This is a genomic window from Mucilaginibacter sp. (assembly GCF_039921305.1).
Lineage (GTDB): Bacteria > Bacteroidota > Bacteroidia > Sphingobacteriales > Sphingobacteriaceae > Mucilaginibacter.
Genome location: NZ_JBDSCA010000082.1, coordinates 115,343 through 173,013, shown reverse-complemented (window position 1 = coordinate 173,013; position 57,671 = coordinate 115,343). Strand labels below are relative to the sequence as shown.

The window sequence follows — 57,671 nt, the reverse complement described above, 5'->3', positions numbered from 1 at the left end:
ACGCCAACTATTCCAAATTTCAAAAATTAACCCACATTAAATCATTATCAAACTGTCTTATTTAGTTGTAAGTCGTGCATCTTCTTACGAAAATTAGAAGGTGTCATTTTCTTTTCTCTCCTGAAAAAATAGGCGAAGTGTGCGTTATCGGCAAAATTGAGATCAATAATGATTTCTTTTATCAGCATATTGGTACCGCCCAATAAAGCTTCACATTCTGTCAGCAATCGGTCAGCAACTAAACGCTTAACCATTTTACCAAAATACTTTCTTGTAATTTCATTTAGTTTTCGTGCAGGCAAACCCAAAGCCTGGCTATAAAAGGGTGCATCTCGTTGAGTACAAAAATGAGCATTGATAAGCACTTTTAATTTGCGTAGAAGTTCAATCTTCGTGTTATCCTGAATAGGATTTGGATTAGTAAATAATCGATTGGTCTGAAAGAGTAAAAGCGATAAGTCGATATTTAAGCTACGCCCAAAAGGTTCATTTAATGCATCTTTCGCCGTTAAAGGGATAAGCGCTTGGAACACTGCGGTAACGGAATCATCTAAAAACACAAATGGCTGCCGGTTAAAATAATCAAACAGCCCATTTTGCTCATCCTGCGGATTAGATCGCAGATAATCGTCAAACAAGGTTTGTTTGAATAAGATAATATAACCGTCCTCCGGATATTCAAGCATTTGGTGAACATGCCCGTCATGCATAAAAAAGACTGTCCCCGGCACCAAATCGTAACTACGATAATTGATTCGGTGATAGCCTTTCCCTTTAATTGTCCAAAATAACATATAAAAGGAATGTCGATGAGGTTTGAAAGAGGAGGAATGGGGTAATTCGCTCAACCTGACAACTTGTACGGGGAACTCATTAAGCATTTTCTGAAAAGGGACACGAGCTAACTTACTTTCCATCTTTCTTGTCTTTATACGTCCCTTCAGGTTACATCAGAACATCATTAACCGCTTCAACTTTTTTCTGAATTATGCTATGAGTTGGACGCTCATAATTTTTTATATAGCACCTATCCTGGTTCAAACAAGCGAAAATCCGTAACACTAATTTAAAACGAACGGCATTCACAACCGACATCTTAGGTTTCCCTTCCTGGGTTTTACGTAGAAAATAAGCTTTAATTTCAGGATTACAGCGAATTGCCCCAAGCGCACACAAATGCAATAATGCCTTAATCTCTTTATTGGCGATGTGGGAAACCCTCGGTCTGTTTTTATGAAGTCCTGATTCGTCCCGGAAAGGAGCAATTCCTGCATAACAGGCAAATTTCTTTGCATCGCTAAAATCTCGCAGTTCATTCGTGGCAATGACAATCTGAAGCGCAGTTATCTGCCCTATATTAGGAACCGAGGTAATAATCGTGTTTATATGCCGCAATTTATCGTCATCCTTCATTACCTGCACAATAGCTTCGTTTACCCGCGCCAAATCTTGTTCAAGAGCTTTCAAACTATCTATTGAGAGGGCGGTTACCTGTGTCTGTATGCTTTTTTTAATAAAAGTTTGCTGCTCTTTCAGCGGAGTCCTTAAAGCTTTGATCGTGGCAACAAGCCGCTTTCTCAACGCGGATAAATACGCTAATTGGTCGATCACCGGCCTCCGATGGGTTTTCAGCACCAATTCATGCCGGTTCTTGTAAGCATAATTTGCGATACGCATTGAATCGATTTTGTCGTGTTTGCCGCGTATCTTTCCCAATGAATTTAAAATCTGCAAGGGATTTTCCCGCACAACATTCGTCTGGAACTTCCTCAGCGTCGAAAGCAAATGATTACAATAAATTCCAGTAGCCTCCATGCAAAACACCGCCCTGGTCATCACAAACTTTGGTAATATTTTTAATTCATTTACCAGGGACAATATATCATCAGGTTGATTTTTAATTTCCCGGTGAAACAAGAGATTACTTCCAGCCATAACTGCAATATCGAGCTTGTTCCTTGAAACATCGATGCCGATAAAATAAGTATAATTTATAGGTTTAATATTCATAATTAATAAATAGTAGGAGTAACGGCATAGCTTACTTATAGGTCTGACTATCTTCCTTGATTGCTGGTTAATACCTCACACCGAGCATAGATAAATTAACGGCATGGATTACGTCTTTTGTTAGGTCTTGATCCTCAGACTACGGGTAATGTGCCATGCCGTTATAAGTTCAAATAAACGACAGGTTGTACCTCTTTTGAGGACAATCCTAAGTTTCCGGATAATTCGCCATGCCGTTGATTTATATAATGGTTAAACAGCAAGTGCTTCAGTCATGAAATAGGTTTTAACCCTTACAGCTTATTAAGCCTTCTTCCCGTTTAACTTTCTTGTTAATTTATCAATCTTAATTAAACAGCAAGCGCTTCAGTCCTGCAATAGGTCCAACTCCTGCCAGGGGATTAAGCCCTCTTGCTGTTTATTTCTTTGCAGTCACCTATTTAATAGATAAACAGCAAGTGCTTCAGTCATAAAATAGGTTTTAGTCCTTACCGCCTATTAAGCCCTCTTGCCGTTTATCTCTTAACTGTTAATTTATATTCTATTACAAAAAAAACAGCAAGTGCTTCAGTCATAAAATAGGGTTTAACCCTTACCGCATATTAAGCCCTCTTGCTGATTCTATTGTAATTGGTGCTTATAAATAATAGGCCCAGATATCTGTAATTTTGAAACGCTTCAATTGATAGGCTGGTCGTCATCGTAAGAATCTTAAAAAGGCCCGCCGCTCCATCAGCGGGCGCTTTATCATTAATTAACTATTATTTTTCTCATAACTGAAATGAAAAACTAAAAGAACAGGGAGTATTTTAAAAGAACCCATCCAGCTCGTCACGGCCATTGATGCGGTTCCAGATCATTTTTATAATTATATACAGCAAAACAATAATCAGCAGGGCCAAACCAGCGAATATGCAGTTATCTGTAATATCCATTGGTGACTAAAAGGTTCGGCTTGCTTCATATGCTGCTGATTCTGACCCCAACATTTACAGCCAAAGATATTTAAGCGATAAAAGCTAATTTTAAACTTTTTATAGAAATTGGTTTTCAAAAACCCCTATTACTGTATAAGGCTCTTGATTGTCGTCTTGTTCTGTTAATGATATATTTAATACTTTACCATCGGCGGATAAAGTCCATAGCTCATTAACTGTTCGTAGTGTTTCTTCAGCCCGAGTTGTTTTTGATTTTTTTAATAAGCTTTTCTTATCACTGCTAATTTGGCAAGAAGACAGTCTTTTTAAATTGTCTTGAAGAGCATATTTTGTTTGGGTTCCGTCAAGCGAATATTTAGCAGGCGCAGTATTTCTCGTTTTTTCGTTTACTTTATTAATTATAGCGTCAATAAAAATTGAATCTGCCGTCATTGTTACCTGTAATTCGGCGGGAAATGAATAGGCTGGGTGGTCAGAAAGATCACTTTTTTCTTTATTGTAGTGCCAATTTCCTGAAAAATTCACCCTTTGTGCAATAGTTTGGAATGTGCATATGATTAATAAGCCTGTCAATCCACTTTTTAGTGTTTTTATAAAATTCATTTTTAACTTATAATTATTCAAATTACAACAAGGATTCTATTATTTTGATCATACCCACCCCGTGATCAATACGCGGGTCAGTTGGATAAGCTGAAGCAGTTTCCCCTTTTTTATTTATGATCAATAGCTGTGGAAACGAATCATAATTGTAGTATTTAACTAAGGGGTGATCGGTACCTTGGCCAAATAATGACAAGTGTAAAGCTCCAGGAATTGTATAAATTCCTTTTTTAAGACCTAAATCCCACCATTTTTTTTGCTTGTCAACATTAACACTGAGAAACACTACATTTTTGTTCAATGCATATTTCTCGTAAACCCTTTTCATTGCCGCAGGAATTTGTGTGCAACCTAAACATCCATTGAACCAAAAGTCAGCGATTATAATTTTGCCCCGTAAATCCGATAGCGAGACTATATTTCCTTTTTCATCTGGTAACTTGAAAGGGAATGCAAGCGAACCTTTACTAATTGATGTGGACAATTGAATGAAAATATTTTTATTTTCATCATTACTTAGGATTTCCTTCGATTTTGATATAAAATCAGAAATATCACCTTTGAAATAAGGCTTATTGATTAAGGAAAGCGTTAACAATTTATTACGCATCTTACCTTTATAGTGTTTATTAATAGCATTAAAAATTTCAGGATAAGTCACTTTACTTAAAGAATCAATATTTCGACCGCATGTAATTTCAACTACTTCTCGTAACAGGACGCTATTTGCATAATAAGCAGAATTTGAGGCTTGAATAGTGGTATCGGCATGGGGCATTTCCGAAAGTAACTGTTTAGCAAACTCTCTGGAAACGTATCTCATTGCCCTATCTTTACTCAAACCGTGTATATACAATGAATAAAACCATGACCAATCACTTTGTCCTAAAATGTCCAACCAAATTCGGTCATAAATGAAAGATGGCATGCTATCTTGATATACCTTCAGTATGTTTCGTTTCATATCTAACTGAATTTGAAGAAATTTCTCATACGTGTTAAATGCCTCCGAATACTTTGCTGAGTTATATATTTGATTATAGGCGGCGTTGGCACCGGCCGGTAATCGGCCTAAACTATATATATTCTGCTGACAGGAAAGACGAGTTGCTCCCGTCCCACTAAAATCGATCCAGCCGTCGTCGCGAAACAACATATTTATCAATTCGCCCTTGTGCAAAATATAAGTCACTTCAAGTGGATTACCCTGATTTATTAGCGTTTTTTCATCACCTGCGAGCAAAGAAAACGTAGCATCAAACCAATCGAAATCAACAGGCAAGATTAACCTGAATTGCCCATTAACAATTGTGGTATTATAAGTTTGAGTAAACATATTTTGTCCTTCAAGAGGGGCACCTGGTGTTAATACCTTGCATTCAAAGACTCCTCCATCTTTTGTTTTATCTAAAAACTTACCGACAAGTACTACACTGTCAGGCATGGCATTACCGTTAAAAGGCAGCCATATCATTGTGATTAAAAAGCTGATAAAAATTATTTTTATAATATTCATATTATCTTCGTAAATATGTATTAAATAAATTAGCGTGCATTTTGCTTAATACCACTAAGTATTATCTCATCATCAGGTATAGGGAATACATACAATGGAGAATTTGGTGGAATTGAATAAGTGACCCCATTTAGAATCCTTTTTAGCGTAATATTTGCTCCTTCCTTATTCAAACGGCGCAGATCGTCCCAGCGTAAACCATCCCGCCAAACCAGTTCTTTTCGTCGTTCTTGCAGGATTGTATTTAGAATTAAATTAGGCGTGCCTGCCGTGTAGGGAACATAAGTATTCTTAGCAAAGCGGTTTACCAAAAGTGCATTTAAATAAGTCATTGCTGAATTGACATCTTGCCGTCTTGCAGCGCATTCTGCTTTAATAAGATATATCTCATCTGTCGCCAAGCCTGTAAATGGTGAGCCATACCCAGAATAGCCGCGTTTCTCTTTTGTTAAGCCATTAGCCGTAATAAAATAAAGATTTCTCCTAAGATCGTTAGGTGCATAGGAGGCCAACAATGCGGTATCCACATTTAAGTTAGCCGGCGCATTATATAATGAATTATTATATCCGACCGCGGCGAAAGCCCAAAAAATATTCTCATTGTTTGTTTTAGGGAATGGAGTAGTTGAAGTTTTACTAACGGTATTATAGTTTATCAACTGATTATACAAAATAAGACAGCTATCAGCATAAACCTCTGCTTTCTGATAATTTCGCATGCTAAGATACAATCTCGCAAAAAGCGCATAGGCGGCAGGTTTACTTGCCCTGTTGCGGCTTACCACGGGAACATCTCCCTTTAATAATTGACACGCGCTGCTTAAATCATTGATAATTTGCTGATAAGTTTGTTGTACGCTTGAACGTTGAATTATCTCGTTAACATTTGGCGATAGCCTTAGAGGAATGCCCAGGTCAGTTGTTTCAGTTGCCTGATCATAAGGAGGGGCGAAATTTTTGGCAAGATCAAAGAAGGCGAACGCCCTTATAAAATATGCCTGACCTTTAATGTCATTATATTCATTTACATTAGTAGCATTGACAGTTACAGAACCTAAGCCGTTCAAAACACTATTCGCATAAAAGACCGACAAATAAGGTGAATTCCAGTCGCTCCTGGCTACTTCTCCGCCAAATAGATCTTTGCTCCATAAATACGCGTTCCTTTCGGTTGGCGTACTTGCTTGCCAAGCTGCCTCATTAATTAGATAATAGTCATCGCATGATAATTGCGGAAGAGATGAAGACCTGTTAACATTGCCATTGTCAATTAACTGCTGAAAATCTGACAGCGATGTCGGGCTAATAATTGAAGTACTTGGCTTTGCGTCCAGAAAATCTTTCTTGCAACCGAAAGATATACCTATAATAATCAGCATCAAGCCTGTTAATAGGCTCTGATAGTGTTTGTTATTTTTCATATAAATAATTTTATAACTGTGTACATTAAAATTAAAATCCAACCCTGACACCAAAGGCAATCGATTTGGTTGCTGGAGAAACGAATGGCGAATCAGGATCGAGTCCATCGTGATTAGCCCGCCAAAGGATAGCCAGGTTATTAGCATAAACATAGAATTGGATCGTTTTGACAGGCAATCCTGGGGCTGAGTTTTTATCCAGTGTATATCCTAATTTAACATCCTGCAATCTTATATTATCCGCACGGTCAATCAGCGAATTTGAATAAGTATAAAGGAGATCCCGGTTTGGATCGTTAGGATAAATCATAGCGGGGACAGTCGTTGTATTTTCATCTCCTGGTTTTTGCCACCGTTTTGCAAAATCAGCTTGTTGGTAAAAGCCGTTAAATAATGTAGAATAATTCAATGAAGTCTTGCGGAAATAATAATCCAATTTGTAGCCGATACCTATTGAAAGATCAATCTTTTTATACCTGAAATTATTGATTATACTTCCAAAATATAATGGTGTTGCGGAACCATTATAGGTAATATTTGATGGATTTGCTGAGTTTACGATGGATGCGTAATCTTCGCTAAGTTGCCCGTTCAAATAACCTTGAGGATTTCCTTTTGCATCCAGTTTTGTCGTGGGAAAGCTAAAAATTGAATAAAGAGGATAGCCTACTAAGGGGTTCAAATAGTTGCCCTGTGCAATCTCCTCATCAGTACCAGTAATTGCCTGGTATTTAGTGACTTTATTTTTATTATAGTTAAAAAGCACCATTGCATCCCAATGAAATGGCGATTGTAGTAATTTAAGATTAAGTACGACATCAACTCCACTTGTACGCATATCAGCGGAATTTCCTCTAAACTGAGTCACGCCTGATTGTGGTGCAACAGGACTATTGGCTATAAGGTCCGTACTATTTTTAATATAGTACTCTATTGACCCGGTTATCAGGTCATTTTTTAATCCAAAATCCAATCCCAGATTCGTTACTCCGACTTTTTCCCACCTCAAACCAGGATTAGGCGGATTAGTAATTACAGAATAAGGTGCGTTAAAAGAATTAACTTGTCCTCCTGATGAAACAGCAGTAAGGTATGCCGTCGTCGATTTATCCGTGTTTCCGTTATAACCATACGTTGCTCTGAAAGATAATAATGGCATCGCCTCCCAATGATAGAATGATTCCTGATTGATCTTCCATGCCAAACCGGACGACCAGAGTGGAACCCCTTTTTGATTCGTACTGACACCAAATATATTGGATTCATCCCGGCGTGCACTTGCGGAAATGATATACCGTTTTTTGTAACTGTAAGAAGCATTGGCAAAGTAAGATCGATTTCTATCAATAGTGCCATTACTGTTTATGCCAGCAGGAATCTGTCCAGTGTTATAACCATAAAATTGCGGGTAATCACTTGCAAAGTTAATTGACTGGTTTGCATTTACCGCGGTTAACGGATTGTAACCATACTGGGTAAAACTATTGTCAAAGCTATTATAACTACTGACCTCATAACCAGCCAAAGCCGTCAGCCGGTGATCACTGCCAAATTGCCGGTCAAAGTTTAATTGTAAGCGACCTGTGTTAAGGGTATAATAACTATTGTCATTCAGAACGATATCCCCGGCCGGAAAAATTTGTGTCACTGAACCTGTAACCGGGTCTATCTGAGAATAGGTATTAACCAGATTGCGCGTGTAATAAGAGTTTGCAGTATTATCCTGGTTGAAATCAGTAGTGCCTTTTTCATACAGATAATAGGCAGATAATTGTAACCCCGACAATATTTTTAAGGAAACCTGGTTACTAAGCCGATAATCTGTTAAAGTGGTTGTCTGGTTCGGTTTATTATCATTTAGTGGTATATCCCTCCAGTCCAAAAGCTTACCCCCGCCTGCTGTGTCAATATACGAAGTACGCAGACCGTTCACGACAGCAAGATTGTTACCGGACGCATCTTTAAGCATCTCGTATGGATTTGAAGGTACGAAGCTATTGCTGTTTTGTTTGGTAGTACTTTGAGTAAATTGAATTCCTGATGTCCATTCCAGCCTGTTCTTTATTAGGGAATAGGTATTGTTAGCGTTTAATGTCACCCTTTTATAGCTATTTGTAACTAAAGGCTGAAGATTGTCATCGAAGCCAGCTGATATATAATATTTATTGGAATTACCGCCACCTGCTACGCTTAGGGCATATTGTTGACTAACGGGTTTACGATAAAGATATTTACCGAGGTCTGATCTTACATCATTATTCGCTAATGCATTCAATTGTGCGTTCATTTGGGCCGTTGAAAGTTGCCCGTTTTGATTTGCATTCAAAATTGCTACCGCTGGCGAAATGGCACTATAGCCGTCACTTACGTTGTAGTAATACCCCTGATTGAACAAATATTTTTCAACGCCGATGTATTGGGCGGACGTAAGTTGAGGTGTATAGTATAAATTTGGTTTATCGGCAATGGTGATATTTGAATTGAAATTTACCTGTGGCGGTGTGTTTGCCTTTCCTTTCTTAGTAGTAATTACGATCACGCCGTTACCAGCCCGTACACCCCAAATACTTGCGGCAGCAGCATCTTTCAATACGGTTATACTTTGAATATCATTAGGATTAATATTGCCTAAATCTCCCTCATAAGGGAAATTATCGAGCACAATTAAAGGCTGATCATTTGCGAAAAGTGTACTTGTTCCCCTGATGGTAATATTACTGCCATTAGGATTTTGTTTGTTTTGATTGAATATTAATCCGCTTGTAACACCATTCAAACGGTCAAGTATATTTGTGCTTACACTTCGATTAATAAGCATACTATCAATAATATCAAATGACCCTGTAGCTCGCTCTTTTGGTAATTCCTGATAACCAGTACTCACCACCACCTCATTCAACCGACTTACCCCCTCACGCAAAACCACATTATGCACCACAATACCCTCCGTCACCGAAAACGTATAAACATTATACCCAATGAAACTAACCGCGATCTGATCACCAGCCTGCGCATTCAGCGCAAACTCACCGTCAACATTCGTCAACACCGCCATTTTACTATTCTTATCCAGTACCGTCGCACCAACTAAAGGCTTACCTAAAGTATCCACAACCTTACCTAACACCTTCACCGGCACAACCGGCTTATCCACCGCAGGCACCACAACCTTCCGTTTCAATAAGATATTCTTATCCACCATCTTATAACTTAGCGGCAAATCCTTTAGGCATTTTTCCACAGCCTCGGTAACTGGCACATTACTCACCTCTATGCTCACCGTCAAACTTTGCACATCCTTACCCGTGTACAGGAAAACATAACCAGTTTGCTTTTCAATCGTATGCAGCACCTTTTCCAAAGGCGCATGGCTCTCCTTCAGCGTAACCTGGCCCAGCACTACCGAAGCACTGGCCTGTAGCAGCCCGATCATTAAAAGAAGGGTAATTAAATTGATCCGCATCCAAATACTTTTTAAGGTCGGAAGATTCCGGGTGAAAACAGGGCCATTCGGCAGAGATCGCTGGGGAGGGGGCCATGCCTCCGGCTTTGCCATCGTAATCGCGTTTAAATTCATTAGATTTGCAATGTTTGGGTTAATACAGAAAATAGTTCACCAATTGTTTTTTATCCCGATCCGTCGGGAGGGGTTAACCCGGATATTTCCGCAGGAGTCTTCGACCACTCTTGCGGTTTTTTCTTTTGTAACCATTTGTCTCTTTTGTTCTCGTAAACTTAAGCCATAGGCAAATCTGTTTTTAAGGGTTAATCAATCTATTAGGGTGTTACTATAATTTTCTTTTGATTCCCGCTTCCTTCGATGCGGAAATTCACATTGAAGTATTTGAGGATGTCCAGCACCTGAGAAGCATTCACGTTTCGGTGCAGCTTACCATTAAATACCGTTTGCGGCATCTTTCCTTCATATTCGACCTGCACATCATACCAGCGTGATAATTGGCGCATCACTATTGGCAAATCCGTATTCTTGAACTGGAATAATCCATCTTTCCAAGCAACCACATCCTCGGTATCTACGGCCTTCACACTGATATTACCCGCGTCCGCAATCGTGGCCTGCTCACCCGGCTTTAACAGCGCTTCCCGGCTACCTTTAGTTATTCTTACACTACCTTCTAATAGCGTTGTTTTCATTACGGGTTCATCGTTATAGGCATTAATATTGAAATGCGTACCCAATACTTCCACCGTTTGCCCATTGGAACTTACCCGGAACGGTTTGGCCTTATTATGCGCCACCTCGAAATACGCTTCGCCGGTAATGGCTACCTCACGGTCTTTACCCTTGAACGCGGTAGGGAATGTGATCGAGGAAGCGGCGTTCAGCCAAACATGGCTGCCGTCGGGTAACACCACTTGGTATTGCCCACCGCGTGGGGTGGTAATGGTGTTATAAGCGAGTTTAGGAGCGGCGTTGTCTTTGCCAGCTTTGGCATCATAGGCTATCTGCCCGTCGGCTGTTTTATTGATCGCCGTATTACCCTGGGCAGCAAGGTGGCCGTTCTTGGCACCGGTTAAAATGATCCGCTGCCCATTAGCCAGTGTTAAGACCGCTTTATTACTACCCGGCTTAATATCGTTTTTGGCCATTAAAGCCGAAGGCTGGTGCTTGTTTTGCTGATAAAAATAAAATCCCAATCCGAGGAATAGCAGGATCGACGCGGCGGCAGCGATACGCGGCCATAAGCGGATGACTTTGGGCTGGACATCGGGATCAGGCGGTAAGCCTGCCATGATCTGCGCATTGCGCACTTCGTAATCGGGCAATTCCAGCAAATCTTTTTGCCGGGCGGCTAATTGGTTATACCAGATTTCGACCTGTGCCTGTTCTTCGGACGTGCATTCCCCCGCCAGGTATTTGTCGATCAGTGCTTTGGCAATTTTTTGATCCATTGTTTGGTAATAGCTGTCCCTTTTTGTATGATGACGCACTACCGGGACTAAAGTGGTACGCGGTTTATAAAAAAAGTTAATAATAATTTAAGGTGGAGTTTACAGGGGGAAGTCTGGGGCTTCTGATCAAAGCAGCAGGGTAAACAAAAAGGCATCCAGCTTCAGGCGAAGGGTTTTCATGGCCTTGTAAATTTGTTTTTTTACGGTTTCGTCCGCGATGTTCAGTTCCTGTGCGATCTGGCTGTGCGAAAGGCCGTCTTTCCGACTGAGTTCAAATACCTCCCGCATTTTAGGCGGCAGCTTGCTGATCTCCATTTCGACCTGTGCCGACAACTCCCGGTAGCGTACCTGTTCGTCGGTTACCATTTCACCTTTTTCGATGATAGTGACCAAGGAATCCAAATAGCTTTCGTGTACTTTACTGTGGCGGATGCTGCTGACGATACGGTTTCGTACCGCGGCATACAGGTAAGCCTTAATGGAAATGTTAATGTTGATTTCTGTGCTTTTGATCCAGATGGTGGTAAATACGTCCTGTACAATATCTACCGCGGCATCCTCGTCCTGCAACATTTTGCGGGCATGATGGAATAAAACGGCCCAGTAACGCTTGTAGAGTTCGGTGAACGCAGCATGGTTTCCCGACTTTAATAAGTCAACCAATTCCTGATCCGAAGGGGTGCTTTGCGTTGCCAAAATGCGTTAAGTTCAAACGAATTTAACAAAAAGTTGGCGCAAAGTAAATAATCGGCTTTAAATAAGGCTCTATAAAGTGTTAAATGCTATTAAGCAATCCTGTTTTTGTGAAAAAGGCAATTGGGCTTTGGTTTTTTATACGCTATAAGGATAAACTGCGTTTTTCCTTTTTCTGCGGTTGCTTACGTTGACCCCTTGCCAGCTTCTTCGGCTCGACAATAGCCCCGGCAGGGTTGCGTCTGGCCAATTCTTCTTCGATCAATCCCATAATATCCGTTTTTACCTTGTTATAATTCTCCATAATTTCTTCTTCGCTTACCTCCCTGATTTTTGGCAACGGTTGGTAGGCTGCTTCCTCTTTTTTAATGGCCTCATGGTCATTGATGATCTCATTATGAAATATCTTTAAGTCTATCTTGTTAGTAGGCTCGTCTGCTACCATACCGACAAACTCGCCTGATGATAGCGTGGAAATTTTCGAGGCTGGTATCGCATAATCTAATTGGGTTGATTTACTAACGGAAGTATCCATACTATTAATCGATAAACTTTCCTTTACCTGGTTGATTTTACCGAAACGCTCGGATAATTGTTTGGCAGTATCGCCCGTCACTTGCCCACTAATTACATTACCGACAATATTCATAATAACCTCGGCTTGCTCCCTGCCATAATCTTTTTTAAGCTGGCTATAGTCCTGGATGCCTAACGTTGTGGCTACCTTATTAGAACGTGCGGTAGCCATCAGCCCGTCAATATTATTCAGATAAATGGTGGGGAACTCGTCAAAAATCAGGCTGCTCTTTAATTGCCCTTTACGATTGACCAACTTGATCATTCTTGAAACGTAGAGCGATAGCACCGCCCCATACGTTTGTATCTTTTGCGGATTATTTCCGACGCAAACGATTTTCGGCGCTTCGGGATTATTGATGTCCAACGTAAAATCATTACCTGTTAAAACGTAATAAAGTTTAGGTGATGCCAAACGCCCCAGGCTTATTTTGGCGCTGGCGATCTGCCCCTCCAACTGGTCGGTGGCATCGTTGATAAAAGCGGAAATAAAAGGATTTATCAATACTTCTATTTCGGGCTCCATTTGTAGCACCGGAAACAACTGTTCATAATCTGTTTGTATTAATTCAATAACGTGTGGTAACGTACAATAGATACCATCCTTGTATTTACGCAAATACCAAATTACAGCCGTCACAAAATTGATGGGAGATTCCACAAAGAAATCACCTTGCTTTCGTATCCAATCCTTATTTAGCCCCAACATGATCGTGCGGCTGGCTTCGGTCGCATCGGTGATGTCTTCCATACTTTCCGGGTCGAGCGGGTTACAGCGGTACTTCGGATTGTCCAAATCAATGGTATAAAACCTTGGTTTAACTTTATAGTTCTTATAATATTTAAGCAGGGCGTTATAAGCAATTCGCGACAAGTCGTCAAACTTGAAATCATATAAGAACATGCTAAAGCCCTTTTTTATATGCTGTTCGATAACATGCCGGATAACAAAATAGGTTTTACCGGCACCGGGTGTGCCAATTACAAGCAAGCCCCTGAATAGGTTGATGAAATTAATCCAGCTTTGCCTTACCTTCCCTTTAAGGATATATTGAGCGGGCAGGTTAACGGAAAATTCGTTTTCTATTAGCTGTTCGTGTTGGGGAAAAGTTTCATTTTCATTATTAAATATGTCTTTACCCAAAGTGATTTTTATTAAACGTGATAACCGACTTGCACCTGTCAATATCAGTAAGTAGCCGGTTAGGGTGGTAACAATATAGAATAAAGCAACTTGCTTATTGCCGGATTGAAAGCTCAGGCATAGATGACTAAGTGCGTAAATGAGCACTCCTGTTATCAGGTAGGCTATTACGCTTTCTTTATTGATCTTTTCTTCTTTGCGGCCTTTGACCCCGATTTGCGATATAGCCAATAGTAGTATAGCCGCCGCTTTGCTCAAAAGTTCGCTTTTGAACAAAGGCAGTTTGCTTAATGGGGTAATGACCTTATCTATAAGTGGTGCTGTCCAGCCCCATTCATGGAACGCGCCGTAGCTGTATAAATAAAAATGGATCGCCAGCATCAGAAGGCTGGCCAACCTGGTAAAATCCATGATCTTACGCAGGGCCTGTATGTTTTCTCCGGTTTGCATAGTAGTACTTTAAATGCTTATTTTTTTCTTTTTACGGCGTTTCCGCTTAGGCAGGAATGAACCGTTTTCCTGCGTGGGTTTTAGCAATGCTTCCAATGGATTTGCTGAAAATTTTATTTGGTCTTGTTTATAGTTGTTGGATAGGCGGTTGTTATCCGTTCTCTGTTGTGGGTTACTCTTTGCCATTAGTAAAGGGTAACCTTGCTTAAATTGGTCTGTTAACGTTTTAGCGGTATACCTTTTACCTAAATCGCTGCCGTTAAAAACCGTTTTGCTCTGGTGATCTACAAAGGTGATCCCGTAAATCTGACCTCCATCGCTTCGCCGGAATAAAACGGCTATCCCCTGTTTTTTAAGTGCCTCCGTGAAAGTTTGCTCGTTGTACTTACCCGTATTCAGGACGGTATCAATCCGGGTTTTTAAGGCTGGTTTAAATTCCTGGCGGTTTTCCTTATGCTGAATAAACTGCTTTTCCAAATAGGTTAAAGTTGGTTTGGTATACAGGGAACTTGATTTGATCGATATGCCTACCTTATTGCCGTGTTCGTTCAACAAACTGTAAACTAATCCTTTCTTTTGAAACATGGCCGTGTCTTCTGCACCCCGTTCAGCAATCACATTAAACTGTTTCAATATGGCATTGAGTTCGGCAATTGAAGCGTATTTGTAACTACTGATTACCCCGTTTACCGTATTACTGATTGCTCGTTTGGTTGGTGTTTTGCCATACAAAGCTTTTTCGAGGTTTACCGGTTTGATCGCTGGGTCGGGTTTATATTGCTTGCCTTTTGCTTTGACCAGGTTAAATTCAACCTCTATTTCTTCTCTTGCTTTTTTGGATTTAAGCAAGCCAATATTATGCAGATTAATAGCTTCTCCATTGGCCTGTATATTGGTGGTAACAAGATGCACGTGGTCATGTGCCGCGTCATGATGGCGGTAAGCTAAGTAAGGCTGGTCGCCAAAACCGATCTTGTCCATGTAAGCAATGGCGATCCTTTGCAAGGTTGCATCGTCCATTTTTTCGACCGCATCAAAATTGAGGGAAATATGCAGGGTGTTGGTTTTTACACTTGGTTTAAGCATCATTAGGTTTTCAAACCGCTGTAATCTTTGGTGGAAATTCATTTGGTCAACATCCCCCGCAAATCCGCTGGCCAGCAATAAATCTGCCTGGCCTTCCAATACCTTGTTTTCATTGTATTGCAATGCGCCTCTCAATTTTTTTCCGATAATTATTTTGGCAACCATTTTTGACTAAGCTGGTTAATGATCCGTAAGATTTCGTCTGTCCGCTTATCAACGGATTGGTAAAGTTTTGCGACCTGCAATAAGTGAGAATCGGTTGACTGCCCCTTTTTATTGGCAATATGATAACCACGGGTTAGCTGGTTAATATTGATACCAATGGCTTTAAGTTCTTTTCGTATTAAGGCCAATTCCTCCATTGCGCTGTTCAACGTCATATCTTTATAAAAGAGCGTGATCTTTTCTTGGCTAAGTAGCTTTCGTGCCACTTCGCCAACGCTATGACAATCGCTGCTTTGCCTGATCTTATCCAGCCGGTTAAAGGCGGCTTTGGTTAATCTCGTTCGGACAAAGTGGGTAAGCACAGCTTCAGGATTGGCGTACTTTTTTCGTGGCATTTACTTTTTTCTTATCGCAAGCAAAGGGGCAAGTTCCGCCGCCCCTGGTTTTCTTGTGGCAACAAGCAAAGTGATTTTCGTGGACGAAAATACATCTTTGCTGGGCTCACGCGAGGCCAACGGACTTTACGAAAAGCCTGCTTTAGCTTCCGGTTTTAACACTGCTTTTTTTTGATACTGATTGTGGTTAAGGTTGGCTTGATTAATGGTCGGGCGGCTTTAATTTTTCCGGTTTCATGGCGGTTATTGTTTCCGCCAAAGATGCCGCCCTGCGCCGCGGATCATTCCCATGCTGTTCCTACGGATGGGAGATTTTAGGTTGAGGCCGGTTTAGGCGTCTGAAACCCTTTGCCACATGAATCAGGTTAACATCATGTTGGCGCTGTTGGTTATCTACCAGGTAGTAACCCACCACAAAAAACGCAAGTAATTGATTATGAAAAATTTAAAGATCAGACCACCGCCAAAATGGGCGGTTTTGTTAACAATTCACCACTGTAAGCAATAAAATTGCTTATTTTAGTATCTATAAACATCCTATGGAAGAACTACAATTTTTCTGTACTGACCTGATCGACCAGATGGGAGAAGAATTATTGAGCTTACGACTTGAATATCCTAAGCCTGCTCAATGGTCGCAACATTCAATACCTTACTTAGAAAAATGCCTTGATCGCCTGCAAAAGTTTGTGACTAAACATCCTTTTAATAAGCGTTCGGAAGAGATCTATTTTTTTAAAGAGGTAAAGCCTGTTATCATGGGCAGGCTCATTTATATGTGCGAAGTCCATAACAAAGAAATGTTCCGGCCATTTGATTGTGCTGAAGAAAAAGATTTCTTGGCCGATGAGGTTGACGAGATTGATTTATTTTTTAAGCAGCATGAAAGTTTGTACAGCTATTACAAAGATGGCCTGGAAACATTGGACATCCGGTTTTTTGTACGGCAGGTTGAGGACAGGTTTAATTTTCGCGATTTACCAATAGAAATAGACCCGGTTTTCTTTTACGGGCAAAAAGGGTTCTCTACCGGATTTGATTACCTATTTGCTAAATTCCGCGCTTATGAGTTATTACGGGATCATTTAGAAAATGAACTGGAAGCCTTATTGGTCGTCGGTGATGAGGTACCACCGGAAGAAATCAAATTTACAGGTAGTGCAGCTGACTTTGTGCAATTCGTCGAACTTTTGAAAGAAGTGGGTAGACCAGTAAATCCTGAAACAAATGAGCCAGCCACCGACGAGGAAATTTTTGAGTTGATGAAAGGGTTGCTTAAACCTGATTTACGTGATGATGTTGATTTTAATACGCTGAAATTGACCAGCGGCAACAGTGATTTGCCGGAGCGAATGATTGAATCATTGGATAAGCTGCATAAGCAATGGGAAGACGAGGAAAGAGATATAGATTATAATAACGAGGGGGAAGACAAGCCAAAAGAATAAATGCCTATTGTTTTCTTTTATTCCAGATCATCGTCATGACTGTTTGGGTTTTCATGTCTGCATGAAACGCTTGTATCCGTTTTAAATCTTTATTGCCAATATCCCCGCCCAGATAGTTACAATCTTCGATGGTAAATTTTGCATCAACACTTTTGTCTTTAGATATTACATGAAAGTGCGGTGGGTTATGGTCATTGGAATAAATGATGATTTGCATATTTTTTATATAGTCCACATGCTGCTTGTCAATAATGTTCTTTACTACATCCTCGTAAGGAGCAGTCATATAAAAATCCAGTATCGGCGTTAGTGTTTTTTCTTCTATCATCTTTACTAAGATAGTGATATATCCCATGCCGTTCCCATCAATGGGAATGCTTGTTTTGTTACTACTTGATTTTTGCTGCATATAATAAAAGCAAATCATGGGAAAACATTATCATCATGACGGATTGATCAAGCCCGAAGTCGCCGTTAGTGTTCTCAAAAAAAATGGAATTACGGTCACATTAGAGGAAGCAAAATCAATTCTCGATTTTATGTATTTTTTAGCTAATCTATCTATAGATCAGCACTTTATAGATAATAAAAGCTTAGATAAAACGTTATAATTGAGTAACTTAACGTTATTAATCATTCAAACTTTAACGGATAATTTTATGAAAAAAGCTATTCTTTATATCCGGGTCAGCACAGATGAGCAAGCTGATAAAGGATATTCGCAACGAGATCAGGACGAACGGCTCCATCGTTATTGTGAGCAAAATTCCATCCATGTCAGCCAGGTTATTTTTGAGGATCATTCTGCCAAAACCTTTATTCGCCCGGCATGGGTGGTCATGCTTTCTGAATTGAAAAAGAGTAAGGGTAAGGTGGATATGATATTGTTTACCAAATGGGATAGATTTAGCAGGAATGTCAGCGAATCCTATCAGATGATCGGCATCCTGCAAAAACTGAATGTACAGCCTATTTCTATAGAGCAACCTTTGGATATGTCCATCCCTGAAAGTAAAATGATGCTGGCGATATACCTGGCAGCATCCGAGGTTGATAATGACCGCCGGGCACTCAATGTATTTTATGGTATGCGCCGGGCAAAAAAAGAGGGTAGATGGATGGGCAGCGCTCCCGTTGGCTATCAGAATTTAACTACTCCGCAGGGACGAAAATATATAGCCCCTTATGAGAAAGAGGCGGCTATTATGAAATGGGTGTTTAAAGAAATTTCCAAAAATAGTTTTGCGCTGGAACAAATCAGAAAACAGGCAAATATGCTTGGTTTAAATAGCTCGCGTGCCAATTTTTGGCGTATGGTACGTAATCCCGTTTATTGTGGCAAGCTGATTATTAAAGAGCACAAAGGAGAGGAAGCTTATATAGTAGATGGTCAGCATGAGCCGTTAGTATCTGAATCTTTATTTTATGATGCGCAGGACATCCTTAACGGTAGAAAAAGACAAACAGCGGCTAAGATGGTGTCTTTGAAATCACTTCCTTTGAGAGGCTTTATAAGATGCTCTAATTGCCACAAGATGCTTACAGGTAGTTCTTCGAAAGGTAAGTACCATCATTACTACTATTATCATTGTGATTCGATGTGTGGTGTACGTCATAATGCAGTTAACACCAATGTGAAGTTTTTGGAAAAACTTCAGGAATGGGTAATCAATCCGGCCGCTGTGGAGCTTTTTAGGATGGTTGTAACCTCAGCGTACAAAAGTCGAACTAAAACCCAATTTAACGCCAAAGCAGAGGTTTTAAATGACCTTACGAAACAGAACGAAAAGATGGCGAAAGCACGCCGGTTACTGGTTGAAGAAGAAATTGATTCGGCAGATTATAAACTTATAAAAGTGGACTGTGAAGCTATAATAGTCCGTTTAGAAGCCAAATTGCAGGATATTTCGGAGCAAAAGATAATGCGGGTGGATATTGAAAAGTTAGTTGATAAGATCATTGAGAGTTTTTCAAAGCTTGATAAATTATTCGACAATGCAGATACAAAAAGGCAGAGGCATATATTGAGTTCACTTTTCCCCGAAAAACTCGATTTTGACGGGGCTGAACATCGAACTCCTAAGACCAATGTTTTAGCTGAAGTTATTTACCTGATAAACAACATGTTAGACAAAAAAAAGAACGGGAAAACACTCGACTTCGAGGTGCTTTCCCGTGAGGTGGTCCCGACGAGAATCGAACTCATATCTAGAGTTTAGGAAACTCCTATTCTATCCGTTGAACTACGGGACCATATTCTTATTTGCTGCAAAGGTGCAAATTATTCCGCTATCTCACAACCGAACCGTTGCTTGTAAAATTAAGCGGCGAAACAAAATTGAGCTTACCTGCCGAATCTTCAGCCATCAATATCATCCCTTGCGACATGATTCCTTTGATCTCTCTTGGCTCCAGGTTCACCAATATACTCACCTGCTGGCCAATAATACCCTCGGGTTCAAAATGCTCTGCAATGCCCGATACTACCGTGCGCTGGTCAATACCCGTATCAATGGTAAGCTTCATCAGCTTCTTGGTTTTGGCAACCTTTTCGGCGGTTAGTATAGTTCCTACACGTACGTCCATGGTCGCAAATTGGTCAAAGCTAATGTTTTGCTTGGCGGGGATAACCGGGGCTTCTACCTCAACCACGGGGCCTTCAATAGCTGCTTTTTTATCAACTAACTTTTGTATCTGGCGGGCTATTAAATCATCCTCAATCTTTTCAAATAATAATGATGATGGGTTTAGCTGATGGCCGTTCTTAAACACCAGTTCTTCATCAAAATGCACCACACCATTCGGCATATTCAACATATAGAATATCTTTTTAGCCGTTCCCGGTAAAAAAGGCTGCAAGCATGTTGCCAAATGGCCAATCAGCACCAAACAGTTATGCAAAGCATCTTTAGCCGCCTCCGGGTCAGTCTTAATAGTTTTCCAGGGCTCTTTTTCAGTCAGATAACGGTTACCCAAACGGGCAATTTCCATCATCGTTTGCTGTGCCTGTCTAAATTTATATCCCTCAAAGTTAGCTTCAAGTTCGTCATACAAAATACCGATCTCGTTGCTCAGGTTATCATCTGTAAAATTTACCGTATTGGTAGTTGCTTCAACCTTGCCCTCGTAAAACTTATGCATCAGTATCATCACCCGGTTCACAAAATTACCCAAAATAGCCACTAACTCGTTGTTAACACGGGCTTGGTAATCTTTCCAGGTAAACTCACTATCGCTGGTTTCGGGTGCAATAGCGGTCAGGTAATAGCGCAGTTCGTCAACCTTACCGGGCAGGTCTTCCAAATACTCATGCATCTCTACGCTCCAGCCACGGCTGGTACTCATTTTATCACCCTCAAGGTTCATAAACTCGTTGGCGGGTACGTTATCAGGCAATACAAAATCGCCATGCGCCTGCAACATTACCGGGAACACAATGCAATGGAAAACAATATTATCCTTACCAATAAAATGCACCAGCTTGCTTTCTTTATCCTGCCAGTACAGCTTCCAGTCTTTATTATGATCAATGGCCCATTGTTTGGTTGCCGATATATAGCCAATTGGTGCATCAAACCAAACATATAAAACTTTGCCATCGGCATCCTTCACCGGAACCTTAATGCCCCAATCCAGATCACGGGTTACCGCACGTGGGTGCAAACCGCCATCAATCCAGCTTTTGCATTGCCCGTAAACGGTAGCGCGCCAGTCTTTGGCGTGATCTTTCAATATCCATTCCTTCAACCAGCCTTCGTATTTATCCAAAGGTAAATACCAGTGTTTGGTTGGCTTTAGAACAGGCTTATTACCACTCAGGGTTGACCGTGGATTGATCAACTCCTCCGGACTTAACGATGTACCGCATCTCTCGCATTGATCACCATACGCGTTCTCGTTACCGCAATTAGGGCAGGTGCCAATAATATAACGGTCGGCCAAAAAGGCTTTTGCGTGCTCATCGTAATATTGGTCTTCTTCTTTCTCAACAAAAATGCCTTTGTCGTTAAGGTTAGTGAAAAAATCCTGGGCGGTTTGATGGTGCAATGGGTCGCTGGTACGGTGGTATATATCAAATGAGATACCTATCTGCTCAAAAGATTCTTTGATCAGCTTGTGATACTTATCTACTATTTCGCGTGGCGTGGTGTGCTCTTTCATCGCCTGGTTGGCAATTGCCGTACCATGCTCATCGCTTCCGCACACAAAAACAACATCGCGTTTTTGCAGGCGCAGGTAGCGCACATACAAATCTGCAGGTATATAGGCTCCGGCTAAATGGCCAAGGTGCTTGGGTCCATTGGCATACGGCAGCGCGGCAGTAATGGTATATCGTTTATAAGTTTTCGCTTCCAATTATTTAAACTGTATTTTTATAGTTTGGCAAAGATAATTATTTTGATTAGTCCGAAAGACCGGAAGACGGAAAGTCCGAAAGAAATAGGCTATATCCGAACGATTACTAACAAAAAACAAAAAACTTTCGGACTTTCGGTCTTTCCCGACTTCCGGACTAACGAATGAAATGAGCACAATTCCACCCTATCTAAAAAAAGGCGATAAAATTGCTATCACCTGTCCAGCTAAAAAACTTCCGTCGCCAATGACGGCCGCCATCGCGCTGTTAGAATCGTGGGGATTGGAAGTTGTGATTGGCGAAACCGTAACAGCCTCATACCACCAATTTGCCGGTGATGATAATTTGCGTGCCCGCGATATGCAGCGTTTTTTAGATGATGCTGGTATCAAGGCTATCATAGCTGCCCGGGGTGGTTACGGCACCATAAGGATGGTCGACAAGCTTGATTTCAGCAACTTTCAAAAACACCCCAAATGGATCATCGGCTTTAGCGATATCACAGTACTACACTCGCACATTGAAACCAATTTCGGTATTCAAACCATACATGGCCAAATGCCTGTTAATGTAGTTGAGGGTTCGGAAAAATCTTTAGAAACTTTGCGAAAAGCTTTATTTGGCGAGGATATTAGCTACCAATTCAAATCAAACGCTTTAAATCGTGAGGGTAAGTCCGAAGGTATTTTAATAGGGGGGAACCTCAGCTTGTTAGTAGCCGTTTCGGGTTCGGTGTCTGATATGGATTACGATGATAAGATCCTATTCATAGAAGATGTTGGCGAATATCTCTATTCTGTTGACCGGATGATGTACAATCTCAAGCGCGCTGGTAAACTCAAAAACCTTGCGGGATTAATTGTTGGAGGCTTTACCGAAATAAAAGATAATGATATCCCTTTCGGCCAAACCATTGAACAGATTGTAATGGACCTGGTTAAAGAATACAATTACCCCGTATGCTTTGACTTCCCCGCAGGGCATATTTCAGATAACCGGGCGCTAATATTTGGGCGGGAAGTAAACCTATCAATAAACCAAAGCGATACAACCATTAATTATATTTAAGTATGGCTATATTATCAAATTTAGGTAGTTACCGCAACACCGGATTATTCATTATCAGGGTGGGTTTAGGTGTAATGTTTGTTTTACACGGATATCCTAAATTGTTAGGAGGCCCCGATAAATGGGAGCAATTGGGCTCGGCAACCAAATACATAGGCATCCACTTTGCACCAACCTTTTGGGGCTTTATGGCCGCCTGTACCGAAACCTTTGGCGGCTTTTTGTTGGCGTTAGGCTTAGCTTTCAGGCCTGTATGTATTTTATTATTAATAACCCTTACCGTGGCCACGTTAATGCACCTGAATACGGGTGGCGGATTAGAGGAAGCCGCTCACGCTATTGAAGATGCTATTATATTTGCAGGTTTAATATTTGTTGGGCCGGGTAAATATAGTGTAGATAAAAAGTAAGAGATACTCTTTTACCAATCTAAAAGTGCAACAATAAAAAAGCCGCCTTACAATAAGTAAGGCGGCTTTTTATTTTAACTCGTTGTCTCGTCCTGAAATAAGTTGACACAAAAAGTGTTAACAAATGAAAGAACAGGAAGTTAAGAGTTACCAAAGGAAGACTCAAAGAGATTACAGTTTAGCGTTTAAACTGGAGATTGTAGACGCGGTAGAAAAAGGCGAACTCACGTACAAGCAAGCTCAATTACGTTATGGTATCCAAGGGCGGAGTACGGTATTGATTTGGTTGCGGAAACATGGTAGATTAGATTGGAAAGAATCCGAAGCCATGAAAAAGGACACACCCAATAAAAAGATCAGGGAACTGGAGAAAAAGCTTAAGCGGCTTGAGCAGGAGAAGGAAGTATTAAACCGGGCTATAGACATAGCGGACAGCCAGTTAAACACAGATATCCGAAAAAAGTACTTGAGCCTGTTGTCAGAAGCTACAGATCAGGCTCAAAGCAAGAACGGCGAACCGTTGGATTTGTAGCTAAAGTTTTAGGGTATAGCCGGCAATATTTTTATAAGCATTGCAAAGAGCAGGAACGCAGAACAGCGCAAGAATTACAGGTAAAACAACTTGTCGATAAGGAGCGAAAGATATTATCACGTTTAGGCGGAAGAAAGCTTCATCATCAGATCCGGGATAACCGGCAAGCCAGTCAGATCAAATTTGGAAGAGATAAGCTGTTTACGCTCTTAAGAAAGCACGGAATGCTTATTTTGCCTACGCGAAGGTATATTCAAACTACAATGTCAAGGCATTGGCTAAGAAAGTACCCTAACCTGGTTAAAGATATTGTTGTTAACTGGCCTGATGAGTTTTGGGTAAGTGATATTACTTATCTTAAAACTGATGAGGGAAACTGTTATTTGAATATGGTTACAGATGCTTATAGCAGAAAGATAATGGGTTACGCCATAGCAGATAACATGGAAGCAGCACAAATGAAGCAAGCTTTTAAAATGGCTATAATAAACAGGAAAAACAACCAGCATCCGTTGATCCATCACTCAGACCGGGGTCTACAATATTGCAGCGCAGAGTATGTAAGTATAGCAGACCGTCATCAGATAAAGATGAGCATGACAGAGAATGGCGATCCGTACGAAAATGCGCTGGCCGAGCGAATGAATAGAACTTTAAAAGAAGAGTTTGGTCTTGGTAATGTATTGAAATCTAAACTTCATGCTAAATTATTAACGGAAGAAGCCATAGATTTATACAATAATTACCGGCCACATTTATCTTTGAAGATGAAAACACCCGAAAGTGTTTATAAACAAAAATCCCAGTTACTTACGCAACTGGGACTATCGTAAATCCGTCAACTTATTTCAGGACGATTCACGTTTATTGATTAATTATAACCAGGGTTTTGTTTGATTGCAGGGTTAAATGTCAACTCACCTTGTGGATAAGGCAAATTAAATTTAAAGTCGCCAACAGCTAACGTAGCTATTGTTGAGGATGGAGGAGTACCTGATCCATCTGCGTTTTCACCATGTACGGCATCGCGTACTACAGGTTGGTTTAAACGTTTCAGATCCCAGAACCTGTCACCTTCAAACGCAAGTTCTAACCGTCTTTGCAGTAAAATTTCGTTAAGTAATGCTGTACCAGTTAAAGCAGCATCAACAGTAGATACGTACCCAGTATAGCGATTGCTTTTTAATAAAATTAGATCAGCAACTGCAGCAGGTATAGTGGCAGCACCATTTCTGTATTCTGCTTCCATTCTAGCTAATAACACTTCCGCAACTCTGATAGCTTTACCATCAACAACACCTGCTGGTGTACCTGCTCTGCCAGCATACTTGATGATGTGGTTTTGCATTACTCCGTTATAGGCGCTTGTACTGATATACGATGATTTTCTTACGTCAGTTGCTTGAAATAGACTGTTAAAGGTATAGTCAACAACATATTCAGATTTGATACCACCTGTAACAGCCTGATAATAGTTAACACCTTGCGTGTTCAAGTTATCTAAACTAGTGTTCTTAACTTTAAATAAAACCGCACCATCAGAAGCAGTTGCATCAGTCCAAATACCAGGGAAAAGAGCGATTGAAGGAATGGTAGAAGCAGTAGGTGTTGCACCGATAGCTCTTGTAGCAGCAGCTATACAGTTAGTATAATCACCCTTGTACAGGTATACTCTTGCTAACAAACCTGCAACAGCTTGCTTGTTCATGCGGATATTGGTTACACCACTACCCGTTGCACTAATTAAACCTTCAGCTTGCACAAGGTCAGCAATTACTTTATCGTAAAAACCTTTTAAAGGTTCGCTGGCTGGCATATTTGTAGCCGATGTTGTAGTAACATATGGCAAAGTATAATCTGCATCAGCGGCGTTTACATATATTTTGCTGTAAGCACGAGCCATATCAAAATAAACTAATCCTCTAACGGCTAAGGCTTGGCCCATAGCGTCGTTTTTAAACGTACCAGGAGTAAAACCGCCTATATTCTCTAAAATAGCATTTGCACGTCTTGTAATTGTATAACCGCCTGTAAACAATCCATATGTACTGGTTGAATTATAGGTCCATTGGTAATAAGTTTTCTGGCTTTGTCTTCCAGCCTGACTTAATACTAAGTTATCAGCTAAAACATCACCTAAGATGTTCCAGATACCGCCAACATAATAAGATCCTGAAGCTCTTAATCCTTGGTACATTCCGTTTACGTCGAATGTAACTGCCTGCTGATCAACAAAAGCTTGCTCGGTAGCAACCTGGTTATATGGATAAAGATCCAGTTTTGTTTTGCTACATCCTGCACCTAACACAAGCATAGTGCCCAATACAGCTGTATATAATATCTTTTTCATAAATTCTTTTATTTTAAATAGCCTTAAAATTTAACATCTATACCAAATGTATAACCTCTGATTGGTGGATACCCATACAACGCAAGGTTACCAGAGTAACTTGTGGTTTCACCAGCTTCAGAAACTTCTGGGTTGCCATGAAATTTCGTCCATATGGCAAGGTTAGTTCCTTGTGCAAATAATCTGATACCACCTACTAAACCAATTTTCTTAGTGTATTTGTTTTTTAAGGTATAACCTAAAGTTACATCTCTTAAAGATACGTAATCGCCTTTTTCTAAGAATTTAGTCGAGAAGTTTTCAGTTGCCTGGATTGGATCTGGTTTGCCAGTTGCTGGGTCAATAACCCTTGGATAAGGAGTAACATCACCTGGTTTTTTCCAATAGTTAGATGCTTCTGTAAACAAGTTACCTGTTACACTGCTGCTGCTAACTTCATCCATCCAAATTTGGTTATAAATATAGTTACCACCTGAGTAGTACAACCTTACAGAAAGATCAACTCCTTTATAACTCAAATCAGTACCAAAAGTACCATAATACTTAACGTTTGGAGATTTTCCACTCTGTATTTGAGATTGACCACCTGAAAAAGTTTTAGTTTCGGTACCGTCAATGTTATAATAAACTTCTCTACCATCGGTAGGATCTACACCTTTTTCATTAACAAGATAAAAAACGTTAATAGGCTCACCTATTTTAAGTTTATTTAAACCATTGGCTGATACTCCGGTTGCATTATCAGAGTAAAGCGCGGTAACTTTATTATCGTTATGGCTATAGTTAGCAGTTAAACTCCATTTAAAATCTTTCTGGCGGATAACAGTACCAGTTAAACTAAGCTCAATACCACTATTTTTAACAGCTCCAACGTTACCAACATATGAACTAAAACCAGTAGTGGTTGATACGTTAACGTTATAAAGCAGGTTTTTGTTCTCACGACTGTAATAATCTACCTCACCGGTAATTCTTGAATCAAGGAATCCAAATGTTAAACCTAAATCCTTTTGGTACGTAGTTTCCCAGGTTAAAGTAGGATTTGATAATTTAAGTGGGATAGCAACAGTTTGGTCGTTATACTTGCTTGTTAATGAGTATGTACCCAAAGCCTGGTATTCACCAATGTTGTTGTTACCTGATGTTCCGTATGAACCACGTAGTTTCAAATCGCTGATTACACTTGGTAAAGTCCAGAATTTCTCATTTTTCAAATCCCAAGCTAAACCAATTGACGAGAAGTTAGCAAATCTAACATCGGCACCAAAACGTGATGAACCATCACGGCGGAAACTTCCGGTTACATAGTAACGTTTGTCGTAATCATACGATAAGCTTGCAAAATAAGATATCAATGAAAATTGAGTTCTTGAAGTTGATGCAACGGTTGGAGTAGCTGCATTTTCTAAAGTAGTATAATTTTTTGAAGGAAATCCTCTTGCGGTAGCAGTAGAGTTATAAAATTCATCCTTATCATACTCATTACCAATTAAACCATTAAATGAATGTTTTCCAACTGTTTGGTTCCAGTTTGCAGTGTTAGTTATACTGGAAAAGAAATCAGTTTGATTTTGATCAGTCTTTTGGCTATAGCCTAATATATTAGATAAGTTTGAACCCGGCTGCAAGTAAGTTTGATACGCTAAGGTATTATAGTTAATAGCATATTGTGATTTCAATTTTAAATGCTTAAAAAAAGATGCCTCACCATAAAATGAACCAAATTGGTTTACCCTATCATAACTAACTGGGTTATTAACCGCACCTTCTAACGGAGAAAAACCTTGCCATGTTGAGTTATATGAACCATCATTTAAATAAGGTTGCTCGTATGGGTTAAAGAAATATAACGCACCACCGCTATTTTGGGTGTTATAATTCTCTCTTAAACGATTATCATGGGTGGCGGTTACACCAATGTTAGTTCCTACTTTAAACCATTCTTTAGCCTGATAAGTAACATTTAACCTACCACCTTTTCTGTTAAATTGAGAAAACCTTTCAACACCTGGGTTATCATTGATATTACCAGATAGATAGTAAGTCAATTTATCAGCACCACCCGATAACGAAACCTCGTGTGTTCTCATGGTAGCGGTTTGGAATAAATATTTTGCCCAATCACCAGCACCTCTGCTGATAGCTATATCCCATAAATTTTGTCTTGTAGCAGCAGGTATCCAGTTAATTTTAGTACCTGTAGCTTGCGCTGTTGCGGTAATGCCCCTGTTAGTCATCATTGAATCCAGAGTAGGGTTGGTATATTGCGCCTCATACTCATATTGTAATTTTTCTGCCGAGCTCATCAACTGAACATTTTTCAAAGCCTGGCGCTCTGTTTTACCAAAACGGAAAGAATAACGTAATTGCGGAGCGTTTGGTTTACCAGCTTTAGTAGTAACAACCAATACACCATTTGAACCACGCGAACCGTAGATAGAAACAGCGGCAGCATCTTTCAAAATACTAACGCTTTCAATATCATCAGGGTTGATCGCATTATAAGCTGCAGATTGTACCTGGATGCCATCAACAACGATCAATGGATCGGAACCAGCACTGATTGACCCAGTACCACGTATGCGGATAACACCGTTGCTACCTGGCCTTCCACTTGCACCTACTACCTGAACCCCAGGAGCGGTACCTTGCAAAAGCTGTGTAAATGATGCGATCGGTTTAGCTTCCAATTCTTTACCATCAACATTCGCGATAGCTCCAACAACATCTTTACGGGCAATTGTTTGGTAACCAACAACAACAACCTCGCTCAATGCTTTTGCATCCGGGTTTAAAGAAACGGAAATTTTAGATGATGAGCCTATAGCTACATCTTGTTGAACAAAGCTAACATATGAAAACCGAAGTTTAGTTGCTGTAGAGGGTACAGCAATACTATAAACACCATTAGCATTTGTTTGCGTACCAATTTGAGTTCCAACTACTTTAACAGATACACCCGGAAGTGGCAAACCATCTTCCTTTGACGTAACTGTACCTGTAATTGTTTTTCCTTGTGCAAAAACCTGGCTGGCACATAGCAGCAGGAAGCACAAACTTACGAGTAAAAGTTTTTTCATGTTCGTTAATAAATAAGATCAGTTAATAGTTAATTAATCATAAATGTAGGGTTAAGCTTTCTATTTTGCAATTAAAAAGTGAAAAATAATAATAATTGCAAAAAAATGACGAAACAATAAATAAAAAATATTTAAATAAATTTAGTACTATGTATTGCATAATACAATCTAAAACATATATCTTTGTATTATGATTATAGAGAACACACAAACCCAAATGCGGAAGGGTATACTTGAGTACTGTATCCTGTCCATCATATCAAAAGGAGAAACCTATGCATCAGATATTATTGCCGATCTAAAAAAATCGCAGATGCTGGTTGTTGAAGGAACCTTATATCCTTTACTCACCCGTTTAAAAAACAACGGCTTATTAACTTATAACTGGGTAGAGTCCACATCCGGGCCGCCACGCAAGTATTATGTACTCTCGCCCGAGGGCCGGGCGGTATTGGAGCAACTGGATAAAACCTGGCAAGAGCTATCCTTAGCGGTACAAACAGCGCTCGAAAACAGAAAATAATCAAACCACAAACATTATCAGTATAAAATATCATGAATAAAACCATCATAATCAACATAAACGGCATCGTTTTCCATATTGAGGAAGATGCCTACGAAATATTAAGGAGCTACATGACCGACGTGAAACGCCATTTCGCGAACGAAGAAGACAGTATTGAGATTACCACCGATATTGAAAACCGCATTGCCGAAATGTTTAGCGAAATATTAGCCCGCGAAAACAGGCCTGTTGTAATTACCATAGATGTTACTACGGTAATAAGCCAAATGGGTACCATAGAAGATTTTGAAACCGAAGCCGAGCAGCAGAATACTACCTATACAGAAAAGCAGTTTACCGATAACCGCAAGCTATTTCGCGATCCGGATGACCATTTGCTTGGTGGTGTGTGTGCCGGTGTAGCTAATTACTTTGATATTGATACCGTTTGGATACGCCTGGCATTTGCCATAACCACTTTTTTGGGCGGCAGTGGTGTTCTCGCTTACATTATATTATGGATCATTGTACCCAAAGCAACATCACGGGCCGATAGAATGGCCATGAAAGGCGAAAAGCTCGATTTAAAAGGCTTTGTAAAAAATTTTGAAGAAGAGGTTAAAAACGTACACCAAACTTTTAATAACGCAAGCCACAATGCCCGTCCCTTCGTATACAAGGTTCGCGATTTTATCAGTGATTTTTTTGATTACTTCAAATACTTTTTAAATGGTGCCGGCAGGGTTTTGTTAAAACTCATTGGTGTAGTTATACTAATGCTATGCCTCGGTTTCTCTATTTGTGCCATAGTAGGGTTAACCTTTTTTACAGCTCAGGGCCGTGATGTGTTTCATGTGTTCCCCTTCAGCGTAATTAATAATGGTTACAGCGATATTATTGCCTTTAGTACTTTTGCTGTTATAACTATTCCTTTACTGGCCATTATGCTGTCAACGCTAAGGGTGATATTCAACAGCAAAGTTATGGGCCGTTCAACCGGTTATACCATGTTAATATTATGGATAGTGGCCATAACTTTATTAGGATACTACTCATCAAAAGTAATTGCCGATTTTAAAGAAGAAGCATCGTTCAGCCAAACGGTAAACCTCAAAGCTCCGGCCAATAACACCTATTACCTTAAATTGAACGATGTTAAATACCTAAGTAAAGAGGATAGCATACAGCTTGATATTAACGACAAATTTAAAGGCCGTATCATTTTAAATGATGAAGACGAGGATGATAATCGCCACGAAACCCGCCCACAAAGTGTTAACATTTATATAGAAAGAAGTGATGTGCCCCAACCTGTACTGGTAGAATCATTCAGCGCGCGGGGTTATAGTAAAAAGCAAGCACTGGCAAATGCTACAAACAGCTCTTACTATTTTGCACAAAAGGATTCGGTATTAACATTCGACAGAACATTAAAAACACCTTTCAATGCTTTGTGGCGTAATCAGGAAGTAAAGCTCACCCTCAAAATACCTAAAAATGCCATTTTGGTTATTGATAGAAAACTGGAGCGATATGTAAACGACCTATCATTATGGGAATGTGCCAAAGCAAACAAAAATGAAAACGCGACAACCGCCACTTTTGTTATGACCAGCACCGGACTTGAATGCAAGGTTGATACCCTTGCTCAACCGGCATACAATTCAAACCCCGTAATTGATACTAATTCAAACCAACAACAATAGCTATGAAACAGCTACTCTTTATTAGCATAAGCCTTTCCGTTTTAACGGGTGGGCTTATGTTTAATCATTATCCGATAGATCCTGCTGCGGGTTTGCGTACCTATTGGTTTAAAAAAACCAAAAAGGGACTGCTTAGAGATAGCGCTTGTATAAACCCCCTACGTAATGCTATTGATAATTCTTTACACTTTATATCGTCCGGATTTTCGGGCAGATCATTGCCTTTCTAAAAAAATCAAATTAGTCTGTAACCAAATACTCACTGATAGCATCTTAGTAATATATCCCGAAAAGGTATAACATTGATTAAGCTCTTACTTCCGGTTTGAGCAAATAACTAAACAAATAAAACAACATTCCTAAAAAGGCCTTAAAACCCTTTGCAGGATAACTATTGCCCAAATTTAACCAAACCATGAAAACACTTTACAATATATTATACACTACACTTGCAGTATTTGCCTTGTTGCAAACTTCCGTGGCATGGGCCCAAGTGGCTAAACCGAATGTCCAAATCTCAGGTAGCGTGCTTGATGAAAAAGGCAACACCATGCCCTTCGCTACCATAGGATTATTAAAAGCCAAAGATTCATCTTTAGTAAAAGGCGCCATTACTACCGAAAACGGCAGTTACAAGTTTGAACGCGTAAATCAGGGATCTTATATAGTGCGCGTTAACGTTATGGGATATACCAAAACTAACAGTAAACCGATAAACGTTAATGCGGACGCTACAGATATTAAGGTACCTGTTATTAAATTAAGCAGCAGCAGTAAGGCATTAAAGGAAGTAAACATAACATCCAACAAGCCATTAATTGAACGCAAGTTCGATCGTACGATAATGAACGTGGAAAACAGCGTTCTGGCAGCAGGTAATTCAGCTTTAGAGATTTTAGAACGAGCTCCCGGCGTTACTATTGATAAGGACGATAACATTAGCCTGAAAGGTAAGCAGGGCGTTACTGTAATGCTTGATGGTAAGTTGACCTACCTTTCATCAGCGCAACTGGCAACATTATTACGCTCAACTGATGGTAATACCATTCAATCTATCGAGATCATCACCAACCCATCAGCAAAATACGATGCATCGGGTAATTCAGGTATCATCAACATCAAACTAAAAAAGAATAAAATGGCTGGCACCAATGGTAGTCTGTCTTTATCAGGAGGTTTGGGTACCTATTTCAAAAGCAGCGAGTCGTTATCCTTAAACCATAAAGATGGAAAGGTAAACATCTTCGGGAGCTACAGTCATGGCAACAGGGAGCGCGCTAACAATTTTCAGCTCAATAGGTTGGTTGATAGCGCTACCAAAACAACCTATTTTACACAACACACCTTTATGGGGCAGAAGCCATATAACAATAATTACAGGTTTGGTATTGATTATGATATAACTAAAAAGAATACCATTGGCTTTTTAGTGAACGGATACTTTAATGGCGAGCATAACTATAATGATAATAACACTTTAATAGGTGATCAGCCGAATGTGATCCAATCGCACCAGTACACCTATTCACAGGTTGATCAAAGCTATACCAACTTTGCTTTAAACCTGAATGACAAGTATCAGATAGACACCGCCGGACAAGAGCTTTCTTTTGATATTGATTATTCAAAATTCAACAATAACAACAATGCCCATTACGATACTTATTTTTATACACCAGCGGGCGTGCAGCAATTCCCACCGGCATTCATCCGCAATCAAAGCCCCTCAACTATAACCATCAATACCGAAAAACTGGACTATGCCTATCCTTTAACTAAAACTTTAAAGTTAGAAGCAGGCTTTAAAACAAGCAATGTAAAAACTGATAATGATTTGCAGGCACAGTTATTAAAAAGCGGTACCTGGATAAACGATACGTCAAGAACAAACCGCTTTGTTTATAACGAGCAAATTATAGCTGGGTATTTTAACCTGGCTAAAGAGTTTAAAAAAACATCGGTTCAGGTTGGTTTAAGGACAGAGCATACAACTTCAAACGGCGATCTGATAAGTCGTAACGGTGTGCCGGTTATCCGCAAATATCTCGACCTGTTTCCAAGCTTATTCATTAACCAAACCCTTTCGCCTAAAAACGAAGTGAGTTTTTCTTACAGCCGCCGTATTGACAGGCCGGGATATGATGATTTAAACCCTTTTGTGTTTTATTTAGATCAATATACCTATAGCCAGGGTAACCCATTTTTAAATCCACAATACACACACTCTTTCGAGTTTAACTATACTTATAATAAAGCTATAAATGTTACCTTAAGCTACAGCCATACCAGTGATGCTATCACCGAGATCATTTTGACCGATACACTTGCGAAATCAACACATCAAACCAGGTTAAACCTGCAAAGCCAAAATGCATATAACATCAACGTTTACGCACCGTACACTATTAGCAAATGGTGGAACGGTAATGTTAGCCTGATCACTTATTATATCAACTTTAAATCAAACGATTTGGCTGGTGGTAATTTGGACGATGGCAAAGCCGCCTTCCAGCTAAAAACCACGCAAACGTTCTTACTAAGCAAAACATTTAAAGCCGAGGTGGCTACTAATTATCAATCGCCACAAACCTATGGTATTTATAAAATTGAACAGCGTTATTCTGCTGATGCCGGACTAAGCAAATCCTTCATGGAAAAGAAGTTGAATATCAAGTTTTCGGTAAGCGATGTTTTTAACACCAACAGAAACAGGTTGAGCAGCCGCTACCAAAGTGTAAACTTTGACCTGAATCAGAAAAACGAAAGCCGTGTGGGGCGCTTAACGCTAACCTACAACTTTGGTAATGCCAAAATTAAAATGCGCCAGCACTCAACAAATTCGGATGAAAAAAACAGGGTAAAAGGTGGCAATTGATCCTTGATCTAAAATAATACCAGCCCCCTTCTCTAAAAGGGAGAAAGGGATTGGTATTTTACTGTCCAACCATAAACACGGCATTACTGAACAGCAGCTTGCCATTTTCCCAAAAGCTACGGAACAGCGGGTCGTCCGTTAAATAAACTATCGAGCCACGGCCCAATGTTTGTACACCAAATAACAAACCATCATTCAGCTTTTCCCTGGTTTTTTGACCAACAAAACCCGAAACATAAGCTCCCTTTTTAAGCGTACCCACATTCCAGCCATCATCGCCCAAATAATCATAAAGTTGATCGTTCAATTTAAGGTCATAGTAATATCCGGGCAAACCGAAACCTAACGGATGTGTACTATCAATGTTAACCTTATAAATAGCGCCGGGGATACTGCTTTTAATGGCATCACGGTCACGCGCTTCATAAATCTTCATGCTGGCGCTTTTCTTATCGGCATCAGCCTTCTCGTCTTTTTTAACTTCCTTTTGTTTAATGTTGAAGCCCTTTTTATCAACCAGTATATTAATGGTGCTTTCCATCGCGATCAGCTTACCACCATCCCGAACCCAGCTTTGCAACTTATCAAACGGAATTTCATCATAATTGCCGTCCGGAAAGATAGCCACGTCAAAATCGCTCCATTTAATACGGTTCAGATCCTGCGATCGGATAATGGTTACCGGGTAACCGATTTGCTGCTCAAACAACTGCCAAATTTCACCCATACTGCCCGATGATACGCCATCGCCGGCAACCAGCATAATATTAGGCTTGCTGATATACCGGATCTGCGCCGAACCCAGATCGGCGCCTTTATCAACAAAACCAGATAACAGCGGTGTAATATTGCGGTTAAACTGGCGGGCTATCTTCAACACCAGATCGTCAAAATTCTTTTGCTTGTTACCATTAAGCGCTATAATGAGCGAACCTGCATCAAACTTACTTCCACCGGTTTCAAATGCTGTTTCGGAGTAGCGTACCTTAATATTCTGTTTAAGCAACGCGGCCAAAAACTTAACATCTTCCAGCGATTTCCATGCACAGGCATAAGCATACACATGTGAAGGGTATACATTGGCGTCGCTTATCATAGGCCTATCAGTCTTAAGCATTTTAACGCTCTGTTTTAAGCCATATGTTTTTAAACCATACGCGTAAGGCAATGCCCAGGCAGTAATATCATATGTGTTTGAATCGGCTATAAATGTTTTAGGCTCAAAAAGCACGTTGAGTAAAACTGCTTTAGGCTGATGCGCGTCAATCACCATATCACTACCGGCAACGCTAAAGTTTTCCTTAGTTCCCGAAAAGTAATTATAGCCAGATAACTGTTTAGCCGTTTGGCCAAAGCTGTATTGGATGCCATTCCTATCCAATAACAGTTTCAAAGCATTTATCTTATCCCAGTTATCATTTTTCACAATATAGCTCATATACTCACCAGGAGGCGTAGTGCGGCTGTTATCATAAAACTTTTTGAACTCACTGATCAACTTTGCCGAATGGAGCGATGCCATTTCAATGGTACTTAAACCAGTAATGTGGTGATGTGCAATCCTGTCATCCAGGGTTAAAGTATCCCCGTCTGATGTTTGCACCGCTAAACCGCCGCGTATACCGCCCTGCTCATAGGTCATCCCGATGGAGCCATTATATAAAGGATAGGTATCACCGTATGATGGATAAAGTAGGTCAAACTCTTGCTTCGTAAAATACAGCCAGCCATTCTGGTCAAAATATTTGGCATTATTGTGTCCTATCAAATTTTGAAACACCTTTTGCCATGGCGTGATCACCCGGTGAAAGGGCTCGGCCGCGGGGGCAAAATAATAAGGCGCATTATATCCTTGCTCGTGGTAATCAACATGGATCTGTGGCAGCCATTGGTTAAACAGAGCCAGGCGTTCTTGCGATTCTTTTTGCGTTTGCCATGCCCAGTCGCGGTTCAAATCAAAGTAATAATGGTTTACGCGCCCCCCCGGCCAGGGTTCCATATGCTCTCGCGATGATGGATTAGCATCCGGAGCAGCACTCCGTACCGGGTTGTAAAAGTTTACATAACGGTCGCGCCCGTCGGGATTGATACAGGGATCTATCACCACCACCGTATTTTTTAACCAAGCTTTAGTTTTAGCGTTGGCCGGGTCAACCAGATCATATAGCGTTAACATAGCCGCCTCGCTCGAGCTTGGCTCGTTACCGTGAACGTTATAGCTTAACCAAACAATTGCCTGGGTATTCACATCAGCGGTGCCGCTTTCTATGCCGCTTAAACGCAGGTTATTGTGCCTGATGGCTTCAAGACTGTTGATGTTTTCGTTGGATGCGATAAAGGCGGCTATCAACGGCCTGCCTTCGTTAGTTGTGCCATACTGCTGTAATTTCACATTTTTTGAAACTTGCGCGATATATTTAAAATACTCAACAATGCGGTAATGATAGGTAAACTGATCGCCAAGTTTATAACCCAGAAACTCCGATGGTGACTGAATTTTTTGAGCAAAAGCGTTAACAGAAAAGCAGACAGCAATTATAAGGGCAAAAAAGTTCTTCATGTATTTGATATCAATAAGCTAATCTAAAAAAGAATTGTCAATTAGGGTTAGGGCGCCTACAGAAATATTATATCTACAATACTATTTTTACTAATTTATTTAGCACTTATTAATACCTTTACATTGATAATAACACCATGACAACCCAACAGGCATTACATCAGTATTTTGGCTACAGCGAGTTTCGCCACGAGCAGGAAGAGATAATCAACCATCTTTTACACCAAAAAGATGCCATGGTATTGATGCCTACCGGAGGCGGAAAATCCATCTGCTACCAATTGCCTGCTGTTATGTTCGATGGCTTAACGGTTGTGATATCGCCATTGATCGCGCTGATGAAAGACCAGGTTGATGCCCTGAATATTAATGGTATCAACGCGGCCTTTTTAAACTCATCCCAATCAGATAACGAGCAGCGCGAAATTATCAAACAGCTTAAAGCTAAACAGATCAAGCTACTTTATTTGGCTCCCGAGCGTTTATTCAGCTCCGAAAGCCGCCTGATCGATTTCCTGAAAACCCTAAAGGTTTCGCTTATCGCGATAGATGAGGCTCACTGTATCTCGCATTGGGGGCATGATTTTCGTCCGGAGTATCTGATGCTGTCCGGATTGAAATTGTCATTTCCAACCATTCCGGTTATCGCTTTAACTGCTACGGCAGATAAGATCACCCGTAAGGATATTCTCGATAAACTCAACCTGAATAACCCTCGCGAGTTTGTATCATCTTTCGACAGGAAGAACATCAATTACCGCATCGCGCCTAAAAAGAACAGCTTTAGTCAGCTACTTTCCTTTTTGGATGAGCATAAAGATGATTCGGGTATTATCTATTGCTTATCGCGACAATCAACCGAAAACCTCGCTTCAGAACTCCGCAACCAAGGCTACTCGGCGCAAGCTTATAATGCGGGCATGGATAAAAAAATTAAGGATCAAAACCAGGAAGCCTTTTTGCGCGATGAGATCAAGATCATTGTAGCTACGGTTGCCTTTGGTATGGGTATCAATAAATCAAACGTGCGCTATGTGGTGCACATGGACTTGCCCAAAAACATTGAAGGCTATTACCAGGAAACCGGAAGAGCCGGTCGGGATGGTTTGCCAAGCAAGGCACTGCTATTCTTTTCATACGGCGATGCCGAAAAATTAAAAGGCTTTGCCAAAGTTGAAGGCAACGAAGAGCAAAGCCGCATCATGCTCAAAAAGCTGGACGATATGGTCCGCTTTTGCCAGTTGCAAACCTGCCGTCGCCAGTATCTCTTAAAATACTTCGACGAGGATTCAGCATCAGATTGCGGCTCATGTGATGTTTGCCTGAGTGATTACGAAAAAATTGATGGTACCATCATCGCCCAAAAAGTATTCTCGGCCATATCCCGTTTAGGCGAAAGCTTTGGAATGGGTTACCTGATCGATTTTTTACGCGGCTCAAAAAACGACAAGATACGTGATCATCATAAGCAACTTAAAACCTATGGCATTGGTGCCGATATTAGTAAAAGCGATTGGCAGCAATATATTCGCGAACTAATGGCTCGTGATTATATCCGCAGTGAGGGCGACCCTTACCCGATACTCAAACTTAATCCATCTGCATCAGATGTATTAAAGGGCTTGCAAACCGTACAACTTATTAAAACCCAAACCATACACCATGAGCAAGCCGCCGAGGCTATACCATACGAAGCAGGTTTGCTGATAGAATTAAAGAGCATCCGTACCCAAATTGCCATGCGCGAAAATGTACCGGCTTATGTTATTTTATCAGATGCTACGCTGATTGAAATAGCAACTTACTTACCTGCCGACTTAATGGAGTTGAGGCAAATATCCGGCTTTGGCGATGTGAAGCTGCAACGTTATGGCGATGAATTTAGCGGTGCTGTTGCAAGCTACTGCAAGCAATATGATTTATCATCCCGCATCAGCAAAAAAGCGGCTAAGCGGGAACGGAAAGTTAAAACCACCGTCGCAGTAAATTCAAAAAAGATCGAAAGCTTGAACTTATACCGGTCGGGATTAAGCATTCCCGAGATCGCTCAGAAGCGAAGCTTATCGCCCATCACCATCGAATCGCACTTATGCGAATTTGTTAAAACAGGCGATCTGGATGTATCCGAACTGGTTAACGAGAGCAAGATGCGCACCATTATGGATACTGTAGAAAGTTATGGTTACGAAAGACTGGCCCCTCTAAAAGAAATATTAGGCGAAAACTTTTCGTATACCGAGATCAAGGCCGTAGTATCATGGATGCAACGCGAAACCGCTTAACACTCCCAGGCAATATTTTCGATGATCTTACCTATACCGAAAGGCACTGAATGTTCATTCCTTTCCGTACGCTTACTTTCATGATCAAAACCTAACTGGTGGCACCATTCGTGTGCCAAATGGCCCACATATTGAGCCATCGATAAGTTATTTACCCAATTACGGTAAGTATAGATCAGATCCCCACCCGGACTGGTGTAACCTAACGCGTCTATATCTTTACCGGGCAATACCGCAACCTTCATATCAATTTGTTCGGCGGTGTCATCAGAAACGGATGAACGCGTAATAATTTCGTAAACCTGCCTGTTGGAGTAGGGTTTATCTATCCAGTTACCCAAAAATGATTTGCGGTAATGAAACCTGTATAGGCCATCGGTTGTAAAACGCAAAACACGCTCTTTAAATTTATCATGATTAACAACCTTGATCAAAAGCTGTTGTGCTTCCTCAATTCTTTTGAGTTCGTCTGTGTTAAAGCCTTTAGTGGCATCAATGTTAACCTTTATCATAGCGGCAAGTGTTAAATGAGTTTCTAAACCTTATACAATACAAAAATACCACCATTTTATTGCGAATTTACATACCAGAACGTAGGTTTTAGAAAAAATATTCCAAACTAAAACCAAATCCATTACCATATTTTTAATTTAGGCCGCTTAATTTAAAATAATTACAATTTCTACACCCGTAATATTACATCGCATCTTTTTTCATCTTTATTCATGGTAAATTTTTAAACTTGCAATACAGCAATTTATCATGACCATCCAACAACTTTACAGCATTTTCCTCAAACATCCTGTTATTAGTACAGATACCCGGAAAATTGTACATGGCAGCATTTTTTTTGCCCTTAAAGGGGATAAGTTTGATGCCAACACCTTTGCCCAGCAAGCACTGGCTGCAGGTGCAGCCTATGCTGTAATTGATAATGCCGAATACAACCAAAGCGACAAATGCATTTTGGTAGATGATGTTTTAACCGAACTACAAAATTTGGCCGCCTACCATCGCCAGCAATTAAACATCCCATTTATTGGCCTTACCGGGTCAAACGGGAAAACCACTACTAAAGAACTTATCAAAGCCGTACTATCCCAGCATTATAAAACTTATGCAACAACCGGCAATCTCAATAACCACATTGGTGTACCACTAACCATTTTGGGCGTTGATAGCACAATAGAAATAGCGGTGATAGAAATGGGCGCCAATCACCAAAAAGAGATAGAGTTGCTTTGCAGTATAGCACAACCCAGTCACGGCTTAATAACCAATGTAGGCAAGGCGCACCTTGAAGGTTTTGGCGGCACCGAGGGTGTAAAGAAAGGGAAAGGCGAACTGTATGATTATTTGAAAGAACACAACGGAGTAACCTTTGTTAACCAGGATAGCAGCATACTAACCAGCATGATTGCCGAACGAGCTTTACAGCATGTGGTTTATTATGGCATCGGTACCGATAGCACGATCAGCGGCGAATTATTGGAAAATTCCCCCTACCTGAAACTTCGCTGGAAAATTAAAGGCGGTGAATACCACACGGTACAAACACAACTAACAGGCGCTTATAATATGGATAACATATTAGCCGCTATTAGCATAGGGCATTATTTCAAGCTTTCGCCGGATGAGATCAACGCGGGCATTAGCGGATATCAACCTCAAAACAATCGCTCGCAGATCACCAAAACCGCAAGCAATACCCTCATCTGTGATTATTACAACGCTAACCCAAGCAGCATGTTCGTAGCCATAGAAAACATTGGCAAACTGCCCGAAGCACACAAGGTAATTATACTGGGCGATATGTTTGAGCTTGGCGATGAATCACCGGCCGAGCACGTATCCGTAGTACAAAAAGCAATGGACACCAAAATAGACCAGCGCATTTTCATTGGCCCTGAGTTCTACAAGCAAAACGGAGTTATCGACGCTACCTTTTATAAAACCGTTGAAGATGCACAGGCAGGTTTAAAAGCTAATCTTATTCAAAACTCAACAGTATTGATCAAAGGTTCGCGCGGTATGGCTTTGGAACGATTGGTAGAGTTATTTTAAGATCGCAAAGCCAATTCGGCTACCTCTTCGCCAACCAAACTGCCCATAGCAACACCCATTCCATTACACCTTACGGCACAAAATACATTGGGCTCTACTTGTTTGATGATGGGTTTAATATCTTCACCAAAGCCCATAATCCCACTCCACCAATAGTCTATCTCAAAATCCTGATCGGGCAATATTACATCCTTTAAGTATTGTGTTAGCTGCTGCTTAACCGTTTCGGTATGCCCAAAATCCCAGGTTTGCTCGGCTTTAAGATCAAGCTCTCGGCCCCCACCAAATAATACCCGGTCGTCAATATTCCTAAAGTAATAATAACCCTCATTAAAGTGATAGGTACCCTTCAGCTTTAAACCCGCAATTGGCTTGGTCACCAAAACCTGCCCGCGCCCCGGTATCACTTCAAGCTGCGGGAAAAGCTGCTGCGCAAAGGCATTGGTTGCAACTATAACTTTGTTGCATTTGAAATTCCCTTGTGCGGTAACGATCTCAATAATATGCTCTTGTTGTTCTATCCGTTCAACCTCACAACTGTTTAATACCAACACACCTAAACTTTGCACCTTAGTCAATAAAGCCCGCATCATTTTGCCCGTGTGTATCTGGCCTTCGCAGGTATTGTATATCATCCGGTTAACGCCTTTAAAGCCAAAAGCTGCAATTTTAGCATCGGCAACTGCATAAATGTCAGTAACCCCAATCTCCTTTTTCAATAGCTTATTCAGGTAATCTATTTTTTCAATGCTTTCATTTGCACGTACTTCATCACCAGTTAAAAATAACTCATAACCACCGTGCTGCTGATAATCAATATTAGCATCGCCCAAATTCTCGCGCATGTGTTTCAGGCCATGCCATTTGTAACTAACCAACTTCACAATCTCCTCTTCCGATGTTTGCTCCAAATAACTCAATTGCTCCGAAACCGTCCCGAAACAAGCGAAACCGGCATTTTTAGTGCTTGCGCCGCTTGGTAAAAAGCCACGCTCCAAAACCATCACCTTTAAGTATGGCTGCATGGTTTTTAAACGCAACGCTGCGTTTAAACCCACAATGCCGCTGCCTATGATGATCACATCGGCATTATTGATAAACGCGGTTTGTTCCCAGTACGAAAATGTGCTTATTGCCAATGCCTTAATAATTTACCTCAAAATTTCGGAATACTTTTTGAATGTACTATAAAAAACAAAGATATGAACCACTTACTTTTAATTACAGCATATATACCTATGGGCTCCGCCTGGCTGTTAATGATAGCCATTGCGATAGTCAGCTTTTTTGTGCAGATGCGTTTCCGCAGCAAATTCAAACAATACTCCGAGATCGGTTTACTCTCCGGACTGTCGGGCAAAGAGGTTGCCGAAAAGATGCTCAAGGATAACGGCATCTACGATGTGCAGGTGATCTCGGTAGAAGGGCAGTTAACCGACCACTATAACCCTGCCGATAAAACCGTGAACCTGAGTCCCGATGTATACCACAGCCGCAGTGTTGCCGCGGCAGCCATTGCCGCTCACGAATGTGGCCATGCCGTTCAGCATGCAACAGCTTATAGCTGGTTAAGCTTCCGCTCCTTTATGGTTCCGGTGGTAAACGCCGCATCAACCCTAACTACCTGGGCCTTAACCATCGGCTTCATGCTGCTCATCTTCTCGGGTAATGCTTATGTATTAGCCGCAGGTGTTGTAGCCTTAGGGTTGGTAACTGTATTCAGTTTCATCACCCTGCCAGTAGAGTTCGACGCCAGTAACCGCGCCCTGCTTTGGCTCAACAACAACTACACCGTAATGCAAACCAACCAGGAACACGAGCAAGCCAAAGATGCCCTTTGGTGGGCCGCCATGACTTATGTTGTAGCCGCTTTAGGCTCGCTGGCTACTTTATTATATTATGCCTCGTTCCTGTTTAACAGGCGAAACTAATACGATGCATAAAAAGCTCCTGGTTCATTACCGGGAGCTTTTTATGTGATTTTGTGAGTATTTAGCAGATATTGCTTATATTTATCACATGCAATACCTGGCTTGCTCATGAAAAACCTCAAAGCGATATTATTTGTATCTATATTACTTGTGCTTACCCTAAACTCCTGCACTAAAATGCCGGGAACATACCTTAATGGGGCAAGCGGTACAACTATTACCAGCACTGCAAGCAACTACATTACATTAAAGGTTGATGGAACTAGTAAATCTGCAGTTACGCAGTTTGGCATAATGTATACTAGCCTTAACTCTTTTCAACTTCTTGGGCAGTTAGCCGGTTCCGGAGTAGTTAACATTAGTGTAGACAATGTTAAAGTAGGCACTTTTGATATTACCACTGCCAGCACCATCTTGAGCTACGGCCCTTGATAGCACTTACGGTAATACATACCTTGGCACATCGGGTACATTAACCATAACATCATTAACCAGCGACACCATAGCCGGTACTTTTCAATTTGTTGGTAGCTTAAATGGAAGTGCAACAACAACTAAAACCATCACCGAGGGTACCTTTAAATCCAAATTCTCTAAAATATAAGCCGGATTTTACCGGCTTATATTCTGTTAAAAGCTGATCATTAATCAACCTTGATCTCTTGCGCCGGCCTTTGAGCATCTGCCGTTTTTGGCAAGGTAACGATCAATACACCATCCACCTGTTTAGCGCTGATGTTCTCCACCTCAACCTGTCCGTTCAGGCTCAACACCCGCTCAAACGATTTTACAGGGAACTCCTGCCTGCTGAAATTAGGCTCATCATCTTCGCTTATTGTGCGGGTTCCGCTAATGTAGAGTACGTCATCCGTTACCGATAACTTAATATTATCCTTGGCAAAACCAACCGCGTACACGTGTACCTCAAAGTTGGTTTCGTTATCCGTGATGTTTAATGGCACATTATACTTAGGCCTGCGGAAACCACCATCGCGCATGTGCCTGCCGAAGTGCTCAAATTTACCGTGCCTGAATTTTCCTGATGCAGGGCCGCAACCTTGTGCGCCTCTTGCTGTATGATATCTACCAAACATATTAATCTTATTTGTTTAGGTAGACGGGGAATCATCTAAATTACTCTAAAGTACTAACCACCTGGCTAATCAAAATAACCACAATAACAAAATCAGCACCCAACAGAAATTCAAAGGGGGAATATAATGGGATTTTTTTATCATTATCTTGCTACCTGATACTAACGGGGGATAAAGTAAGATTTTTTTGTCTTGATTCCCGCATCCTGGCTCTTGATTCTCCCTCCATACAATATACGCAAAAAACCCCATAAAACAAAAAATAGCGATAGGTTCCACACCCATCGCTATCAATCATACGCTATCAATCTATCTCCTGTTCCCGCATCTATCCCTAAAACGTTGCTTAAATTTAGCACGTTCCTCATCACTCATACCCATCCATTTCTCTCGCATTTCACGGGTTGGGCCGCCAAAATGCCTATCGCCACCACGGCCTTTAAACCCAAAATTTCCAAACAATATCCGGCAAAGCAATAATAGCCCGGCGGCATGCCAATAACTTAACGGAGAAACATGCATGGCCTCCGGCAAAACCGAATTCCATAAAAACTGAACAGCCGCGCTTAACGCGAAAAATAACAGTATCATAACCGGTATTAAAAGAAATTTCTTTTTACGGTGCATGGGATTTCTCGATTCGTTGAACATGATTATGTGATTAATAATTTAAAAACTCGTTATATAAAGTTTGCAATCTGTTTCTTAAGTGTTTAACAGCATACCCTTTGCGGGATATGATGGTTTTCAATTTCTCACCCGTTTCATCAGCAATTTGCTGCATCGTTTTATCCTCCAGTTCGTTCCAGATAAAAACCTGCCGCTGGTTTTGGGGCAGCTCATCCAAAGCCACAAATAACTCCTGCCAAAACAGTTCTTTAACATAAACCGTTTCGGGGTCGTCATCATCGGCCAATAAGATCTCGTTGAAATTGAACTCGCCATCCTCGTCCTCAAAACCCAGGTCATCCAAAGCCTCGGGCGTTTTTTTACGATAGCGGTCTATAATTTTATTGCGGGCAACACGGTAAAGCCAACCGCTCAATTGTTCTATCTCATCAATATCAACAACATTACTCAGCTGGTACCAAACATCCTGCAAAACATCCTCGGCATCCTCCTCGGTTTTCACCCGGCCACGTATAAAACTGAACAGACCTTTGCCATAGTCGGTAACAACTTTTACAATATTTTGAGCCGGAGCATTTGCCATTCAGGTGGTATTCGTTCGTGTGTTTTATTGGGATAACGGATAACATTTGAAATTACTTTAAAAAACTTGCAAACTTTTATCCGCACACATAAAACCCTATATTTAAACCATCAAACCCCGAAACCATGCCAAGCGTATTCAATCCGACAGATGTAAGTGCCCTCACAGATCGCGTTAACAAACTAAGCCCATCATCAACGCCATTATGGGGAACAATGGCCGTAGGCCAAATGCTGGCCCATTGCAACGTATCTTACGAAATGGTTTACACCGATAAGCATCCCAAGCCAAACGTTTTTATGAAATTCATCCTGAAAAAGTTGGTGAAAAATAAAGTAGTAACCGAACTCCCCTACAAACAAAGCAGTCAAACTGCCCCGGCCTTTATCATTAAAGACGACAAAGATTTCGCCGCCGAAAAAGCTCGCTTAATAGATCACATCAACCAAACATTAGAATTAGGCGAAACCCATTTCGACGGCAAGGAATCACATTCCTTCGGCCCATTAAGCACTACCGAATGGAACAATATGTTCTCTAAACATCTGGATCACCATTTACGGCAGTTTGGGGTGTGAAGATATATCCAAGCTTCCGCCACCATGTCATTTCGATGAGCAGCGGGGGACAGCGCATGGCGCGAAGAGAAATCTTCTGCTCCATTAAAGTATCGTGCACATTATTTATATAGCAGAAGATTTCTCTCTCGTACCCTGCCTACCGGCAGGCAGGCTCGTTCGAACTGACAGGGCACAAAAAAACCCGCAAAAGCGGGTTTTCAAATATCTAAAAAGCTGTATTAATTCAGCTTATAAGGAGCGATCAAATAAAACTCAGGTATCGTAACATCAAATAACACCTCATCAACTAAACGTAGCATCTGGTATTCGCCTTTCATGCTGCCCATATCTGTTTTCAGGTTGCAGCCCGATACATACTCATGCGCCTGGCCGGGTTCAATAACCGGTTGTAAGCCAACCACACCCTCACCTTCAACCTCGCGCTGGGTACCGTTCGAATCAAATATATTCCAATGGCGGCGCATTAACTGCACAGCATGGTTGCCAACATTTTCAATGTTGATCTTGTAAGCAAACATAAAATGGTCGTTCGCCGGGTTTGAATACTCCGGCTGGTAAATAGTTTCTACCGAAACCTTAACTCCTTCTGTAATTGTATTAATCATAGCAAATACCTTTCAACTCAAACTTAAAAAATTTTTTCGCATAAATTCAAAGCCACGGCACAAATTATTTTATTGTGTTAAGGCTTAAATATTTATGTTCAAAAACTAAGCCATTTCTACACTATACTTCTCGGTAATTGTTTGTAGCAGGTCATATATTTCCTGCACATCCTCGGTGCTTACTAAGGCCATGCGGTATTCTTTAAAGTGGTCGAGTCCCTTAAAATAGTTAGAATAGTGTCTCCGCATCTCAAAAATGCCTGTTCGCAGGCCTTTCCACTCTATTGATTTTTCCAAATGTGTTTTACAAACATCAACCCGCTCGGCAATAGTCGGCTTATCGCGATGTTGCCCGGTTTCAAAAAAATGTTTGATCTCGCGGAATATCCAGGGGTAGCCAATGGCAGCCCTGCCAATCATCATTCCATCCACACCATACTCTAAACGCCAGTTGGCAGCCTTTTCAGGCGAATCTATATCCCCGTTACCGAATATCGGGATCTCAATATTGGGGTTCTTTTTTATTTCACTTATCAAACGCCAGTCGGCCTCGCCTTTGTACATCTGCGCGCGGGTACGTCCGTGAATAGTGAGGGCTTTTATCCCCACTTCCTGCAAGCGTTCGGCAACTTCGTACACGTTTTTGGTATTATCGTCCCAGCCCAAACGGGTTTTAACCGTTACCGGTAGATGCGTAGATTCCACTACGGCCCTGGTCATGGCTACCATCTTATCAATATCCTGCAAAAGGCTGGCACCAGCGCCACGGCAGGCTACCTGTTTAACCGGACAACCATAATTAATATCCATCAGATCAGGTTCGGCAAGGGTGGCAATTTTGGTCGCCTCGCGCATGCTCTCAATATCACTACCGAAGATCTGTATCCCGATAGGCCTTTCGTATTCAAAAATATCAAGCTTTTTACGGCTCTTGGCAGCATCACGTATCAAACCCTCGCTCGATATAAACTCGGTATACATCATATCCGCGCCATTCTGCTTACACACATAACGGAACGGCGGATCACTCACATCCTCCATAGGGGCAAGCAGCAGCGGGAATTTACCCAGATCAATATTTCCGATTTGAACAGACATCCGTATCTTTAAACGCTGCAAAAATACAAATATTAACTTATATGACAGAAGAGATAGAAGAGCAACGCACTGATTTGCATCCGGCAAGTCAATTTATGATATTAGTTTTACTAATCGGGTGCGGATTTATTGCTTTGTGCATTGTAGGTGGCTCACTAATTATTGGATTTTATGGTTTAGACGCTATAAAGTCATTAGGCTCTTTAAATGATAACATCACACCGAAAGCATTGAATGCATTCCGTGTTTTGCAGAGCCTATCAAGTGTATTTCTCTTTCTTTTACCGCCCGTTTTTTTTGCGAGGATAATTGTTCATGAGCCTCGTAACTACTTGAAATTCACCATCAAATTTCCATCGGTATTATTATTGGTTGTATTAATTATCGTGTTTATTTCATCGCCATTAATGGAATGGATGGTAACACTCAATCAAAACATGGTTTTCCCGGATTCTCTGAAATGGTTATTCCAAAAATTGAAAGATAGTGAAGATCAGGCCACACAGGCTATGAAGATATTATTAAACATGAAATCGCCCTCTGACCTGATTATTAATTTAATTATGGTTGGTGCGTTGCCTGCAATATGTGAAGAGTTCCTTTTCCGCGGAGCCATCCAAACCATTTTTACCCGCTGGACAAAAAACCCGCATTGGGGTATCTGGATAGCCGCCATATTATTCAGCGCCATGCACATGCAGTTCTTCGGCTTTTTACCACGCATGATGCTGGGCGTAGCGTTCGGCTATTTTGTATGGTGGAGCGGCAGTATCTGGACATCCGTTTGGGCGCATTTTTTGAATAACGGCACCGCCGTAGTTGTAACTTATTTGTTTCAACAAAAGCTAATAAAGCTCAATCCCGATGATCAACACGTATTTAATTATGCAGGTTATGCCTTCAGTTTGATAATTACTGTACTTTTGTTTACATTATACCGTAAATTAACTTTACAGCAAAAAACTATACCACTGGAATAATGGAAAAAAATTGGGTCAAGATCTTTACTTCTACCAATTACTATCAATCAGAGATTGTAAAGCAAATGCTCATTGAAAACCATATTACCAGCGTATTAATTAATAAACAAGATTCTGCCCACCGCAACTTTGGCAATATTGAGGTTTACATTCACGAGGAAGACTTTAGTCAGGCCATCGAGATCATGATACTCAATCAACCCACAAGCTAAAAGCAGTTTCCCAAATACAATTTTAACTGATGAAAACCCGTGCTATAACCGGCTTCTTTTTTATTGTTGTCATGCTGGCTTCGTTATTAAACGGCGAATATATCTTCACCGCTTTCCTGGGCATTTTAAGTATATTATGCCTCAACGAGTTTTACAACCTGGTTAAAACCGATCAGATCCAACCTAACCGCATTGTAGGTTTAATAGGTGGTGCCTGTATTTTTGCCGGCAACACGCTGCATTATATTTTAGATATTGACCCTAAATTCTTACTGATCAGTATCCCCGTATTACTCAGCATCTTCATCGCTGAACTCTACAAAAAATCCGATACACCGTTCACCAATATCGCCTATACCTGTTTGGGTTTCATTTTTTCAGTATCGCCGTTCTGCTTCCTATTCGCGCTGGCCTTCATCCCCGGTCATTTTAACGATCATTTCCCCCTGGCATTTTTGCTATTGCTTTGGAGTAACGACACCGGAGCCTATGTGGTTGGCCGCCAGTTCGGCAAAACAAAGCTGTTTGAACGCCATTCTCCTAAAAAAACATGGGAAGGTTTTATTGGTGGGATGCTCTTCACCATGGCTATAGCCGGAGTAATAGCACATTATTTTACTGATATCACCTGGCAACAATGGGTATCTATAGCAGTACTGATATCATGCCTCGGTACAATGGGCGATCTGATCGAATCCATGCTCAAACGCAGTTTTGATGTGAAAGATTCCGGCAATATCCTTCCCGGTCACGGTGGTTTGCTTGATAGGTTCGACGGACTACTGCTTGCCGCTCCCGCTGTTTTTGTTTACCTGTACTTAATTACAAATTAGTACTTTTACATTATTAATTAATATCGATCATTTACCAATATATGACCATTCATAAAGAAGGTTACACCTCCATAGCTCTGTGCATTCTTTTCATCTTTGTATCGAATGCGCTCATTCAGTTCTACATGCCACAGGCAACCACTTTTAAGTGGATCGTTTACATCCTTTCTTTCCTGTTGTTTGTAGCCGTTGTTTACTTTTTCCGCAGCCCATCTGTTGATGTTATTTCCGACGAAAAGGCAGTACTAAGCCCTGCCGATGGTAAAGTAGTATCTATCGAAGAAGTAAACGAACCCGAATTTTTAAAAGGCCGGAGTACCAAAATATCCATAGCCATATCACCTTTAAATACGCACACAAATCGCAATCCCGTTAAGGGTACCGTTAAATATGTCAATACCGATGGGCATACAACTATCGCGGTAGAAAACGCCGCGGGTACACCTATAGTTTATCGTCAGATTCCAGGCTTCAGCAAACGCATCATAACCTACGTTAAACAAGGTGATGCGGTTGAACAGGGCCAAAAATTTGGCTTCAGCATGTTAGGTTCAAAACTCGAAGTTTTTTTACCTATCGGGACCAATGTCGACGTTGATGTTGATGATGCGGTAAAAGGCGGCCATACCATATTGGCCCGCTTAAAATCTTAAATTATATCCCAAAGAATTTCAAAATGCCAGTTTACATATACGACAGACAGTCGAAAAAAACGATTGAAGAAAACGCCATTAAAGTAGGTGGCCTCATGTTTTTATACAAAACCCTTACCGGGAAACTATTGACCAATCTGGTGTTAAAAAGAAGGTTCGTTTCCAAATCATACGGCAGGGTAATGGATGGTAAGCGTAGCCTTAAGCAAATCCCCAAGTTTATTGAACATTACAATATAGATATTAACGAGATCAAAAGGCCAATCAGCTCATTCAAAAGCTTCAACGATTTCTTTATCCGTGAGTTAAAAGCCGAAGTAAGGCCAATAGATCAAACACCAGAACATTTGATTTCACCAGCAGATTCAAGGCTCCTGATATGGGATTTGGCTAAAGCCGAACAACTACCCGTAAAAGGCTACTGGTACAAACTAAACGATTTGGTTAAAGACGAACAAATCACCAATGAGTTTGCCGATGGGTGGTGCTACATGTATCGCCTGGCCCCTTCAGATTATCACCGCTACGGCTATATTGACAATGGCAAACAAGAACCTGTCAGAAAAATAAAAGGCATACTTCACTCTGTAAACCGCATAGCCCTGGCCGTAACCAACTCGGTAATGGCTAAAAACTACCGCGAGCTAACCATACTCCACACCGAAAACTTTGGTAAAGTAGTGCACATAGAAGTAGGCGCCCTGTTTGTGGGTAAAGTGGTACAACGCCACAACGAAGCCTACACCTTTAAACGCGGCGAAGAAAAAGGCTGGTTTGAGTTTGGTGGTTCAACCGTTATCCAGCTCTTCAAAAAAAACGCGGTTAAACCGGATGCAGATATCATAGAGCAATCCCTCAAAGGCATCGAAACACTGGTAAAAATCAACGAAAAAGTAGGCGCTAAATAAGCCTACTTTACCTCGTAAACATTATCATTCTTATTAATATCAGGGTCGTATAAAGTACCCAACACCAGTTTGGCAACCGGCTTATCGGCAACAAAACTAAGCATGGCTGATCTGGCGCCATTTTCCCATACGGCAATACTCCTGTGTACCAGTTTGGTTGTACCATCATTATAGGTAACAGTCAAATCAACCGGAACAGCCTTCGTACCCACATTATTGATTGCCACTTGCCACTCATGCCCCCGGTGCGTAACCTTCCCTATCGCCTGATCCGGCACGCCCCTATCCATAAACCAGTTCTTCCAAAACCAATTCATGTTTTTACCCGATCCTGCATTCATGCAATAAAAAAAGTCGTAAGGCATGGGGTGTTTGCCGTGCCATTGCTCAATGTAATAATGCAGGGCCTTGGTAAATAAGGCGTCACCCAGCAGGTCTTTAACATATAAATAACCCAATCCCGGTTTAGGGTACGAGTTTGTCATAAAACTGGTACCGGCAAGCTGCGGTGTCAAAGTCATAATAGGTTGATCCTCTTCTTTCCCGGCGGTTGATTGATAGCGGTCCATCCCATAATCATCATGTATAGTAGGGTCTATCATATTTGTAATTATCCATTCGCCAATAGTGGCCCAGCCTTCGTCCATCCAGCCGTACTTGGTTTCGTTGATTCCCATATAAAACGGGAACATGGTATGGAATATCTCATGGTCGGTCAGTTCAATTTCGTCTTCCCTGTTCTCCAATGGATTGTCGTTTACCATCATTGGGTATTCCATCTGATCCAACCCGTCAACCACCGTTTCGTGCGGGTAAGGGTACGGCCATTTCGGAAACTTAAAGCTCATCGCTTCTACCGTTTTACGGGCGTAGCCAATCACATTATAAAAATCCTTATGTATCGGGTTAAACACCGCGTCTACCCGCGTGCGCCTGTTGGTAACCGAATCAACTATTAAACTGCTGGCTTTCCATAAATAATGATTGCTTGTCGCGAAAACAAAGTCGGTCACATTGCTCGCTTCAAATTTCCAGGTATTGGTAGGGTTTTGTTTGGTGATGTTACCCGCCGCAAGGTCAGCCTCGCTGATGATGTTCGTCACACTATCCAGCTTATCGGCCAGATCTATCCGTTTTATAAACTCATCCGCATAAACCTCTTTAGCATTCTTCAGATCTCCGGTTGCCCAAACCGTATAATTTTTAGGCAGGGATATCTCCGCGTTAAAATGGCAAAAGTCATTATAAAACTCTTCGTTGCCCAGGTATTGATACTTATTCCAGCCATCAATATCATCATAAACCGTTATCCTCGGGAAAAAGTAAGCCACAAAGTACGAACCCGAATCTATCTGCCCCGTCCGCACGTGCGATGTCCTGTTCAATGTATATTCATACGTAACGCTCACATGCACTTTGGTTTTGGGTAAAAACGAAACCAGCCCCACCGTCATATTCGTACCATCAATAGCCAGCTTGTTCACATCCTGATCGGTGCCGTTTATGATCATTTTTTTGATCTGCACGCCATCGCTCATATCCACCGCGTCCATTTTGTAATTGCGCATGGCGCCCTTCTTATAAAAGTTAGGGTAAAGCTTAAAATCCAGCTCCGTTAATGTATCCGGACTGTTATTAGTGTAATCAATATCAACAGTACCGCTAATATTCCTGCTATTAGGCTCAAAATTAATTTTGATGTTATAGTCTGCAGTGTTTTGCCAATACAGGTTGCCTGGTTTACCGGTATAAGAGCGCGTACCCTTATTGTAACTGTTCACAATATTAACCGGTGGCTGCAATATGCTTTGCGCGAAGCTATTAATCGCGAATATCAACAACCCAACAAGCAGTATTTTAAATTTCATAATCAGGTATTATGCTGTAGATAATCAACAATTTAAAACTTTGTTTTCAAATTCAACTAAACTATTTTTTTCGGACACAAAAAAGCCCCTCAAATAATTAAGGGGCTGCAATTTATTTAATTTGAATTACAACTCTTTAGTAATATCAGCAGACATAGGCGTAGTAGCCGAACGGTAACGGTGTATCAGGTTACCATTTTCATCCAATAAAAACTTTTCAAAGTTCCATTTAATGTCACCTGTAAAATCAGGGTTTGCAGCCGATGTTAAGTATTTGAACAACGGATCAATATCCTCACCCTTAACACTGATCTTTTCGCTCATCGGGAAAGTAACGTTAAAGTGCTGAGAACAAAATTCTTTAATGGTAGGGTTTGAGCCAGGCTCTTGCCCGCCAAAGTTATTAGCCGGGAAACCAACTACTACCAGTTTATCCTTATACTTTTCTGATAATTGTTGTAATTCGGCATACTGCTTTGTAAAACCACATGCCGAAGCCGTATTAACAACCAATATTTTTTTACCCTTGTATTTAGCTAACCTAAAATCTTTACCATCAATATCCTTCAATTTAAATTCGTATGTAGGACTTTTAGGGGCGGCAAATAACAAGGTGACTAACAATAATGCTAATGTTTTCATTTCGTTTAATTTAATAGAGCAATTTTAAGCAGATTTTATCGGTTTTGCTCAAAAACATATAAATTGTTACACAACACGTTTAGCCAGGTAAAAGTTTTCTTTCTCTGTCATCAAGCTTTTATCGGCTTTGGTTTTATCCTTATAGCCAAGTAAATGCAAAGCGCCGTGTATCATTACGCGGTGCAGTTCATCCGTTTCATTACCCGAAAACTGCGCGGCATTCTCGCGTATCCTGTCAATCGATATAAATATATCACCAACTACAACATCTGCTAACTCCGAGTTATCAAACGTTATAACATCCGTATAAGTATCATGATCCAGGTATTGCTGGTTCATGGCCAGCAGGTAGGTATCCGAGCAAAAAATATAGTTGAGTTCGCTAAGTGTATAGCCTTCTGCAATAACAGTCGCTTTTATCCAATCGCGTAATTTGGCTTTATTTTTAGGTTTAAACTGTGTATCCTCTTCAAAAAAAAAGACAGGTATGGCCATCCTTAAATTTTAAAGTGCAACTCCAGTTCGTTACCTATGCCGTTAAATATACATTGGTCGGCAAGCTGTTTCACAATAAAAACACCACGACCTGTCAAATTCTCTAAGTTTTCAGGAGCGGTCGGGTCGGGCAGGTTGTTATAATCAAAACCCGCGCCTTCGTCTTTAATGGTCCATATAATGCGCCTGGCATCAACCTCGGCATTTATAAATACTTTTTTCTTAACGTCAAGCTTATTTCCATGAACAATAGCATTGATAAACGCCTCGTTCAAACAGGTCATCATATTAGCAAAGGTATCCTCGCTTATCTGGTATTTATCAGCCAGATCCTCAATTAACTTTTCGAGCGCAGTAAGGCTCTCCATCTCCGATGATAGTTGCAAAGTAAATAATTCCCCTGTTTCTATATTGGCTGGTTCCATATTATTTACCATTTATTTGATCAAAGTATATTTTAATTTTTGATTTGTAATAATAATTCAACGTTGGCGAAACGGTCCGTATTTGTTCCGTTTGTTTGTTTTTCATTAACTGGTAGTTTTGTAGTGCCTTTATATAACCCGGCGCCACATCTTTCCCTGCTTTACTTTCCCGTTGTTGATCCTGATCCCGTTCCTGTTCCGCTTTTTCGGCCTCGAGCATCCGCGATTTTATTTGCTCTTGTCGCTTAACCGTCTCTTCCGATATTTTCTTGTTTACGAGATCTTTCTCCGTTTGTTCCATTTCTTTCGAAATATTGTCCAGATTGCCCAACGGCTTACGGCCATCCTTGTTATCTTGCTGGTTAATTTGCTGCAAACTTTGCCGTATCATTTGCTGCTCACGCGCCATTTTTGCAAACTGTTCGCTCATCTGTCCGGGGTTACCACCCTTGCCATCCTTACCCGGATTACCTTGCTGTTTCATCTGTTCACGCGCCTTTTGCATGTTCTCGTTCAGCTTTTGCTGCATCTGGTTTAGTTGCGACATGGATGGTTGTTTCTTTTTACCACCCTTACCACTTTTGGCATTTTTCATTGCGCTTTGCAACTGGCCCAACGCTTCATCCAACATTAATGCCAAATTATTCATAGATGTCATGGCAAACTGCTGATTGTTGTTGGCTTCACCCGTACGCCTGTCGCCCAAATTGGTTAATGCCAGCTCAATATTACTATTAATTATGCCTATTTCCTTATTTACCGTTGATTGAATTTGCGGAACCCGTTTGCTTAACGAATATAAGCTATCTTCCACATTCTTCATATTATCCTTAATATCCTTTTGTTTTTGCGCCCACACAATATATTGCGGGTCGGCAATACTTAGACTGCGTAAAGTCTGCATGGTTTTCTCCTGGTCAAAAGAATTTGTTACCAAATTTTTGATCAATTCCCTCAGCTCTTTGGCATTCACATTATTCTCCTTCTCTTCGCCTTCCTGCTGCTGTTGCTGCAGTTTTTGCGCCAGTTGCTGCATTTGCTTGCCTGCATCTTGTTGTGATTTTGAAGCCTTCTGTTTGTTATTCTTACTCAAATCGTCCGAGCTTTTATCCATCTGCTCATTTATCTTTTTTTCGTCCTCTTTCGGGTTTTCAAAATTGGTCTTCTGCTCTAGGTCCTCATTCTTATCTTTCACATCATCTAAGGCTTTCTCAATATCTTTAAACTCCTTCTTAATATCTTCCTGCTGCTTTTGCAGGTCTTTAGCATCCGCGTTATCCTTTTTACTTTGCTCGGCCAGTTTTTGTTGCTTTTCGGCCAGTTTATTCAGGTGATCAATATTCTCTTTAACCTTTTGCTCAACCTCTAATTGTTTGTAAAGTTCCAGCATCCGGTCCAGTTCCTTTTTCAGGGATTTATTATCCATCTGCATTTTAGATAGCTCATCCTGCGTTGGGTCTTTCTGGTTTTCCTGTAAAAGCTTTTCCAGGTTCTTTAATAACTGGCGGGTTTTCTCGTCCAGCACATTGTTAAACAAATTCTCTATCTGTTTTTGTTTATCTAATATCTCCTGATCATCTTTCTTATTTTCCTGGCGGTTCAGCAAATTTTGTTTGTTTTCTTTCTGGATATCCTGAACCATATTTTCCAATTCCTTGCGCTTCTGCAACAATTCCTGAACCTGCTTCTTCTCATCAAATGATAATGAGTTCTTATTCATCAACAGTTCGTTCAGCTTCTTAGCGTTCTTTTCTACCTCTGATGACAGCTTAATAGCCGAAGCCATTTTGTTTTTAACCGACTGTGTACTGGCATCCAGTTGCTGGTTCAACTCCTTTTCGGTAGGTACATGCAAAGTATGCTCGGCAGATCGTACCCTTTGCGCACCCGTTACCGAATTATTATCGGCCACCTCAAAATAATAACTCACTTCTTCGCCCGGTTTGGCATCCAGATCCTTCAAATTCCAGTAATGGAAAAAGTCGGCCTGGTTCGCATTCAAATCAGCCTTTACTGTTTTACTATAAGTTCGCGGTTTGGCATTGTCATGCGACGATACGGTATAATGGAACGTTAACGACGAAAACCCGTAATCATCCTGAATCTTTCCGTTAAAATAAATAGCCTTCGAACTTACCGAATCCGGCTTTTCATTCACCTCAATGCTCGGCGGTTGATCGGCAATAATGTTGATCCTGTAAGATGCCGAATCGCCACGGCGCACCATCTGGTTAACCGCTTTTAAAGTATAGCTACCTTGCGTTAATACCCGCTCAGTATGCAAAAAGGTATTGCTTTCGCCTTTAATTTCCAATGTGCGGTTGTTCATTTCAAACAGCATACCACTCGCGTTTTGGGTATGCAGTGTCCAGCGAACGGTTGTGCCTATAGGCAAAGTCAAATCACCGGCATTATTCAGTTGTTCGTTCTTTTTATGAATATAAGCCGGGTATTGCAATTCCACATCGAAGTGCAACAGCGATGGTTTCAAATTCACACTGATCTGGTATTCCTGCGATGAAAAATCATTTCCCATCAACTTAAACCGGATGCTTTGCTGCAAATTAGAAAATACATAATGAAACTTGCTGATGTTATCCTTATCCAGCTTAAATGTATTGCTACCCGTTTCCAGATAAACATCATTCGGAAATTTATCTCCAACCAGCTTCAGGTCCAGTTTAAAATCTTCGCCCTGCACTACCGAAAGCACCTTATTGGTAATTACAAACTGAAAGGGCGACTTAGGCGCGAAGTACTGGTTATGTTTGATCAGCCTCTCGGTACTTTCTCTCAACATACTTGGTGCCGTAAAAGCCAAAATCACAATCACACAAAATGGCACTACAACCCATTTTAAATACTTAGTATTCTCTTTGATCTTGATGGCGGATGGAAAGCTAACCGGTTTGAGCGAAACGATCTTTTGATCAATACTCGCCTGTATCAACGCGCGTTGGTTCGGGTTCTCGTCCGACAAGCGTT

Annotated in this window: 47 protein-coding genes, 1 tRNA gene and 1 pseudogene (1 of these 49 cut by a window edge); 19 read left to right on the top strand and 30 right to left on the bottom strand. The window is 40.9% G+C overall.

All coding sequences use genetic code 11. From position 1 onward, the window contains the following. Positions 1–47: 47 nt before the first annotated feature. From ABIN91_RS24935 to ABIN91_RS24880, 12 genes are all read right to left on the bottom strand, one after another. On the bottom strand, positions 48–917 hold the full coding sequence (locus ABIN91_RS24935) for an AraC family transcriptional regulator (protein ID WP_348054498.1): 870 nt from the start codon (positions 915–917) through the stop codon (positions 48–50). Between the two features lie 28 nt (positions 918–945). Next, positions 946–2,010 (bottom strand): transposase, encoded by a 1,065-nt coding sequence (locus tag ABIN91_RS24930; RefSeq protein ID WP_348054496.1) that lies wholly within the window; start codon positions 2,008–2,010, stop codon positions 946–948. Positions 2,011–2,819: 809 nt separating this feature from the next. Further along, on the bottom strand, positions 2,820–2,945 hold the full coding sequence (locus ABIN91_RS24925; protein ID WP_348054494.1) for a hypothetical protein: 126 nt from the start codon (positions 2,943–2,945) through the stop codon (positions 2,820–2,822). Positions 2,946–3,044: 99 nt separating this feature from the next. After that, positions 3,045–3,551, bottom strand: a complete 507-nt coding sequence (locus tag ABIN91_RS24920) for a hypothetical protein (protein WP_348054493.1) — start codon at positions 3,549–3,551, stop codon at positions 3,045–3,047. A 22-nt stretch (positions 3,552–3,573) separates the two neighbouring features. Further along, complete coding sequence (locus ABIN91_RS24915; RefSeq protein ID WP_348054491.1) at positions 3,574–5,067, bottom strand: thioredoxin-like domain-containing protein; 1,494 nt, start codon at positions 5,065–5,067, stop codon at positions 3,574–3,576. Positions 5,068–5,096: 29 nt separating this feature from the next. Next, positions 5,097–6,488: a RagB/SusD family nutrient uptake outer membrane protein gene (locus tag ABIN91_RS24910; RefSeq protein ID WP_348054489.1), complete on the bottom strand. Its 1,392-nt coding sequence runs from the start codon at positions 6,486–6,488 to the stop codon at positions 5,097–5,099. 31 nt (positions 6,489–6,519) lie between these two features. Then, positions 6,520–9,921, bottom strand: coding sequence for a SusC/RagA family TonB-linked outer membrane protein (locus ABIN91_RS24905; protein WP_348054487.1), 3,402 nt, complete (start codon positions 9,919–9,921; stop codon positions 6,520–6,522). A gap of 344 nt (positions 9,922–10,265) precedes the next feature. Then, positions 10,266–11,402 (bottom strand): FecR domain-containing protein, encoded by a 1,137-nt coding sequence (locus tag ABIN91_RS24900; protein WP_348054485.1) that lies wholly within the window; start codon positions 11,400–11,402, stop codon positions 10,266–10,268. 126 nt (positions 11,403–11,528) lie between these two features. After that, positions 11,529–12,098, bottom strand: coding sequence for an RNA polymerase sigma-70 factor (locus ABIN91_RS24895; protein ID WP_348054484.1), 570 nt, complete (start codon positions 12,096–12,098; stop codon positions 11,529–11,531). Positions 12,099–12,240: 142 nt separating this feature from the next. Further along, positions 12,241–14,265: a conjugal transfer protein MobC gene (gene mobC / locus ABIN91_RS24890; RefSeq protein WP_348054482.1), complete on the bottom strand. Its 2,025-nt coding sequence runs from the start codon at positions 14,263–14,265 to the stop codon at positions 12,241–12,243. A gap of 9 nt (positions 14,266–14,274) precedes the next feature. Continuing rightward, positions 14,275–15,516 (bottom strand): relaxase/mobilization nuclease domain-containing protein, encoded by a 1,242-nt coding sequence (locus ABIN91_RS24885; RefSeq protein ID WP_348054480.1) that lies wholly within the window; start codon positions 15,514–15,516, stop codon positions 14,275–14,277. Continuing rightward, positions 15,501–15,911 carry a mobilization protein gene (locus ABIN91_RS24880; RefSeq protein WP_348054478.1) on the bottom strand — a complete coding sequence of 137 codons (411 nt, stop codon included), beginning with the start codon at positions 15,909–15,911 and terminating at the stop codon, positions 15,501–15,503. The genes ABIN91_RS24885 and ABIN91_RS24880 overlap by 16 nt, the downstream gene beginning before the upstream one ends. A 539-nt stretch (positions 15,912–16,450) precedes the next feature. On the opposite strand from ABIN91_RS24880, the gene ABIN91_RS24875 reads away from it, so the two are divergent. Then, positions 16,451–17,359 carry an RteC domain-containing protein gene (locus tag ABIN91_RS24875; protein ID WP_348054476.1) on the top strand — a complete coding sequence of 303 codons (909 nt, stop codon included), beginning with the start codon at positions 16,451–16,453 and terminating at the stop codon, positions 17,357–17,359. A 4-nt stretch (positions 17,360–17,363) separates the two neighbouring features. Here ABIN91_RS24875 and ABIN91_RS24870 read toward each other — a convergent pair whose 3' ends face one another. Then, positions 17,364–17,768 carry a DUF4160 domain-containing protein gene (locus tag ABIN91_RS24870; protein ID WP_348054474.1) on the bottom strand — a complete coding sequence of 135 codons (405 nt, stop codon included), beginning with the start codon at positions 17,766–17,768 and terminating at the stop codon, positions 17,364–17,366. Between the two features lie 250 nt (positions 17,769–18,018). Between ABIN91_RS24870 and ABIN91_RS24865 the strand changes: the two genes are divergently transcribed. Then, positions 18,019–19,578: a recombinase family protein gene (locus tag ABIN91_RS24865; protein WP_348054535.1), complete on the top strand. Its 1,560-nt coding sequence runs from the start codon at positions 18,019–18,021 to the stop codon at positions 19,576–19,578. Here the strand turns inward: ABIN91_RS24865 and ABIN91_RS24860 are convergent. After that, positions 19,541–19,612 (bottom strand) — tRNA-Arg (locus tag ABIN91_RS24860). The two genes, ABIN91_RS24865 and ABIN91_RS24860, sit on opposite strands and share 38 nt — an antisense overlap. 36 nt (positions 19,613–19,648) lie before the next feature. Beyond that, positions 19,649–21,715 (bottom strand): methionine--tRNA ligase, encoded by a 2,067-nt coding sequence (gene metG, locus ABIN91_RS24855; protein WP_348054472.1) that lies wholly within the window; start codon positions 21,713–21,715, stop codon positions 19,649–19,651. 169 nt (positions 21,716–21,884) lie between these two features. Between metG and ABIN91_RS24850 the strand changes: the two genes are divergently transcribed. The 4 genes and pseudogenes from ABIN91_RS24850 to ABIN91_RS24835 form a co-directional block, all read left to right on the top strand. Next, the gene (locus tag ABIN91_RS24850) at positions 21,885–22,784 is read left to right on the top strand and encodes an LD-carboxypeptidase (protein ID WP_348054470.1); all 900 of its coding nucleotides are present in this window, start codon (positions 21,885–21,887) and stop codon (positions 22,782–22,784) included. Positions 22,785–22,786: 2 nt separating this feature from the next. Next, positions 22,787–23,194 carry a DoxX family protein gene (locus ABIN91_RS24845; RefSeq protein WP_348054468.1) on the top strand — a complete coding sequence of 136 codons (408 nt, stop codon included), beginning with the start codon at positions 22,787–22,789 and terminating at the stop codon, positions 23,192–23,194. Between the two features lie 124 nt (positions 23,195–23,318). Continuing rightward, positions 23,319–23,726: a hypothetical protein gene (locus ABIN91_RS24840; RefSeq protein ID WP_348054467.1), complete on the top strand. Its 408-nt coding sequence runs from the start codon at positions 23,319–23,321 to the stop codon at positions 23,724–23,726. 41 nt (positions 23,727–23,767) lie between these two features. After that, a pseudogene (locus ABIN91_RS24835) lies at positions 23,768–24,559 on the top strand (IS3 family transposase); the annotation flags it as partial. Between the two features lie 38 nt (positions 24,560–24,597). On the opposite strand, the gene ABIN91_RS24830 reads toward ABIN91_RS24835, so the two are convergent. Both ABIN91_RS24830 and ABIN91_RS24825 read right to left on the bottom strand, forming a co-directional pair. Next, a complete protein-coding gene (locus ABIN91_RS24830) occupies positions 24,598–26,076 on the bottom strand; it encodes a RagB/SusD family nutrient uptake outer membrane protein (protein ID WP_348054465.1) in 1,479 nt (492 codons plus the stop codon). Positions 26,077–26,099: 23 nt separating this feature from the next. Next, positions 26,100–29,156, bottom strand: coding sequence for a SusC/RagA family TonB-linked outer membrane protein (locus ABIN91_RS24825; protein WP_348054463.1), 3,057 nt, complete (start codon positions 29,154–29,156; stop codon positions 26,100–26,102). Positions 29,157–29,346: 190 nt separating this feature from the next. Between ABIN91_RS24825 and ABIN91_RS24820 the strand changes: the two genes are divergently transcribed. From ABIN91_RS24820 to ABIN91_RS24810, 3 genes are all read left to right on the top strand, one after another. Beyond that, positions 29,347–29,679 carry a PadR family transcriptional regulator gene (locus ABIN91_RS24820; protein ID WP_348054461.1) on the top strand — a complete coding sequence of 111 codons (333 nt, stop codon included), beginning with the start codon at positions 29,347–29,349 and terminating at the stop codon, positions 29,677–29,679. Positions 29,680–29,711: 32 nt separating this feature from the next. Further along, positions 29,712–31,367 (top strand): PspC domain-containing protein, encoded by a 1,656-nt coding sequence (locus ABIN91_RS24815; RefSeq protein ID WP_348054459.1) that lies wholly within the window; start codon positions 29,712–29,714, stop codon positions 31,365–31,367. 415 nt (positions 31,368–31,782) lie between these two features. Next, on the top strand, positions 31,783–34,242 hold the full coding sequence (locus tag ABIN91_RS24810) for an outer membrane beta-barrel family protein (RefSeq protein ID WP_348054457.1): 2,460 nt from the start codon (positions 31,783–31,785) through the stop codon (positions 34,240–34,242). Between the two features lie 58 nt (positions 34,243–34,300). On the opposite strand, the gene ABIN91_RS24805 is transcribed toward ABIN91_RS24810, so the two are convergent. Further along, entirely contained in the window at positions 34,301–36,802 is a 2,502-nt protein-coding gene (locus ABIN91_RS24805; protein WP_348054455.1) for a M14 metallopeptidase family protein, read from the bottom strand. Between the two features lie 137 nt (positions 36,803–36,939). On the opposite strand from ABIN91_RS24805, the gene recQ reads away from it, so the two are divergent. Then, a complete protein-coding gene (gene recQ, locus ABIN91_RS24800) occupies positions 36,940–39,084 on the top strand; it encodes a DNA helicase RecQ (RefSeq protein ID WP_348054453.1) in 2,145 nt (714 codons plus the stop codon). Here recQ and ABIN91_RS24795 read toward each other — a convergent pair. Beyond that, positions 39,081–39,596, bottom strand: coding sequence for a hypothetical protein (locus tag ABIN91_RS24795; RefSeq protein WP_348054451.1), 516 nt, complete (start codon positions 39,594–39,596; stop codon positions 39,081–39,083). The genes recQ and ABIN91_RS24795 overlap by 4 nt on opposite strands. Before the next feature lie 250 nt (positions 39,597–39,846). On the opposite strand from ABIN91_RS24795, the gene murF reads away from it, so the two are divergent. After that, positions 39,847–41,148: a UDP-N-acetylmuramoyl-tripeptide--D-alanyl-D-alanine ligase gene (gene murF / locus ABIN91_RS24790; RefSeq protein WP_348054449.1), complete on the top strand. Its 1,302-nt coding sequence runs from the start codon at positions 39,847–39,849 to the stop codon at positions 41,146–41,148. On the opposite strand, the gene ABIN91_RS24785 is transcribed toward murF, so the two are convergent. Next, complete coding sequence (locus tag ABIN91_RS24785) at positions 41,145–42,287, bottom strand: FAD-dependent oxidoreductase (RefSeq protein ID WP_348054447.1); 1,143 nt, start codon at positions 42,285–42,287, stop codon at positions 41,145–41,147. The genes murF and ABIN91_RS24785 overlap by 4 nt on opposite strands. 63 nt (positions 42,288–42,350) lie before the next feature. Between ABIN91_RS24785 and ABIN91_RS24780 the strand changes: the two genes are divergently transcribed. Next, positions 42,351–43,079, top strand: coding sequence for a zinc metallopeptidase (locus tag ABIN91_RS24780; RefSeq protein ID WP_348054445.1), 729 nt, complete (start codon positions 42,351–42,353; stop codon positions 43,077–43,079). A 108-nt stretch (positions 43,080–43,187) separates the two neighbouring features. Next, positions 43,188–43,511, top strand: coding sequence for a hypothetical protein (locus ABIN91_RS24775; RefSeq protein ID WP_348054443.1), 324 nt, complete (start codon positions 43,188–43,190; stop codon positions 43,509–43,511). A 212-nt stretch (positions 43,512–43,723) separates the two neighbouring features. Here the strand turns inward: ABIN91_RS24775 and ABIN91_RS24770 are convergent, their stop codons facing one another. From ABIN91_RS24770 to ABIN91_RS24760, 3 genes are all read right to left on the bottom strand, one after another. Next, the gene (locus ABIN91_RS24770; RefSeq protein ID WP_348054442.1) at positions 43,724–44,173 is read right to left on the bottom strand and encodes an Hsp20/alpha crystallin family protein; all 450 of its coding nucleotides are present in this window, start codon (positions 44,171–44,173) and stop codon (positions 43,724–43,726) included. Between the two features lie 309 nt (positions 44,174–44,482). After that, positions 44,483–44,824, bottom strand: a complete 342-nt coding sequence (locus ABIN91_RS24765; RefSeq protein ID WP_348054440.1) for a hypothetical protein — start codon at positions 44,822–44,824, stop codon at positions 44,483–44,485. Between the two features lie 10 nt (positions 44,825–44,834). Continuing rightward, positions 44,835–45,386: a sigma-70 family RNA polymerase sigma factor gene (locus tag ABIN91_RS24760; RefSeq protein ID WP_348054438.1), complete on the bottom strand. Its 552-nt coding sequence runs from the start codon at positions 45,384–45,386 to the stop codon at positions 44,835–44,837. 125 nt (positions 45,387–45,511) lie between these two features. Here ABIN91_RS24760 and ABIN91_RS24755 point away from each other — a divergent pair, with 125 nt between their 5' ends. Continuing rightward, positions 45,512–45,964, top strand: coding sequence for a DUF1569 domain-containing protein (locus ABIN91_RS24755; protein ID WP_348054436.1), 453 nt, complete (start codon positions 45,512–45,514; stop codon positions 45,962–45,964). A gap of 221 nt (positions 45,965–46,185) precedes the next feature. Here ABIN91_RS24755 and apaG read toward each other — a convergent pair whose 3' ends face one another. Together apaG and dusB are read right to left on the bottom strand one after the other, a co-directional pair. Beyond that, a complete protein-coding gene (gene apaG / locus ABIN91_RS24750; RefSeq protein ID WP_348054434.1) occupies positions 46,186–46,572 on the bottom strand; it encodes a Co2+/Mg2+ efflux protein ApaG in 387 nt (128 codons plus the stop codon). Between the two features lie 105 nt (positions 46,573–46,677). After that, positions 46,678–47,670, bottom strand: a complete 993-nt coding sequence (dusB, locus tag ABIN91_RS24745) for a tRNA dihydrouridine synthase DusB (protein ID WP_348054433.1) — start codon at positions 47,668–47,670, stop codon at positions 46,678–46,680. A 41-nt stretch (positions 47,671–47,711) separates the two neighbouring features. Between dusB and ABIN91_RS24740 the strand changes: the two genes are divergently transcribed. Genes ABIN91_RS24740 through ABIN91_RS24720 form a run of 5 tightly spaced genes read left to right on the top strand, consistent with a single transcriptional unit; the run spans position 47,712 to position 51,256 of the window. Continuing rightward, positions 47,712–48,650, top strand: a complete 939-nt coding sequence (locus ABIN91_RS24740; protein ID WP_348054431.1) for a CPBP family intramembrane glutamic endopeptidase — start codon at positions 47,712–47,714, stop codon at positions 48,648–48,650. Continuing rightward, positions 48,650–48,862 (top strand): hypothetical protein, encoded by a 213-nt coding sequence (locus ABIN91_RS24735; protein ID WP_348054429.1) that lies wholly within the window; start codon positions 48,650–48,652, stop codon positions 48,860–48,862. Before ABIN91_RS24740 ends, ABIN91_RS24735 begins: the two co-directional genes overlap by 1 nt. Before the next feature lie 29 nt (positions 48,863–48,891). After that, the gene (locus ABIN91_RS24730) at positions 48,892–49,695 is read left to right on the top strand and encodes a phosphatidate cytidylyltransferase (protein WP_348054427.1); all 804 of its coding nucleotides are present in this window, start codon (positions 48,892–48,894) and stop codon (positions 49,693–49,695) included. 41 nt (positions 49,696–49,736) lie between these two features. Continuing rightward, positions 49,737–50,348, top strand: a complete 612-nt coding sequence (locus ABIN91_RS24725) for a phosphatidylserine decarboxylase (RefSeq protein ID WP_348054425.1) — start codon at positions 49,737–49,739, stop codon at positions 50,346–50,348. Positions 50,349–50,371: 23 nt separating this feature from the next. After that, on the top strand, positions 50,372–51,256 hold the full coding sequence (locus ABIN91_RS24720; protein ID WP_348054423.1) for a phosphatidylserine decarboxylase: 885 nt from the start codon (positions 50,372–50,374) through the stop codon (positions 51,254–51,256). Between the two features lie 2 nt (positions 51,257–51,258). Here ABIN91_RS24720 and ABIN91_RS24715 read toward each other — a convergent pair whose 3' ends face one another. The 5 genes from ABIN91_RS24715 to ABIN91_RS24695 all read right to left on the bottom strand — a co-directional run. Beyond that, positions 51,259–53,124, bottom strand: a complete 1,866-nt coding sequence (locus tag ABIN91_RS24715; RefSeq protein ID WP_348054421.1) for a M1 family metallopeptidase — start codon at positions 53,122–53,124, stop codon at positions 51,259–51,261. A gap of 126 nt (positions 53,125–53,250) precedes the next feature. Beyond that, on the bottom strand, positions 53,251–53,766 hold the full coding sequence (locus tag ABIN91_RS24710; protein ID WP_348054420.1) for a glutathione peroxidase: 516 nt from the start codon (positions 53,764–53,766) through the stop codon (positions 53,251–53,253). A 66-nt stretch (positions 53,767–53,832) separates the two neighbouring features. Then, the gene (ybeY, locus tag ABIN91_RS24705; protein WP_348054418.1) at positions 53,833–54,261 is read right to left on the bottom strand and encodes an rRNA maturation RNase YbeY; all 429 of its coding nucleotides are present in this window, start codon (positions 54,259–54,261) and stop codon (positions 53,833–53,835) included. Positions 54,262–54,263: 2 nt separating this feature from the next. Further along, positions 54,264–54,686, bottom strand: coding sequence for an ATP-binding protein (locus ABIN91_RS24700; RefSeq protein WP_348054416.1), 423 nt, complete (start codon positions 54,684–54,686; stop codon positions 54,264–54,266). A 1-nt stretch (position 54,687) separates the two neighbouring features. Further along, on the bottom strand, positions 54,688–57,671 hold the 3' portion of the coding sequence (locus ABIN91_RS24695; protein ID WP_348054414.1) for a DUF4175 family protein. It continues 352 nt past the right edge of the window; 2,984 of the gene's 3,336 nt are visible here — the last part of the coding sequence; its start codon lies off the right edge, out of view; its stop codon occupies positions 54,688–54,690.

What these genes read in the sequence shown, in the direction of transcription:
- dusB (WP_348054433.1), bottom strand. Translation starts at nt 47,670, where the DNA reads ATGTCTGTTCAAATCGGAAATATTGATCTGGGTAAATTCCCGCTGCTG.
- ABIN91_RS24715 (WP_348054421.1), bottom strand. Translation starts at nt 53,124, where the DNA reads ATGAAATTTAAAATACTGCTTGTTGGGTTGTTGATATTCGCGATTAAT.
- ABIN91_RS24900 (WP_348054485.1), bottom strand. Translation starts at nt 11,402, where the DNA reads ATGGATCAAAAAATTGCCAAAGCACTGATCGACAAATACCTGGCGGGG.
- ABIN91_RS24805 (WP_348054455.1), bottom strand. Translation starts at nt 36,802, where the DNA reads ATGAAGAACTTTTTTGCCCTTATAATTGCTGTCTGCTTTTCTGTTAAC.
- ABIN91_RS24850 (WP_348054470.1), top strand. Translation starts at nt 21,885, where the DNA reads ATGAGCACAATTCCACCCTATCTAAAAAAAGGCGATAAAATTGCTATC.
- ABIN91_RS24760 (WP_348054438.1), bottom strand. Translation starts at nt 45,386, where the DNA reads ATGGCAAATGCTCCGGCTCAAAATATTGTAAAAGTTGTTACCGACTAT.
- ABIN91_RS24905 (WP_348054487.1), bottom strand. Translation starts at nt 9,921, where the DNA reads ATGATCGGGCTGCTACAGGCCAGTGCTTCGGTAGTGCTGGGCCAGGTT.
- ABIN91_RS24830 (WP_348054465.1), bottom strand. Translation starts at nt 26,076, where the DNA reads ATGAAAAAGATATTATATACAGCTGTATTGGGCACTATGCTTGTGTTA.
- ABIN91_RS24925 (WP_348054494.1), bottom strand. Translation starts at nt 2,945, where the DNA reads ATGGATATTACAGATAACTGCATATTCGCTGGTTTGGCCCTGCTGATT.
- murF (WP_348054449.1), top strand. Translation starts at nt 39,847, where the DNA reads ATGACCATCCAACAACTTTACAGCATTTTCCTCAAACATCCTGTTATT.
- ABIN91_RS24865 (WP_348054535.1), top strand. Translation starts at nt 18,019, where the DNA reads ATGAAAAAAGCTATTCTTTATATCCGGGTCAGCACAGATGAGCAAGCT.
- ABIN91_RS24735 (WP_348054429.1), top strand. Translation starts at nt 48,650, where the DNA reads ATGGAAAAAAATTGGGTCAAGATCTTTACTTCTACCAATTACTATCAA.
- ABIN91_RS24765 (WP_348054440.1), bottom strand. Translation starts at nt 44,824, where the DNA reads ATGTTCAACGAATCGAGAAATCCCATGCACCGTAAAAAGAAATTTCTT.
- ABIN91_RS24870 (WP_348054474.1), bottom strand. Translation starts at nt 17,768, where the DNA reads ATGCAGCAAAAATCAAGTAGTAACAAAACAAGCATTCCCATTGATGGG.
- ABIN91_RS24840 (WP_348054467.1), top strand. Translation starts at nt 23,319, where the DNA reads ATGAAAGAACAGGAAGTTAAGAGTTACCAAAGGAAGACTCAAAGAGAT.
- ABIN91_RS24700 (WP_348054416.1), bottom strand. Translation starts at nt 54,686, where the DNA reads ATGGAACCAGCCAATATAGAAACAGGGGAATTATTTACTTTGCAACTA.
- apaG (WP_348054434.1), bottom strand. Translation starts at nt 46,572, where the DNA reads ATGATTAATACAATTACAGAAGGAGTTAAGGTTTCGGTAGAAACTATT.
- ABIN91_RS24845 (WP_348054468.1), top strand. Translation starts at nt 22,787, where the DNA reads ATGGCTATATTATCAAATTTAGGTAGTTACCGCAACACCGGATTATTC.
- mobC (WP_348054482.1), bottom strand. Translation starts at nt 14,265, where the DNA reads ATGCAAACCGGAGAAAACATACAGGCCCTGCGTAAGATCATGGATTTT.
- recQ (WP_348054453.1), top strand. Translation starts at nt 36,940, where the DNA reads ATGACAACCCAACAGGCATTACATCAGTATTTTGGCTACAGCGAGTTT.
- ABIN91_RS24795 (WP_348054451.1), bottom strand. Translation starts at nt 39,596, where the DNA reads ATGATAAAGGTTAACATTGATGCCACTAAAGGCTTTAACACAGACGAA.
- ABIN91_RS24730 (WP_348054427.1), top strand. Translation starts at nt 48,892, where the DNA reads ATGAAAACCCGTGCTATAACCGGCTTCTTTTTTATTGTTGTCATGCTG.
- ybeY (WP_348054418.1), bottom strand. Translation starts at nt 54,261, where the DNA reads ATGGCCATACCTGTCTTTTTTTTTGAAGAGGATACACAGTTTAAACCT.
- ABIN91_RS24820 (WP_348054461.1), top strand. Translation starts at nt 29,347, where the DNA reads ATGATTATAGAGAACACACAAACCCAAATGCGGAAGGGTATACTTGAG.
- ABIN91_RS24880 (WP_348054478.1), bottom strand. Translation starts at nt 15,911, where the DNA reads ATGCCACGAAAAAAGTACGCCAATCCTGAAGCTGTGCTTACCCACTTT.
- ABIN91_RS24915 (WP_348054491.1), bottom strand. Translation starts at nt 5,067, where the DNA reads ATGAATATTATAAAAATAATTTTTATCAGCTTTTTAATCACAATGATA.
- ABIN91_RS24910 (WP_348054489.1), bottom strand. Translation starts at nt 6,488, where the DNA reads ATGAAAAATAACAAACACTATCAGAGCCTATTAACAGGCTTGATGCTG.
- ABIN91_RS24875 (WP_348054476.1), top strand. Translation starts at nt 16,451, where the DNA reads ATGGAAGAACTACAATTTTTCTGTACTGACCTGATCGACCAGATGGGA.
- ABIN91_RS24810 (WP_348054457.1), top strand. Translation starts at nt 31,783, where the DNA reads ATGAAAACACTTTACAATATATTATACACTACACTTGCAGTATTTGCC.
- ABIN91_RS24740 (WP_348054431.1), top strand. Translation starts at nt 47,712, where the DNA reads ATGACAGAAGAGATAGAAGAGCAACGCACTGATTTGCATCCGGCAAGT.
- ABIN91_RS24885 (WP_348054480.1), bottom strand. Translation starts at nt 15,516, where the DNA reads ATGGTTGCCAAAATAATTATCGGAAAAAAATTGAGAGGCGCATTGCAA.
- ABIN91_RS24710 (WP_348054420.1), bottom strand. Translation starts at nt 53,766, where the DNA reads ATGAAAACATTAGCATTATTGTTAGTCACCTTGTTATTTGCCGCCCCT.
- ABIN91_RS24825 (WP_348054463.1), bottom strand. Translation starts at nt 29,156, where the DNA reads ATGAAAAAACTTTTACTCGTAAGTTTGTGCTTCCTGCTGCTATGTGCC.
- ABIN91_RS24920 (WP_348054493.1), bottom strand. Translation starts at nt 3,551, where the DNA reads ATGAATTTTATAAAAACACTAAAAAGTGGATTGACAGGCTTATTAATC.
- ABIN91_RS24775 (WP_348054443.1), top strand. Translation starts at nt 43,188, where the DNA reads ATGAAAAACCTCAAAGCGATATTATTTGTATCTATATTACTTGTGCTT.
- ABIN91_RS24720 (WP_348054423.1), top strand. Translation starts at nt 50,372, where the DNA reads ATGCCAGTTTACATATACGACAGACAGTCGAAAAAAACGATTGAAGAA.
- ABIN91_RS24930 (WP_348054496.1), bottom strand. Translation starts at nt 2,010, where the DNA reads ATGAATATTAAACCTATAAATTATACTTATTTTATCGGCATCGATGTT.
- ABIN91_RS24780 (WP_348054445.1), top strand. Translation starts at nt 42,351, where the DNA reads ATGAACCACTTACTTTTAATTACAGCATATATACCTATGGGCTCCGCC.
- ABIN91_RS24935 (WP_348054498.1), bottom strand. Translation starts at nt 917, where the DNA reads ATGGAAAGTAAGTTAGCTCGTGTCCCTTTTCAGAAAATGCTTAATGAG.
- ABIN91_RS24770 (WP_348054442.1), bottom strand. Translation starts at nt 44,173, where the DNA reads ATGTTTGGTAGATATCATACAGCAAGAGGCGCACAAGGTTGCGGCCCT.
- ABIN91_RS24755 (WP_348054436.1), top strand. Translation starts at nt 45,512, where the DNA reads ATGCCAAGCGTATTCAATCCGACAGATGTAAGTGCCCTCACAGATCGC.
- ABIN91_RS24815 (WP_348054459.1), top strand. Translation starts at nt 29,712, where the DNA reads ATGAATAAAACCATCATAATCAACATAAACGGCATCGTTTTCCATATT.
- ABIN91_RS24725 (WP_348054425.1), top strand. Translation starts at nt 49,737, where the DNA reads ATGACCATTCATAAAGAAGGTTACACCTCCATAGCTCTGTGCATTCTT.